We start from the raw sequence: 57671 nt of genomic DNA on the forward strand, positions 1-57671 counted from the left end.
GGGGGGGGAGATTTTCTTTGATTTACAACAACTTGCAGATAAAAAGATTGATTTGATCCTGCACCCTTCGTCCTTCAATTACCGCGACATCTCCAAAGGGGCGGACTTTTCGGATAATGATTTTGTCCGCCATTTTGAAACGCTGGTGGAGGGGCGGTACTATATCTCCAACGCGTGGACAAAGATTGTCAGGCGGGAAATAATCATCAAAAACAATCTGTTTTTCCCAAAAGGATACATTCACGAGGATTTCCCGTACAGTTTGCAATTGGCGCGTTTTATCAAGACTTTTGCCTTTTACGATAACCCTTTTTACCAGTACCGCGTTCTCGGCGGCTCTATCAGCCACAACATCAAATACAAAAATTTCAGCGATGTGCTGACGCATCTCGACCGGGGTGTGGATTTTTTAGTCGAAAACAAAAATTCCCCCATCTACGGCGGTTTGCAAAAATTTGTCTTCGACAATATCGGCTATCTGAGGTCTATATTGGTAAGGCTTTATTTTTCCAAAAACATTATCGTCATCTACCGGAAATATTTTTCATTTAAAGAAAAATGCAGAAAGATATTCGGCGCGAAGGCAATCCGTCCGGTTTTTATCGGGAAGGCGGCATTCATCATAGGATTGCCGGTATTGCGCCTGCTCGTACCGCCTATGCTGTATCCGGCAATCAAGGCTTTTTATCAGAAATTTTTTTCGGAATAAGCTTCCGGAAAACCCCGAATCGGAAGCGGGCGGGAAGAAACAGCCGCCCCGCCGGCGGGTTTGCGGCAATGCCGTCTGAAGCCGCGAATCCGGCTTCAGACGGCATCTGTTTACCAAAAAGCAAATAATCAGGTTTGGCAAAAAAACAGATTTGCCTTTTGGTAAATACAGGACTACAATCCGCTACATCCGATTTCTACAAAGGATAAAACGATGACCGACACAGCCGGCTTGCGCCGCCGCAACCTGCGGCAATGGATAGCGGAACACTACGGCGGACTGCAAAACCGTTTTGCCGAAGCCGTTGCCCTCAACACAGGCGAACTCTCCGCCCTGTTGAAAAACAAATCCTTCGGCGAGAAAAAAGCCCGCAAAATCGAACAGGCGGCAAAAATGCCCGCCTTCTGGCTCGATACCGAACACACCGACAGCCCGACCGAACACACAGGAAAACACGCCATGTCCCATATTTCCACCATTCCCGAAATCCTCGCCGACATCAAAGCCGGCAAAATGGTCATCATCACCGATGCCGAAGACCGCGAAAACGAAGGCGACCTGCTGATGGCGGCGCAATTCGTTACCCCCGAAGCCGTCAACTTTATGATTAAAAACGCGCGCGGCTTGGTCTGCCTGCCGATGGCTGGCGAAATGGTCGAAAAACTCGGCCTGCCCATGATGACCCAGAAAAACGGCGCGCAATACGGTACCAACTTTACCGTCTCCATCGAAGCCGCACACGGCATTACCACCGGCATTTCCGCCGCCGACCGCGCACTGACTATTCAAACCGCCGTTTCACCGACCGCCAAACCCGAAGACATCGTCCAACCCGGTCATATCTTCCCGCTTCGCGCCCAAAAAGGCGGCGTACTCGTCCGCGCCGGACACACCGAAGCCGGCGTCGATCTTGCGCAAATGAACGGGCTTATCCCCGCCGCCGTCATCTGTGAAATCATCAACGACGACGGCACCATGGCGCGTATGCCCGAGCTGATGAAATTTGCCGAAGAACACAACCTTAAAATCGGCACCATTGCCGACCTCATCGAATACCGCAGCCGCACCGAAAGCCTGCTCGAAGACATGGGCAATTCGCCTGTACAAACCCCGTGGGGCGAGTTCCAACAACACGTTTACGTGGACAAGCTCTCCGGCGAAACCCACCTTGCCCTCGTTAAAGGCACACCCTCTGACGACGCAGAAACCCTCGTCCGCGTCCACGAACCCTTCAGCGTCATGGACTTCATCCAAGCCAACCCGCGTCATTCATGGTCGCTGCCCAAAGCACTCGAGCGCATCCAACAAGCCGAAAGCGGCGTAGTCATCCTTCTGCATCGCACCGAAGACGGTGCCACCCTGCTCGACCGCACCCTGCCCAAAGGCGCAAACCAAGCCTACAAATGGGACAGCAAAAGCTATGGCATCGGCGCGCAAATCCTCGCCGGCCTCAACGTCAAAAAACTGCGCGTCCTCGGGCAACCCTCATCTTTCACCGGTCTGACCGGATTCGGTTTGGAAGTCGTCGGTTTTGAAGAAGCGGAAAACAGATAAACCGCCCGTCCTATCAAAAGGTCGTCTGAAATCCGAATTCCGGTTTTCAGACGACCTTTTGCTATAAATTACCTGATTCGACCAGAACCTCCATAAAAGTCATTATTATAGTTTATTCTAAATAAAAATAATAATATAATAAATTAAGAATAATTTAAGAGTAATTTTTATTGCATTAAAAAATAGAAATGTAACATAATACTCACCATCAAGAATGAATCCTCTCCTCCTGATATTTTATTTAACCCTAAAACAAAAGGATATAATTATGCCTAATAGCTTTATCGACCGCCGCACAGAAATATACAACCAACGAAATCAAAATAAGATTACGTTGAGTTTACGTTTATCCATTAAAGATGATTTGATTTTGCAAGAGCTTGCCGATGCTTGGGAAACAACCCGCCAAGATATCATCAATGATTTAATTCAAGAATTCATTATTCAAGACTGGGAGAACAAACGAATGATTGACAAACAAAAAGAAGAAGAATTTGATAATTCAACTACAACACGATATTTCTTATTAAATACTAATAGTGCCAACGACCTGGAAGACCATAATTTTATGATGACAAACCAAGTAGCTGCTGCATTTGAAGATGGCTACAAAGAAAAAATCTGTCGGATTAAAAAAGGAGACTATGTATTCCTATACGCCTCCGGACAAGGAATTGTTGCATATGGTCAAGCAACAGGAATCATAGAGAAAACTCATCATTACGGCGTTGATAATAAAACATTTTTTCAGAAGCTAGAACATTTTATCGATTTAAGTCAAAATCCAATCAAAGCAAAACAGGTTAAATCCATTTTGGGACGTTCTTTTCCTTTTGCCCAAACATTATCTCAGATTACTGATGGGGGAAAACTGTTGGAGAATCTCAAATAAGACAAAGTAAGGCTACAAGTATCCTGTAAAATGGCAGTTAAATTTTAAAAGGCCGTCTGAAAATTTTCAGACGGCCTTTTAAGTTTGTTATCCAATTAAAAAACAGCAAATATAAAAAAGCTGATACACCTTTCCGATGTATCGGCTTTTGCCATCTGCCCAACGCTTAATTATTGCCGGGCAGTTCTTTTTCACTCAATGGCTCGATGTGCCAAATATCACGGCAGTAGTCGGCGATGGAGCGGTCGGATGAGAAAAAGCCCATATTGGCAATGTTGATCAAGGCTGATTTGCGCCACGCGGAGGTGTTGCGGTAGTGTCCGTCCGCTTTGTATTGCGTGTCGATGTAGCTGCGGAAATCCGCCATCAGTTGATAGAAATCGCCGTACGGCTGCAACACGTCTTTGTAGCGGCCCGGCTCTTCCGGCGAGAACGCGCCTTGGCTGATTTGGTTGACGACGCGGCGCAGGTCGCTGTCGCGCTCGATATAGCCCAAGGGGTCGTAACCGTTGCGGCGGATTTCTTCGACTTGTTCGACGGTGTTTCCGAAGATATAGCAGTTGTCCGCGCCGACTTTTTCCAAAATTTCGACGTTCGCGCCGTCCAGCGTACCCATACAGATTGCGCCGTTGAGGGCAAATTTCATATTGCCGGTGCCGGATGCTTCCGTACCCGCCAGTGAGATTTGTTCGTGCAAATCGGCGGCGGGGATGATGATTTGTGCGAGGCTGACGCTGTAATTCGGGATGAACACGACTTTAATCAGGTCGCGGATGCGTTCGTCGTTGTTGATGACGCGTGCCACATCGTTAATCAGGCGGATGATTTTTTTCGCCATATAGTAGGCGGATGCGGCTTTGCCGGCAAAGATGAACACGCGCGGCTGCCAATCGTAATCGGGGTTTTCCAAGATTTTATTGTAGCGGTCCACGATGTGCATCACGTTCAAAGCTTGGCGTTTGTACTCGTGGATACGTTTGATTTGGATGTCGAAAAGCGCGTCGGTGCTGACTTTGATACCCAGCTCGGTTTCGATGTATTTGGCGAGGCGTTCTTTGGCGGCTTTTTTCACTGCGCCGAATTCCGCCTGCACGGCGGCATCGTCCGCCGTGCCGTTGAGCTTGGTCAGCTTGTCCAAATGCAAACGCCAGTCGTCTCCGCCCAAATGTTTGTCGAGGAACTTGGTCAACTCGGGGTTGGCGATGTTGATCCAGCGGCGCGGGGTTACGCCGTTGGTTACGTTGGTAAAGCGTTCGGGGAACACTTTGGCGAAATCCGCAAAAATGGTGTTGACCATCAGGTCGGAGTGGATTTTTGCCACGCCGTTGACCTTGTGCGAACCGATGACGGCAAGCCAACCCATACGCACGCGGCGGCCGTGGGTTTCGTCGATGATGGAGACGCGGCGGACAAAGTCTTCACCAAAACCCTGTTCCTGTACGCTGCTGAGGAAGCGGGCGTTGATTTCAAAGACGATGTCCAGATGTCGGGGCAGCAGGCGCGCCATCAGCTCGACCGGCCAGGTTTCCAAGGCTTCGCTCATCAGCGTGTGGTTGGTGTAGGAGAAGATTTTGCAGCACATTTCCCATGCTTTTGTCCATTCGATACCCTCTTCGTCGATCAAGATGCGCATCAGCTCGGGAATGGCAAGCACGGGATGGGTGTCGTTCAGGTGGATGGCGGCTTTGTCGGCAAGGTTTTCAACGCTCGGGAAACGGCATTTGTGGCGTGCGACGATGTCTTGAACCGAGGCGGAAACAAGGAAATATTCCTGTTTCAGGCGCAGCTCTCTGCCGCTGTCGGTAGAATCGTTCGGATAGAGGACGCGGGAGATGTTTTCGTCGCTGTTTTGCGCGCGGACGGCAGAGGCATAGTCGCCCTTGTTGAAGTCGGCAAGGTTGAACAGTTTGCCGGCGTGCGCCGTCCACAAGCGCAACGGGTTGGCACATTCGCCGCCGTAGCCCGGGATGATTTCGTCGTATGCCATCGCGGAGATTTCTTCTTCGGGCAGCCATTCTTTTTTGCCGCCCATATTCAGAAGCTGACCGCCGAAACGGACGGAATACTGTTTGTTCGGACGGGCAAACTGCCAAGCCAAATCCTGATCCAGCCACAAATCGGGTTTTTCGACCTGCTGTCCGTCCGCGATTTCCTGTTTGAACATACCGTATTGGTAGCGGATGCCGTAGCCCATTGCCGGAATCCGCAAAGTGGCGAGCGAATCCAAGAAGCAGGCGGCAAGGCGGCCCAAACCGCCGTTACCCAAACCCGGGTCTTGTTCTTGTTCGCAAACGTCGGCGAACGCTTTGCCCAGTTGTTTGAACGCCTCCTCAAATTCGGCGTAAACGCCTTCGTTGATCAGGGCGTTGACAAATGCGCGGCCGAGCAGGAATTCCATAGACAGGTAGTAAACCATACGCTTCCCGTTTTCGATGTGGGCGCGGCGGGTTTTCAGGAAGTCTTCGGCAATCAGGTCGCGTGCGGCAAGCATCGCGGCGTTGAGCCATTGGTGTTCGTTGGCATCTTTGGGGTCTGCGCCCAAGATGAAAATCAGCTTATAGACGATTGCCTTGCGGATGGTCTCGGCATCCGGCTTGGGCATGACGTAGTCGAAACCGGAAATGGGAAGTTTTTGAGCCATGTGAAACAGCCTTTCTCTGCGGGGTGATTGAAAAATAGGTTTCCGTATGCCGTCTGAAGGGTAGCCGGTTCAGACGGCATTTCTTTTATTTATGTTCGGACGGGTCATGCTTCCTGCTTCAAAACCCAAATGCCCATATGTCCGGCGGCAAACCGATTTTCAGAAGCATTGTAATTAAATTTCTCTGATGGTACGCAAGAAACCTGCCACCGTCCTTGAGGCAGGTTAAAAAACTGCCGATTACGCGCACCGTTGACCAACAGCAGCCATTGTCCGTCAAGCAGAACCTGCATCGATTTCGCCGTCCTGTCGTGCCAGTTTTCATGATTCATCGGCACTCCGTCGGCATTCAGCCAGCGCACCCTGCCCTCCGTCCACCAGACGTTTTCGTTCAAAATGCCGATCTCCCGGCGCAGGGCAATCAGCGATTTCGTGTAATCCTGCAACATTTCGTCCGCGTCCTGCCAGTCGAGCCACGCAATCGGGTTGTCTTGGCAATAGGCATTGTTGTTGCCCTGCTGGCTGTTGCCGAACTCGTCGCCACCAAGCAGCATCGGGATACCGTTGGAAAGGAACAGCGAGGCAAGCAGTGCTTTGGCGGTGTATTCGCGGCTTTGCCGTATGTCCGCGTTGCCGGCCGCGCCTTCGATGCCGTGGTTGTAGCTGATGTTGCCGTTGTGTCCGTCGCGGTTGCCCTCGCCGTTGGCATCGTTGTGTTTTTCGTTGTAACTGACCAAGTCGCGCAAGGTGAAGCCGTCGTGTGCGGCAATGAAGTTGAGGCTTGCCGAGGGCTTGCGTCCGCCGTGGCGGAACAGGTCGGACGAGCCTGCCAGACGTTCGGCAAACGCGCCCAAATTGCCGTTCTCCCATACCCAAAATGCGCGCATATCGTCGCGGAAACGTCCGTTCCATTCGGCAAACGGCGGCGGAAACTGCCCCAAACGGTAGCCGTCGCCGCCGATGTCCCACGCTTCGGCAATCAGTTTCACATCTGCCAGCACAGGGTCTTGGTAAAGCGTTTGGAAAAAATGCCCGTCCGTTCGGAAATCCGGCCCGCGTCCCAAAACTGTTCCCAAGTCGAAGCGGAAACCGTCTATATGGAAGTGTTCCGCCCAATAGCGCAGGCTGTCCGCAGCCCAACGTGCCACATCGCGGTCGGCAATACGCAGCGTGTTGCCGCAGCCCGACCAGTTTTCATAACCGCCGTGCGGCTTGTGCCAATACCAGCGCGCATTGTCGATACCGCGCTGGCACAGCATCGCGCCGGTTTCGTCCTGTTCGGCGGTATGGTTGTACACCACGTCCAAAATCACTTCCAAACCTGCCGCGTGCAGCGATTTGACCGCCTGTTTCAACTCCGCCGCAGCCTGTTCCACCTCCGCCGCATAGGACGGTTCGACTGCGAAATGGGCGCAAGTGTTGTAACCCCAATAGTTCGACAGCCCCGCCTGCTGCAAATGGTATTCGTCAAGATGCTGCTGAACTGGCAGCAGCTCGAGCGTGGTAACGCCCAAATCCTTCAAATAGGCAATCACGCGCGTATCGGACAGGGCGCGGTATGTTCCGGCGTGTGCCAAATCGGGAAACTGTTTGGTCAGCCCCTTGACGTGCGCCTCGTAAATCACGGTTTGCGCCAAAGGGACGCGCGGACGGCGGTCGCCGCCCCAGTCGAAACCGTCATCGCCACGCACCATGCTTTTGGGCGCGAACGCCGCGTTGTCGCGCCCGTCCTCCGGCCTGAACCATGCCATCTCTTCCGCATTGCGGAAACCCGGTTTGCCGTCGGTCTGCCGCGCATACGGATCGAGCAGCAGCTTTTGCGGATTGAAACAGGATTCCGCCTCCGCGTCCGCCCTGCCGTACACGCGGTAGCCGTAACGCTGCCCCGCGCCGATTCCGCGCACAAAGCCGTAAAACACCGTGCCTTCGTGCGAAGGCAGCACCAAGCGCGTTTCCCTGTTTCCATCATCAAACAGGCACAGTTCCACTTTTTCGGCATTGCCTGAAAACAAGGCGAAATTGACCCCGCCGTCCATCGGCACCGCCCCCATCGGATAAGGAAATCCGCTTTCGATAACATATTTTTCGGCAACCATAAAACCGTTCCAAAAATAAAATAATCAAATGACTCAGCCCGATACAACGGATAAAGCCCCGATGCCGTCTGAAGCGGGCTTTCCCTCCTTCAGACGGCATCTCAAACTTCAAAACCCGATTCATCGTGCGGTGCTTTATGTGCCGTCCTGTGTGTTGAAGCATCTAAACGCCGACGCGCCACACCGCCTTCAGACGGCATCGCCGCCCTTCCCTGCAAACGGACGGCAGCGGCGGATCGTTAAAACCCGGTCTGAAAAATAAGCGGTGGCGCAAAAGCCGTTTCAGCCGCCGCAAAGCCCGTGCCGACGAACCCCGAATCGTTCCGCAACCGGCACGGCAAGGGCGGCACGCCTTCAGACGGCATCCCGAGGCTCGAAATGCCGTCTGAACGCTTTTGCGGCAGGCAGTCAAGATAGAACAAAACACCAAGTCGGCAAAGTCCGCCGCGCCTGTCAAACAACACGGCAGGAAGCCGCCCTGCCCCAATCCGCCCTATCCCTTGGGCAATGCCTCTTCATCCAGCGATTTGAGCCACGCCAGTTTTTCGCCGATTTTGATTTCCAGTCCGCGCGGGACGGGTTGGTAGAAGTCCGGTTCGTCCAAACCGTCGGGCATATAGTTTTCGCCGGCGGCGTAGGCGTTCGGCTCGTCGTGGGCGTAGCGGTATTCGCGTCCGTAGCCCAATTCCTTCATCAGCTTGGTCGGGGCGTTGCGAAGATGGACAGGCACTTCGTCGCTACTGTTTTCTGCAACAAATCGGCGCATTTGTTTATACGCTTTGTAGCCCGCGTTGGATTTCGCGGCGGCGGCAAGATACAATACCGCTTGCGCCAAAGCCAGTTCGCCTTCGGGCGAGCCTAAGCGTTCAAATGTTGCGGCGGCATCGTTGGCAATTTGGAAGGCGCGCGGGTCGGCAAGCCCGATGTCTTCCCAAGCGATACGCACGATGCGGCGGGCGAGATAGCGCGGGTCGATGCCGCCGTCGAGCATACGGCAAAACCAATACAGCGCGGCGTTTGGATGCGAACCGCGCACGGATTTGTGCAGTGCGGAGATTTGGTTGTAGAAACTCTCGCCGCCTTTGTCGAAACGGTGGATTTGCGCCCCGAGACCGTCGGCGAGAAATTCGGCGGTTAAGGTTTTCAGACGGCGCGTGTCGGCGGAGCGTAACAGTTGTTCCAACAAATTCAACAATCTGCGCGCATCGCCGTCGGCGGTATTCACGAGTAATTCTTGCGCATCGGCTTCAATCGTGAAAGCTTGGTATTCGGGCAAAGCCAACACTTTGGCAATCAGCTTTTTGAGGTCGTCTGAAGACAAGGGCTGCAAAACATACACCTGTGCGCGGCTCAGCAGCGCGGGATTCACTTCAAACGACGGATTTTCCGTCGTCGCACCGATAAAGGTCAGCAAACCGCTTTCGACATAAGGCAAAAACGCGTCCTGCTGCGCCTTGTTGAAGCGGTGGACTTCGTCGACAAACAAAATCGTCGCCCTCCCCTGCTGCAAGGCAATTTCAGCTTTCTCGATTGCCTCGCGTATGTCTTTCACGCCGGAAAATACGGCGGAAACCGGCAGAAACTGGGCATTGAAACTCTGCGCCAAAATCCGCGCCAACGTCGTCTTGCCCACGCCCGGCGGCCCCCACAGCAACATAGAATGCGGCTTACCGCCTTCTACCGCCACGCGCAAAGGTTTACCTTCGCCGATGAGGTGTTCCTGCCCCACCACGTCGTCAAGCGTATGCGGACGCAATCGTTCGGCAAGCGGCGCGTCGGGTTCTCGGACAAACAAATCGGTCATAACGGCTCCGTCAACAGGTTTTCAAACAATATGATTATACGGCAGGGAAAGGCGGCGTGCCGCATACGGATACCGCCCCGCCGTTTGCCTTAAGCCGATATTAGGCGCATACTGGAAAAGACGAGAGACTTCACACAATATATCCGGCACGGAGACCGATTCCGCACCGGCATAACAATACCCAAATCAGAGTTTCAATTAACCATTAAGGAGAACTCGATGAAACAAAATAGAAAATTTGCTTTATCTACCATTGCTTTGTTGATTCAATCGGCATTATGTTTTGAGGCAGAAGCCCATGAATATACTAATATTCAAGAGATGGAATGGGTGTCTTTATTTTCTGATCCGCAAAGAGACGATGATAGTCTTATAACCCTTAAAGATGAAAAAATCACTGTAAAAAACTATATTGTGCCTTGGTGGAAAAAAGGTGAAAACTTTAGAAAATTAGAACTTATTACCACCGGTAAAAATGATAATGGAAATTTAACGGTAAAGGGAAGTTACGGTATTCTTTCTTATGCAGACAAAGAGCTAGAATACAAACCGGAGCTATTGCTTAAAAGCAATAATGACATTCTATTTAAAAATAATCTCCAATCTGTTGAAATTAATCCTTATTCTAATGATGTCAAGTTAGAAGCCGAAGGAAAAATAGACTTTAATCTAGATATTGCCGAGAAAGCACTCACCCAACAAGGACAGGAATTTCTTGTTAATGATAAATCTTTAATTAAATATCTCAACTACACCACAGACGGTACTAAAGGCTCATTATCTCTAACCTCCAAATTAGGCAACCACCTTAATTTAAATGCAAAAATACACAAAGGTATTCACCATAGTGGTATTGTCAATTATTTAAACACAAATGTTAATTTAACAGCGACAGAGGGAGATAATGTTATTTCACTTAACGGTCAATTAATGGATAACATTACCGATTCAAATAATTTTACATCTTCAAGTTATTTAAGCGGGATTGAAACAGCCTTTAAATCGCATACCAATTTAACAGGTGAAAATAATAGAATTTCTATCACCACTAAAGGGGGGGGGGGCTAGGCTTAGGTAAGCGTAATCCAACTGATGCTAGCCCTTACTCAGATCACACTACAGGTATTTTTGTTAATAATCAACCGAGTAATTTAACCGATCCAACTATTGATAAGTTTAGCTCTGTAAGTTTAAAAGCGACCAAAGGCAATAATGAAGTAGATATAAACGTAAGAAACCACTCTTCTGTAAAAGGAATTATTGCCACTCATAATTCAAAAGCAACTCTTGAAGCAGAAGAAGGTAATAATATCATTAAGGTAAAAAATCCGGATTTAAACACACCTATTGAAAGAGCTGAAGGCGAACACTACAGAACAGGTATTCAATCATCAACCGACAGTCAAGTCACCTTGACTGCCAAAAATAATATTGTGGAAGTGGGCGGTAATCCTATGTATGAAGAGGGTTTACAAGTTTCTGCCAACTCTTCTGTTACAGCAACAGCAAAAGAAAATAATGAAATTACGGTTGAAAACGCAGCTTATAACAGCGATGGATTGGCTACTTTAATCCCCCAAGCTAATGACCGCCCTTCATTAACCAATGATGGCAATAAAATTATCTTAGAGGCAGGTAAAGATAATATCATTACCATGAAAGCCACCGATGCAGATATGGATTATCTTGAAAATTCTGCTGTGTTAAAGGAAACCGATCATTATAAAGGTAAAAAAGGCTCAAATGGCATACTTAGTGCAGGAGATAAGTCTTTAGTTAAATTGACGGGTAAAAATAATTATATTCTCACTGAATTAAGCGATAAAGCGCGAGCTTTTGAACATAATGGCGTGGTATCGCAAGACGGTGCTAAAGTTGGGATTACCGCCAAAGAAGATAATGCTATTGCAGGAGCAAATGATGGGTCTAATGCTCACACTCAAGCCACTGTCACTATTGATGGTAAAAACAATACTATTTTAGCCTTTCAAAATGGAATGAAAGCATTTGGTAAAGGTCAACAAACGGTAACTGCCAGCGAAAAAAATGAGATTATTGGTGGTGGAACAGGTGTTTGGACTAGACATGAGGGTAGTCATATTGCTCTGAATGGAAAGGAAAACCAAGTATCTAGTAAATTGGGACTGTATGCTTCTGAAAAAAGTCAGCAAACTTTAAAAGCAGAAGATAAAAACGAAATTAATGGCAGTAATGTTGCTATTTACAGTGATGATTCAACCATTAATTTAGATTCTCAAAAAAGCAATATTGTTAATCTTAATGTTAATTCTAAAGCAGATAAAACTGTTAATATATTTGCCTCAAATAATGGATCAATCTTATTAACTGCAAAAGAAGACAATACGATTAATGCCAAACACGAAGGGATTAAATCAGATAATAAGGCAAGTGTTACTTTAACTGCTGGAAGCAATACTATTAAAGCCTCTGAAACAGGTATTTATTCATTAAACAGTGCTAAAGTAGATGTAAATGGTCAAATTAAACTAAGCTCAAAAATTGCTAATCACGCATCAACCGAAGGTAATATCAAGCTAAATTATGCTGATAAGAGTGAAATTACGGGTGCAACCATCGCAAATGGCGGTAATATTGCGATTAAACCATTAGATTTCTCTACTCACACCATGGCATTAACAGGTGATGTATTATCCGTTAATAAGGGTAAAGTAGAATTAAACCTTACACCAAACAGTCATTTGGTAGGGCGCTTAGATAACTTTGCGAAATTTGATCATCCTGAACATAAAAACTTATTCAATCGATATATTAATGGTCTTGATGCCAAAAGTGCGGGCGAAATTAACCTTAATTTAGCTAAAGACGCATTATGGACGATGACAGGTCAAAGCTGGATGGATAAATTGAGCGGCGAAGGTACGGTTGATTTTGACAGCAACAGCAAAACAAGCGGACGCGCCTTACATATCGGCGAATTGGCGGGTGCCAATAAATTTTTGATGCATCTGAATAAAGACGGCATTCACAGCGATATGCTCTATGTGAAAAAAGGAACGTCCACTCCGCAAGAAGTCGTCGTCAAAAATCTGTCCGAAGTGCTTGACAGTATGAATTACGGCGATCGTTTGCGTTTCGCGACTGTTCGAGAAAATTCAGGTGATGAATTTGTGAACGGCAAAAAATATATTGATGATACACATCTTTTAGAGCAGGCTTTAACGGTTGAATATTCTGACCATAAAACTGACCCAAGCAATAACGAAGATTACAATCGCAGATTTAATGGTGAAACAATGACTGCTGAAAAAGCAGGTAACACAGATGTGGATGCGATGTATGGTAGCGAGCATAGAAAAAATGTCTATTTAGTCAAACAGGCTACCGGCAATCCAAGCCGAAATGGCAAAAATATCAATGATATGTTCGACTCAACCGCACATTATGCGTTCACTTTGGATACTTATACCAAACGCGAAGGGGAGCGTGCTTTTTCAACCTTGGACAAAAAAGAAGGCGATTGGATAAGGCTGACGCACACCCGTTTGATTCAATCCAATGCGTTTAGGTTTCATAACAACGATTTTGAAATCGGATATGACCGCTTCAGCCTCAACGAGCAGGAGAAAAAACGCAAATGGGGCATAAGTTTCGACTACGGCCACGGCAGGACATCATTATGGAATACGTTTGGCAAGGGCAAAATCAGAAAATATGAATTGGCTCTGTACAATACTACCCAATACATAGATAAAGAAGGAGACGAAACAGGGTATATCGACAATGTATTAAAAATAGGAAAACTGCGTAACCGTGTGATTGCACGAAATCATATGGGGCAATTATGGGGCGAGGGAAAATATAGCAACACCCTATTCTCTATCAGCACCGAATACGGCCGCCGTAATTTTTTGGATGACGATAAATTGTGGCGGATTACACCGCAAGTACAGTTGCAATATTCCTATTTGAGAGGTGCGGGCTATCGGCTCGATAACGGCATAAACGTCAACTTAAGCCACGTAAACAGCCTGATAGGCCGTTTGGGTTTGGATGTCGTGAGAAAATTTGACGAAGGCAAAAAACTTTTCTATATCAAAGGCAATATCCTTCATGAATTTTTGGGCAGCCGTTCCTTTAAGGCATTTGAAGGCAACAGCAATTATGCTCAAAAATGGAATACGAGGGGGACTTGGTATTCCGCCGGATTGGGCTACAATGCGCGGACAGGCAAAAAAACGAATGTCTTTGCCGATGCGGAAAAAGAGTTTTCCGGCGGCAAAAAAGGTTCGTACAACATCCGCTTATCCGTTTCCCATCAGTTTGACTGAATGATTGGAACCTTATCGCAACAATGGGTTAAATCTAATTCGAGTCTTTAGGATAAACCACAATGAAATGCCGTCTGAACCGCTTTCAGACGGCATTTTTGCCAATGGGCAAAATGACGGCGGCGGGATTTTTTATTTTCCCGATTGAAGTATAATGTTGCCGGTTTCAACCGGATATTCAAGCGGTTTGCTCCAACACTCGGAACGGCGCATAAAACGCCGCCCCGCGTGTTATCCCGAACAGGGCGGCTAATCAGATCCTATCGCCATAAACGGCGGGGGTTCAACCGAAAAGGAATTGAGATGAATAAAACCTTGTCTATTTTGCCGGCGGTAATCTTACTCGGCGGCTGCGCCGTCGGCGGCGGCAACACATTCGTCAGCTTAGACGGCGGCACAGGTATGGGCGGCAGCATCGTCAAAATGGCGGTAGAAAGCCAATGCCGTGCGGAATTGAACAAACGCAGCGAATGGCGTTTGACCGCGCTGGCGATGAGTGCCGAAAAACAGGCGGAATGGGAAAACAAGATTTGCGGCTGCGCTACCGAAGAAGCACCCAACCAGCTGACCGGCAACGATGTGATGCAGATGCTGAACCAGTCCACGCGCAATCAGGCAATTACCACCGTTACCGCCAAAACGGTTTCTGCCTGCTTCAAACGCCTGTACCGCTAACCTTCTTCAGACGGCATGAGGCAGATGCCGTCTGAATCCGTTTTCCTGCAATTTCGACAGACGAGAAAAGTCATGAGATACATCAGCACGCGCGGCGAAACCGCACACAAACCGTTCAGCGAAGTTTTATTGATGGGGCTTGCACCCGACGGCGGCCTGATGCTGCCGGAACATTATCCGCAAATCGGGCGGGAAGCCTTGGACAAATGGCGCGGTTTGGCTTATCCCGAATTGGCGTTTGAAATTATGCGCTTGTTCGTTACCGATATTCCGGAGGACGATTTGCGCGATATTCTGAACCGTACTTACACGGAAGCGGCGTTCGGTACTAAGGAAATCACCCCCGTCCGCACGCTTTCAGACGGCATCAAAATCCAAGCCTTGTCCAACGGCCCGACGCTGGCGTTCAAAGATATGGCGATGCAGTTTTTGGGCAATGCGTTTGAATATGTTTTAAACAAAGAAGGCAAAAAACTCAATATCTTGGGTGCGACCAGCGGCGATACGGGTTCGGCTGCGGAATATGCCTTGCGCAGCAAAAAAGGCGTGAACGTATTTATGCTGTCGCCCGACGGTAAAATGAGCGCATTCCAACGTGCGCAGATGTACAGCCTGCAAGATGGGAATATCCACAATATCGCCGTGAAGGGGATGTTTGACGACTGTCAGGATATTGTGAAGGCGGTGCAGAACGATGCCGCATTCAAGGAAAAATACCATATCGGTACGGTCAACTCGATCAACTGGGGGCGCATCGTCGCGCAAGTGGTTTATTACTTTGCCGGCTATTTCAAAGCGACGCAAAGCAATGACGAGCAAGTCAGCTTCTGCGTGCCAAGCGGCAACTTCGGCAACGTTTGCGCGGGACACATCGCCAAACAAATGGGACTGCCTGTCCGCCGCCTGATTGTGGCAACCAATGAAAACGATGTGTTGGACGAGTTTTTCAAAACCGGCGCATACCGCCCGCGCAACAGCGCGCATACTTATGTTACCTCCAGCCCGTCGATGGACATTTCCAAAGCGTCCAACTTCGAGCGTTTCGTGTTCGACCTGATGGATCGCGATCCTCAGGAAATCAATACGCTGTGGGCGGAAGTGGCGGCTGGCAAGGGCTTTGACCTGCGGTTTGCCTTGGACAAAGTCGGCGGTAAATACGGTTTTACCTCCGGCAAGTCCACCCACGCCGACCGCCTCGCCACCATCAAACAGGTTTACGAACAAGACCAAGAACTCATCGACCCGCACACTGCCGACGGCGTAAAAGTCGCCCGCGAAGTGCGCGAAGAAGGTGAAACGGTGGTTTGTTTGGAAACCGCGTTGGCGGCGAAATTCGATGCGACCATACGCGAAGCCGTCGGCGATGTCGCCATTCCGCGCCCCGCCGCGCTGGAAGGTTTGGAAAAATTGCCGCAGCGCGTGCAAACCGTGCCGAACAGTGCGGATGCGGTAAAAGGCATCATCGAACAAACCCTTGCCTGATGTTCCGTATGGGCGGCATTCCGTCCGAACTTAAGATTGAAAGAAAATGACCTTACCTATGCAGGAAACCCGTTTTTCCATACTGCTGGACGAATTGGCGGCAAAACAGGAGGCCGCCCTCGCCTCCCACCTGCTTGCCGACGGAACCAAGGTATGGATACGCAAAGCAGGCAGGCACAATGCGCGATGGCGTTACGTGCTGCTCGGTATGGTTGCCCGGTATTTGAAACTGGGGGTGTTGAAACCGGTCCCAAGCCTCGGCGGCGAGCCTGCCATTGCAACCGAATCAAAACGCCTGCACGAATTGCGCGCGGCGGGGATAGCCGTTCCCGAATTGCTCGCCGTCCGGAAAAATGCCCTTATGTTCGGCAATTTGGAAGGTATCCCGCTCGATACGCAAATCCGCCAAGAAGCCAAAGCCGGAAAGGCGGACGCTTGGCTTGCCGGTTTGGAAGCCATTGCACGCGTACATGAAAAACGGCAGTTCCTCAGTCAGGCGTTTGCGCGGAATATGATGTCGGACGGGAAAAACATCAGCTTTTTGGACTTTGAAGACGATCCTTCCGAAGTCCTGTCCCCCGTGCAATGCCAAGCCCGCGATTGGCTCTGCTACATCCATTCGACCGCGCTGATATTGAAAAACGGCGGACTACTGGAGGCGGCTGCGGAAAAATGGGGCGGCGTATTGTCGGGGCAGCCTGCCGAAATACAAAAGCTGATTGCCGCCACCGTCAAACCGATTCTTCCGATACGCAGGCTGGAACACCCCCGCTGGGGACGGGACGCGCTCAGGCTGGCAGCCTCGATTTCCCTGATTTCCCTTGCCGATATGCCGCCGTAAGCCGCCGCCCGCCCAGCGATGCCGTCTGAAGCCCTTCAGACGGCATATAACCAACGCGCATCAAGCATTGTCGCAACCATCCGTTTCGTTTAGAATTTTGGCTTTATCCCGAATCGGGCAGATATTTTCACTCTGCCGCACGTCCCAAATAAACACTATCCATTTCTTTTACCGACAGGAAACCCAAATGGCAGCATTCAATACCCAAAAAGTATTGTCCGTACACCACTGGACAGACGCATATTTCACCTTTACCTGCACTCGCGACGAATCGTTGCGCTTTGAAAACGGACAGTTCGTTATGGTCGGGCTGATGGTGGACGGCAAGCCGCTGATGCGCGCATACAGCGTCGCCTCCGCCAACTGGGAAGAACACCTCGAATTTTTCAGCATTAAAGTCCAAGACGGCCCGCTGACCAGCCGCCTGCAACACCTCAAAGTCGGCGACGACGTGTTAATCAGCAAAAAACCGACCGGAACCTTGGTTGCCGGCGACCTGAATCCAGGCAAACACCTTTACCTGTTGAGCACCGGTACCGGCATCGCCCCTTTCTTGAGCATCACCAAAGACCCCGAAATTTACGAGCAATTTGAAAAAATCATCCTCGTACACGGCGTGCGCTACAAAAAAGATTTGGCGTACTACGACCGCTTTACCAAAGAATTGCCCGAACACGAATACCTCGGCGACTTGGTTAAAGAAAAACTGATTTACTACCCGATTGTTTCCCGCGAAGACTTTGAACACCGCGGCCGCCTGACCGACCTGATGGTGAGCGGCAAACTGTTTGAAGACATCGGCCTGCCCAAAATCAACCCGCAAGATGACCGCGCGATGCTGTGCGGCAGCCCTGCGATGCTGAAAGATACCTGCAAAGTTTTGGACGATTTCGGACTGACCGTCTCTCCGAAAACAGGTGTGCGCGGCGATTACCTGATTGAGCGCGCATTTGTGGATCAATAAGCTGCTTGAAAATGCCGTCTGAACGGCATCAGCGATAAAAAAACCCGAATCCTGCCAATCAGGATTCGGGTTTTTTATAGTGAATTAAATTTAAATCAGGACAAGGCGGCGAGCCGCAGACAGTACAAATAGTACGGCAAGGCGAGCCAACACTGTACCGGTTTAAATTTAATTCACTATATAGTGGGTAAAAATTAGAAATGCACATTTCCGTCATTCACGCGCAGGCGGGAATCCAGACCTATCCGTTAATTAGCATTTGAAAATAAAAGAAAAACCAAGCATATGGGTTCCCACTTGCGGAGGAATCTTCATCGTCTCATTTTTGTTTTCATCAACTTTTCCTAAACTTTCCTGTTTGGGCTGCATAATCAGACTTGACTTTGTTATTTTCCATATTGAGCTTCTCTTAATTTGAAAAAATTAACATAAACATTTAAAAATAAAACAAAATTATATAATAAAAAAAATAATGAGAATATAAAGGATAAAAAGAGAGTTAAGTTATTTAATCGGACTTGTTCTCTATAAATCATAAGACACCAAATAAGCCATAATAAATTTAGTAAATAAAAACTGCTTATACCCAACTTTCTTTTCTTGGAACCTATTATTATTTCAACTCTGGATGAAAAAATAGAATTTAAAAATTTTTTTCTTTGATATATCGTTAATATCTCCCTAGTTTTTCTTAAAAAAAATATAATCATATATATACTACACAACATTGGTAATAAATAAATTAAAAGCGAAAGGTAATTAAATTGATAATTGTAAATTATATAATAAACAACATACGAAGAAAAAATTATTATAGATGATTTGCTATACGAATAAAAAAATATCCTACCTAGCCCGAACCTTCTTATAATTTGTACTATGTGATTATCCATTTCAATATCCATTTAAGCTTTCAATTAATTTTCTATATTTTTCAATGGCATGTATCATGCTGTGCTTGGGAAATATCATCTTGGTTGATGATCAAGCCATGTATGCAAAGATTGGAATATGGTATCTGTCGTGCTAATAATGCCCCCGTTACTGTTATACGTCTAAAGCAACGCTGTCCGTCATTGTTCGGACGGCATTTTTTCAGACGGCATGTCCACCTGCTTGTGAAGCCGCATGGCATTGCCCAATACGACCAGCGAACTGAAGCTCATGCCCAGCGCGGCTATCCACGGTTGGACATAACCCAAAACGGCAAGCGGTACGGCGATGATATTGTACGCGCTCGCCCATATCAGGTTTTGGCTGATAATCTGCTGCGTGCGGCGGGCTTGGGCAAACATATGCGGCACGATGTTCAAATCCTCGTTGAGCAGAACGATGTCCGCACCGTCCCGGGCAATGTCCGTTCCGCCGGCTGCGGCGGCGGATACGTCTGCCTGAGCCAAAACGGGCGCATCGTTGATGCCGTCGCCTATCATCAACACTCTTTTCCCTTCTTTTTGCAAGGCTTTGACGTATTCCAGCTTGTCTTCTGGCATTGCTTGGGCGCGGTAGTGCGTGATACCCAAAGCACAGGCGGTTTCGGCAACGGCGGTTTCGCGGTCGCCGCTGAGGATGTGCAGCGTCAGGTTTTTGCCTGCCAACTTCCGCACCGCCTCCGCCGCGCTGTCTTTGAGCGGGTCTTGCAGGTAGAACACGGCTTGGAAACCGCTCTGGCTGCCGAGGTAAACCGCACTGCCGCCGCCTTCTGTTTGCGGTTCTTTACCTGAAATTTCGGCGACATAGGATGCCCTGCCCAATGCCCAAACCTGTGTTTCGCCGTTGACGGTCAGTTGCGCGCCCACGCCTTCGCCGATGCGGTTGAGGCGTTGTCCGACTTGGATTTCGGGGGCGATGCCGCCTGAAATGCGGCAGTTGAGGATGGCTCGCGCGAGCGGGTGTTCGGACTGCTGTTCCAAACTTTGCGCCACTGCCAGCACTTGGGCTTCGGTCATGCTGCCGAGCAGTTCAATCCGGCGGACAACGGGATTGCCTTGTGTCAGCGTGCCGGTTTTGTCGAAAATGATGTCGGTGGTTTGGGCGAGGGTTTCGAGGGTTTGTTTGCCGCCGATTAAAACGCCTTCGCGCGCCAGCGTACCGGTCGAGGCTGCCAGCGCGGTCGGCGTGGCAAGCGACAGGGCGCAGGGGCAGGTAATGACCAGCAGGGCGACGGTAATCCAAAGCGCGGTGTGCGCGTCGGCGTACAGCGTCCAGCCGATGAAGACGGGGACGGCAAGCAGGAGTTCGCCGAATATGAAAGACGAGGCGTATTGTTCCGCCAACTCGGCAGTGCGCGGTTTTTGCGCCAAGGCACGGTCGAGCAGGCGGACGATGTGCGACAGTCGCGTGCCGCCGCCGGTACGGTCGGTGCGTATAATCAGGGGGCTTTGCGTGTTGAGTGTACCTGCGGTTACTTTTTCAGACGGTATTTTGGCGACGGGCAGGCTCTCGCCGGTCAGCATAGATTCGTCAACCGTGCTTGCGCCTTCCAGCACCGTGCCGTCGACGGGGATGGTCTCGCCCGGTTTGACCATCACGATATCTCCCGCCTTCAATTTGACGACGGCTGCCTCGCAGGTTTCCTGCGTATCGGGGTAATCGGGCATATGATGGCAAAACGCAGGAATCAGCTTGACCAGCCTTTCGGCGGCATCGCCTGCCTTGCGTCGGGCAATGTGTTCCATAAAGCGTCCGCCCAGCAGGAAAAACAGCAGCATGGCGATGGATTCGAAATACATCCCCTGCCCTGCGTTGGTGGCGAGGCTGTAAATGCCGGCGGCAAAGGTCATAATGATGGCGGCGGCAATCGGCGTGTCCATACCGACGCGGCGGTTTTTCAGGTCGCGCAATGCGCCTTGATAAAACGGGACGGCGCAATAGAATACGACGGGCAGCACCATCAGGAAGCCGCCCCAATGGAGGATTTGCAAAAAATCGGGTTCGATGTCGCCGCCGTAAAGGTAGGTCGGCAGCGCGAACATCATCGTCTGCATCATCCCCAGTCCGGCAACGGCGAGGCGGACGATGTATTGTTTGCGTTCTTTTTGGTTGGCGGCTTCGATTTTCTGCGCGTCATAGGGTGCGGCGGTGTAGCCTGTCTGCCGGATTTTCAACAGAATGTCGGAAAGGCGGATTTTGCCGTCGTCCCAGACGACGCGGCAGCGGTGCGTGCTGTAATTGAGGTCGATGCGGACGATGCCGTCTGTACGCAAAAGCTGCTGTTCGATCAGCCAGACGCAGGCGGCGCAGGTGATGCCGCCGAGCATTAAAACCGCCTCGCGCGTGACGCCGTGGGTTTCCACAAAGTCGGACTGGACTTCGGGCAGGTCGTACAGGCGGATTTGGTCGAGGATTTCTTGGGGCGGCAGTTCGGTTTTTTGCGCGTCGGCGGTGCGTTGTTTGTAATAACTGCCCAAGCCCGCGTCAATAATGCTTTGTGCGACTGCCTGACAGCCGGCGCAGCAGGTTTCGCGGTCTTCGCCTTCGTAGCGGACGGTCAGATGCAGGTTTTCGGGAACGTCCAGCCCGCAGTGGAAACAGGTTTTTTTCATGGCATTTCGGTTTCGTCTGTGTTTGGTGCGGCGGCACAATACTCGGCAATGGCTTCGCGCAGTGCGTCTATACCGGTATTTTCAGCAACGGAAATGCGGACGGCGGCAATTTTTCCCGCAGCGTCGCGCCATATGCCCGTGTTTTGTTCTTCAGACGGCAGCAGGTCGGTTTTGTTGTACACCTTGATGCACGGAATATCGCCGGCATGGATTTCTTGCAGTACGTTTTCCACGTCTTCAATCTGCTGTCCGCTGTTCGGGGCGGCAGCATCGACGACGTGCAGCAGCACATCGGCTTGCGCGGTTTCTTCCAGCGTGGCGGAAAATGCCGAAATCAGTTTGTGCGGCAAATCGCTGACGAATCCGACGGTATCGGTCAGGATAATGCTGCATTCGGGACTGATGTACAGCCGCCGCGCCGTGGTGTCGAGTGTGGCGAAAAGCTGGTCTTTCGCATATATGCCCGACTTGGTCAGCCGGTTGAACAGGCTGGATTTGCCGACATTGGTATAGCCGACCAGCGCAAACGTTTTGATTCTGCCCGATTCGCGGGACTTGCGGCGCAGGACGCGCTGTTTTTTGAGGTTGGCAAGCTGTTTTTTCAAGGCATTGATCCGATGGGCGATCAATCGGCGGTCGGTTTCCAGTTTGGTTTCGCCCGGTCCTTTCATGCCGATGCCGCCGCGCTGGCTTTGCAAATGTCCGTAACCGCGTATCAAGCGTCCCGCCAAATGGCTTAATTGTGCCAACTCGACTTGCAGCCTGCCTTCCTGCGTGCGGGCGCGGCGGGCGAAAATCGCCAGAATCAGCCCTACCCTGTCCAATACGCGGCATTGGAAGATTTTTTCCAAATTGCGTTCCTGCGTGGGCGTAAGTTCGTGGTTGAATACGACCAAATCGATGCCGTCTGCGGCAACTGCTTCCGACAGCTCCGCCGCCTTGCCCGTGCCGACAAACAGCGCGGTGTGCGGACGGTCGCGTTTGGTGGTCTCCACAATGACGGGATTGCCGCCTGCCGCTTTGACCAGCTCGACGGCTTCCGCCAATGCCGTCTGAAAACCGTTCAGACGGGCGGCACTGCTGCCCGTACCGTCTTTGTCCAACATTACGCCCACCAGCATGACGCGTTCGGGTTGCGCTTGGGTACTGCCGTTGCGGCCTGTTCTGCCTGTCATGTATTCAATCCTGTAAATAAAGGGTAACGCCGCGTCCCGGGCTGTCTTCTGGGGCAAGCGTGATACGGCTGCCTGTCATTCCGCCAACGCTGAAGACGATGCCGCCCGCTTCGTGCCTTCCTATGGACAGGCGGCTGCCGAGCCGCTGCCGGTAGGTATAACGGGTACACGCGTCCAAACACCAGCGTCCGCGCCAGTGGATGAAATATTTTTCGCCTTTTCTAACCGCAAGCGTCTCGCCGCCGTTTACCTCAAAATAAGGGTAATCGGGTTTTCGGGTTTTAAACTGCCATTTCGCCTGCGCGCGCCGTCCGTTGCGGACATAGTCGAATACCGCCGTATAAAGCGTACCGTATTCCAAAGGCTTGAGCGGGAAAAGGGCGAATTGGTACGCGGTCAGCCTGCCGTTGGGGTCGTTACCGGCGGTTAAAATTTTGACGGGACGGATTTCATTTTTACCCCGATACAGCTTGAAACTTTTCATCGCAATTTTGCCTGCCGCCTCGGAAAAATCAATGCTGGCAGGATTGCCCGTCATTTCATATCCCGGCACGGGGTCGGGACGTTCCCCGTAAAAATAAGGCAGTGCGCCGCTGCCAACCGGATAGGCTGTATAAAGCAACTCTTGTGCGGGCATGACTTCGTCGGTGTACACGACCGCACCGTTGTGGCAGGCGTTGCGGTAATAGTGCCGTCCCGCTTCAGGCTGATTTCTGCCTTGGGCGCAATGCCGCTCAAACCTGCCGTTGCCCTGATTGAATACGACGACGGTTTTACCGTTTTCGCGCACAAATGCCGCTCCTGCCTCATCCGTATGGCGGTCAAGCAGGGAAAGGCGGTGGTAGATTGCGCTCATCAATCCGTCAACCTGGCGTTGCTGCGTGCGGATGTCGCTGTCGGACGATTCGGCGGCTTCCTCTTCCGTGCTGATGTTTTCATGCACGCCGTTGTAGAGATAACCGGCAAGGCGTGTGCGTTCGGTCAGCTTTCGGTCGGTATAGTGAGGATTATCGGGATGATATTCTCCATGTCCGTCTTCGGGATTGAGCGTGAGATAGCGTGCGTGCCTGCGGGCGGAATTTTCCAAAACCGGCGCGTGTGCCAGCTCGTGCAAACCGATTTGTGCGCGGATGCGGTTGAGGTAGTGCAACGCATCGTCCTGCCCCCTGATTTGCGGTGCAGACGGATAGACAAGTTCTCCCACAGGCAGGGATTGGTTTTGGGTATGGTAGAAAACGCCTGCCGCCGAACCCAACAGAAGCAGCCAGATAACAAGGGATTTCATAATGCCGCCCTCCCGACGCGGCAACGGGATATTTCATGAAAACGGCAAACTTGAAAATCACGTTTCCGTTTGCCGATTGCCAAACCGGCAAACCTTTCCCCGTGCCGATGCCGAACCCGATGCCGTCTGAAGGTTCAGACGGCATCGGGTGTTTATTTGTCCGCCCGGACGGGTGCAGGTTCGTATTGTGTCGATTCGTCGCCGTAATACAGCACGCCGAGTTTGATGGGGATGCGTCCCTGCGATTTGCGGTGGGCGTTGGAATCGCGCAAGGAATAGGCGCAGCCGCAATATTCCTGCTGGTAGAAGTTTTCGCGTTTGCTGATTTCGATCATACGCGCGCTGCCGCCGCCTTTTCGCCAGTTGAAATCCCAATAGACCACATCATCATAGGGCGCGGCGGCGCGGTGTCCGCAGTCGTTGATTTGCGCCATATTTTTCCAGCGTGAAATGCCCAAAGAACTGGTAAAGACGGGGAAACCGTGTTCGTGCGCGTATTGTGCGGCTTTTTCAAAACGCATATCGAAACACATCGTACAGCGGATGCCGCGTTCCGGCTCAAACTCCATGCCTTTGGCTTTGGCAAACCATTCTTTGCGGTCGTTTTCGTAATCGTCGTCTTTATCGATGAAGGGGATGCCGAACTTTTCCGCAAAGCGCACGTTTTCCTCTTTTCGGAGCATATATTCTTTGTGCGGATGGATGTTGGGATTGTAAAAATAAATGGTGTAGTCGATGCCGGAGGCAAGCATCGCCTCCATCACTTCGCCGCTGCACGGGGCGCAGCAGGAATGCAGCAGGACTTTTTTATGTCCGCCGGGCGGGACGAGTACAGGGCGGTCGATGTCGGTAACGGTAGGTTTGTTTTGTGTTTCCATTAACTTAACAATATCTGTCGAATACGGTCGAAGCGGCTATTTTATCAGAGCCGCCGCATGTAAAACAGAGTGTCAGGGCATCAGCCCGAGCTGCCTGAACGAACAGACGCTTTGCGCCGTTACGATAAAATGGTCGAGCAGGGAAACATCGACCAGCGACATGGCCTGTGCCAGCCGCCTTGTGAACATGATGTCTTCCTGCGAAGGTTCGGGCGAGCCGCCCGGATGGTTGTGCGCGATAATCAGGCTGTCCGCATACTCGTCCAAAGCCAGTTTGACGATTTCGCGGATGTAAATCGTGTTTTCCGCAACCGTACCGCGCGACAGCTCTCTGACCGCAATCAGTTGGTTTTGGCGGTTCAACAGCAGCGCGACGCTGACTTCGACTTTTTCCTGCCCCAAATGAAAGCGTAAATAATCGGCAACGGTATCGGGATCGGATAAGGTAATTTCTTCTTGCAATTCTTCCGCCAATATCCGTCTCCCGATTTCCCTGACTACGGCGAACTGTGTGAAACTTGCCGTCCCCATACCCTTGTATGCCGACAGTTTGCCGACCTCCGCGCTCATCAGCTTCCCCAAGCTGCCGAACTCCTGCAGCAAATAACGCGCCAAATCGACCGCGCTCATTCCGCGCGTCCCGACGCGCAAAAGGATTGCCAAAAGTTCCGCATCGCTCAACGCCGCCGCCCCGCGTTCCAACAGCTTTTCCCTGGGCCTTTCGCCTTCCGGCCATTGCTTGATGCTCATGTTTTCCCTTTTTTAAAATAGTCTGAGATGCCGTCTGAAACAGATATTCCCACACGCCAAATATCCGAAATGCCGTCTGAACCGGATTTCCGCTTCAGACGGCATCTGTATTTCAAAACGGTCTTACGCCGTTTCTTCCAACTCGATTGAAGCCGCCAAAAGCGACAGGCGCGCCATCACGCCGTACACATAGAGGCGGTTGTGGACATTATCGACATCGCAGTCTTTTTCGGATCGCGGCATACCGAGCGAATCCCATTGTTCGAATACGCGTTTGCAGGCTTCGGGCGCTTCTTGGGAATTATCGCCGTTACCGGTCGGAATGCTGTTGGACAGCGGCACAAACACCATACCGCCGGCGTTGAGGTTTTCGTCCGCACCGCGCCCTTCGTGCACGCGGAAGAAGCCGCCGATGACGAAGCGGTCCATCATATAGACGACGGGTTCGCACACCGCGCCGTTTAAGGTTTCATAAGTATAAATCCCTTCTTGGACAATCACTTCGCTGACTTCCAAGCCTTCTTTGACTTTCGCCATTTTGTTGCGGTTTTTACGGTTCAAGCCGCGCACTTCGTCGGCGGATTTGACGCTCATCACGCCCATGCCGTAAGTGCCTGCGTCGGCTTTGACAATCACGAAAGGCTGGTCGGTAATACCCAGTTCGTCGTATTTGGCTTGAATTTTCGCCAATACGCGTTCTACCGCTTCCGCCAGCGCGTCTTCGCCTTCACGCCCTTGGAAGTCCAAACCGCCGATTTTTTCAAAATACGGGTTGATCTGCCATTCGTCGATATCAATCAGTTTGGCAAATTCGGCGGCAACTTGGTTGTACGCGCCGAAATGATCTGTTTTGCGGCGCGTCGTCCAACCGCCGTGCAACGGTGGCAATACGGTTTGGCTGATGTCTTTGAGAATGTCTGGAACACCTGCGGACAAGTCGTTGTTCAACAAGACGACACAAGGAGAGAAACCGTCTGCAAGATGGACGCGCTCGCGGGTGCGTAATAAAGGCTCAAGCAGGATTTTGTCACCCAAGGCGGTTTCAAGCTCGGTCGGCTCGGTTACCTCAGGATTCAGGCTACCCAAGCGCACTTCATACCCTGCCGAACGCAAAATCTCGCTGAGGGCGTAAACGTTTTGCAGGTAAAACGTATTGCGCGTGTGGTTTTCAGGAATAATCAATACGGATTTTGCCGTTTCGCAGGCACGCTGCACCGCATCTTGCGCAGCAACCGCCGCCAGCGGGATGAAATTCGGATTCAGATTATTGAAGCCGCCCGGAAACAAATTCATATCGATAGACGAAATTTTGTAACCGGCGTTGCGGATATCGACCGAACCATAAAACGGCGGACGGTGCACATTCCACTGCGTGCGGAACCACGCCTCGATTTTGGCGTGATTGGACAGGATTTTTGCCTCAAACGCCTGAAGTTGCGCCGAATGTTCGGGCGACATAACCGGTAATTTCATCTTTCGTCTGCCTCTGTGTGTTTTTTGACAAGATACAGATAATAATGCCTTTGAAAGAATGACGACAAGTATTCTTTCATATCGGATCATTCTTTAGATATAACCGTTTACTGAAATGGACAATATGTCTAATTTTTTCGTTAAAATTGTTTACAAAATAACACCGACTCAAAAATTAGACAAAATCTGTTGCGCGGTGTAAAGAATACGTCTAAAATTCGCCCAATCAGCATCACCATTTATCCAAAAGAACAACATCATGACAGCACAAACCCTTTACGACAAACTCTGGAACAGCCACGTCGTCCGCGAAGAAGAAGACGGCACTGTCCTGCTTTACATCGACCGCCATCTGGTTCACGAAGTAACCAGCCCGCAGGCGTTTGAAGGTCTGAAAATGGCGGGGCGCAAGCTGTGGCGCATCGACAGCGTCGTCTCCACCGCCGACCACAACACCCCGACCGGCGATTGGGACAAAGGCATCCAAGACCCGATTTCCAAGCTGCAAGTCGATACTTTGGATCAAAACATCAAAACATTCGGCGCACTCGCCTATTTTCCGTTTATGGACAAAGGTCAGGGCATCGTCCACGTTATGGGACCCGAACAAGGCGCGACCCTGCCCGGTATGACCGTCGTCTGCGGCGATTCGCACACTTCCACCCACGGCGCATTCGGCGCACTGGCGCACGGCATCGGCACTTCCGAAGTCGAACACACGATGGCGACCCAGTGCATTACCGCGAAAAAATCCAAATCCATGCTGATTGCCGTTGACGGCAAATTAAAAGCGGGCGTTACCGCCAAAGACGTGGCGCTTTACATCATCGGCCAAATCGGTACGGCCGGCGGTACAGGCTACGCCATCGAGTTTGGCGGCGAAGCCATCCGCAGCCTTTCTATGGAAGGCCGCATGACCTTGTGCAATATGGCGATTGAAGCCGGTGCGCGCTCAGGCATGGTTGCTGTCGACCAAACCACCATCGACTATGTCAAAGGCAAACCTTTCGCACCCAAAGGCGAGGCATGGGACAAAGCCGTCGAGTACTGGCGCACGCTGGTGTCTGACGAAGGCGCGGTTTTTGATAAAGAATACCGTTTCAACGCCGAAGACATCGAACCGCAAGTTACTTGGGGCACGTCGCCCGAAATGGTTTTAAACATCGGCGGCAAAGTGCCGAATCCTGCCGAAGAAACCGATCCGGTCAAACGCAGCGGTATGGAGCGCGCCCTCGAATATATGGGTTTGAAGGCCGGCACGCCGCTGGACGAAATCCCCGTCGATATCGTATTCATCGGCTCTTGCACCAACAGCCGCATCGAAGACTTGCGCGAAGCCGCCGCCATCGCCAAAGACCGCAAAAAAGCCGCCAACGTACAGCGCGTGTTAATCGTCCCCGGCTCCGGTTTGGTTAAAGAACAAGCCGAAAAAGAAGGCTTGGACAAAATTTTCATCGCAGCCGGCTTTGAATGGCGCGAACCGGGCTGTTCGATGTGCCTTGCGATGAATGCCGACCGCCTCGCGCCGGGTCAACGCTGCGCCTCCACGTCCAACCGCAATTTTGAAGGCCGCCAAGGCAACGGCGGACGCACCCACCTCGTCAGCCCCGCTATGGCAGCCGCCGCCGCCGTTACCGGACACTTTACCGACATCCGTACGATGGCGTAAGTATTTTCAGGCGGTCTTTAAGAATTTGACGAGGCCGTCTGAAATATGTCCCGTAAGGCAGAAACGCCTTAATACTCAAACCAAGGAGTTTAACCATGAACAAACTTTTCATTACCGCCCTGTCCGCCCTCGCCTTGTCCGCCTGCGCCGGTACTTGGCAGGGCGCGAAACAAGACACCGCCCGTAACCTTGACAAAACACAGGTCGCCGCCGAACACGCCGCCGAACAAACAGGCAACGCTGTCGAAAAAGGCTGGGACAAAACCAAAGAAGCCGTCAAAAAAGGCGGCAATGCCGTCGGACGCGGCATTTCCCATCTCGGCGAAAAAATCGAAAACGCCACCGAATAACCGATTTGCGATGCCGTCTGAAACCGTTTCAGACGGCATCGTCAGCACAAGACGCAAACCCATGAAAGCCTTTACCAAAATTACCGCCATCGTCGCCCCGCTCGACCGCAGCAACGTCGATACCGACGCCATCATCCCCAAACAATTTCTAAAATCCATCAAACGCAGCGGCTTCGGCCCTAATGCCTTTGATGAATGGCGTTACCTCGACCACGGCGAACCGGGCATGGACAACGGCAAACGCCCGCTGAACCCCGATTTTTCCCTGAACCAACCGCGTTACCAAGGCGCGCAAATCCTGTTGACGCGCAAAAACTTCGGCTGCGGCTCCTCGCGCGAACACGCCCCTTGGGCATTGGACGACTACGGCTTCCGCGCCGTCATCGCCCCCAGCTTTGCCGATATTTTCTTCAACAACTGCTACAAAAATGGCCTTTTGCCTATCGTTTTGACAGAAGAACAGGTTGACCAGCTTTTCAAAGAAGTTGAAGCCAACGAAGGCTATCAGCTCTCCATCGACCTTGCCGAGCAAACCCTGACCACCCCTAGCGGCGAAACATTCACATTCGACATTACCGAACACCGCAAACACTGCCTCTTAAACGGCTTGGACGAAATCGGACTGACCCTGCAACACGCCGACGAAATTCACGCCTTTGAAGAAAAACGCCGCCAAAGCCAGCCTTGGCTGTTTAACGGTTGATATACAAAAGGCGGTCTGAAAAATTTAAGTGTTTCAGACGGCCTTTACTGAATGTATTGGGATAGACCATGAGATCATTCGACGAATTAATCCAAACCCAAGACCCTGCGTGGCCATTGATTCAAGAGTGGCTTACAGAAGCGGTAAACAGCGTTGAAGTTTTGCCACGTACGCTTGAAAAGGCAAAGGAAGAACTTGTCAAAACCCAAGTAACAATACGTTCGTTTATGGGTGCTGTCGTTTATGAAACCGGCGGTATCCTTATCGATGACGGTTGGTTACGGATACTTGGTTCTGGCAGCGCGAAGCTACCTCGTGGTTTGGGAAGTTGGAATCTAAGCCTTACACAATCCGAGCCAGCAGACCCTGCTCCCTATTATCTGTTTGCCGATGATGTTGCTGGAGGCTATTTTGCGATTAATGGCGGAGAATTGAATGGCAAAGTAGGTAATATTTTCTACCTACCACCGGATACACTGGAATGGGAAGATTGCGGTAAAGGTTATGGCGACTTCTTAAATTGGGCATTGACTGGCGATTTACAGTTGTTTTACGAAAACCTGCGTTGGGAAAATTGGCGCGAAGAAATCCATGATTTGAATGGCGACAGCGTTTACACGTTCTTTCCGTTTTTATGGACTGAAGAAGGCAGCGATATAAACCAAGTTAGCCGCAAGCGTATTCCTATTGCTGAACATTATGCTTCCACTTTGAATCTGCAAAACACAACTCCATAAAAAGCCCTTTCAGACGGCCTTGTTGTCATAATCCCAATAAAGCGTCCTTAAAACGTATTCTTCACATCCTGAAGTTTAATTTCTACCTAACCACACCATGATTACCGACACCATAAGCAATGCTGCCCGCTACGCCGCGCTGCATCCTGACTTTGCCGAAGCCTTCCATCTGTTGCAGACCTTGGATTTTGCCAAACTGTCGGACGGTCAAGTGCCATGCGAGAATCCCAATATCCGTATTTTTATCGGCAGCGAGCCGATGAGGACTAAAGGCAAAGCCCAGCCTGAAGCGCACTTAAAACATATTGATATTCAAACGCCGATTGATGGCAGCGAAACGTATGGCTGGATAGACAGAGGCCGTCTGAAAAACGGTTTGGGCTACAACGAAAAGCGCGATATCGAGTTTTTCTACTGCGAGCCGGAAACTTGGCTGACCTTGGAGCCAGGCGAATTTGCGCTATTTTTTCCAAATGATGCGCATGCACCGTTAGTCGGCGACAAGGCAAACATACGCAAAGCAGTGTTTAAAATCCGCATCAAGACCGAACGCCTGTAGGTCCTTTCAGACGGCATCAACATTATGTCTTTATTGAAAAAACTCTTCAAATCCAAACCGATGGACTGGCGCGGGTTCGTCAGCTATTTTGCCGAACGTCTGCAATCCAAACACCAACTCGACATCGAAATCCGTTGGGGCAGCAGCTTGGACAACACCAGCGTTCTGATTCTGCTTGGCGAAGGGCAGGACAATCCCTGCGCCTATCTGGGCAACCACTACGCCCATTACCTGCAAAATCCCGAAGCTTTGGATGAAATCATCGCCCTAAATGCCAAAGTTGTCCGCGAAATGGCAGAAGCCGACGGCACAATGACCGTAGACAACATCCTGCCCATCATCAAAGATACCGCGTTTTTAAACAATCTACTCAGCCAAAACCACGATCCCCTTCCCGACGCGAAAACGCTGCTGCTCTACCGTCCGCTGGCAGACAACCTGCTGGTGATGTACGTCGCACACATGGGCAACGTCATGCGTTCGTTCGGCGCGAAAGACATGGAAAGACTCGGCATCCCCGATATAGATGCCCTACACAGTATTGCCCTTGCCAACCTCAGGCGTGAAACCGCCGGCAAGCTCCGCACCGAACATCTCGAAAACAGCACACTGACGCAAGTTATCACCAATGACGATAATGAATCCGCACTGATTCTGATATTGGACGACATCTTGGCAAACGACCGACAGCTTCCGGCAAACCCCGTGTTCGTCATTCCTTCGCGTGATTTTCTCGCATTGTGCAGCCCATCCGACCACGATGCCGTTGCCACCATGTTGGAAATTGCCCGGGAAATCGCCCAAAACAACCCCTACGCTGTTTCCGAACAGCTTTACCAATACCACAATGGTACAATCACGCTTTTCCAACCCGTATGATACCGTTCAGACGGCATAGCCCCATTCCCCCAACTCAAGGAAAAACAAAATGACCAAACATATCGCCATCCTCCCAGGCGACGGCATCGGCCCTGAAATCGTCTCCGAAACCGTCCGCATACTCGACAAACTTATCGCCCAAGGCTTGGATGCCGGCTACGAATACGCCCCACTAGGCGGCGAAGCCTATGACGAATATGGCCATCCTTATCCAGAATTCACGCAAAACCTCTGCCGCAAAGCCGATGCCGTCCTGCTTGGTGCAGTCGGTTCTCCGCAATACGACAATCTAGACCGTCCATTGCGTCCTGAGCGCGGTCTGTTGGCGATTCGTAAGGATTTGAACCTGTTTGCCAATTTGCGCCCCGCCATCCTCTATCCCGAGCTAGCCAACGCCTCCACGCTCAAGCCTGAAATCGTTGCCGGTTTGGATATTTTGATTGTGCGCGAACTGACCGGCGATATTTATTTCGGCGAACCGCGCGGCATCCGCGTTCTGGAAAACGGCGAACGTGAAGGCTACAACACCATGAAATACAGCGAAAGCGAAATCCGCCGTATTGCCCACGTTGCCTTCCAATCCGCCCAAAAACGCAGCAAAAAAGTCTGCTCCGTAGGCAAAGCCAACGTTTTGGAAACCACCGAACTGTGGCGTGAAATCTTTGAAGAAATCGGCAAACAATATCCCGATGTCGAACTTTCCCATATGTATGTGGACAACGCCGCCATGCAGCTCGTGCGCGCGCCCAAACAGTTTGACGTGATTGCCACCGGCAACATCTTCGGCGACATCCTCTCCGACGAAGCCTCCATGCTGACCGGATCCATCGGTATGCTGCCTTCCGCCTCGCTGGACGAAAACGGCAAAGGCCTGTACGAACCGTCTCACGGCTCCGCCCCCGACATCGCCGGACAAAACAAAGCCAACCCGCTTGCCACCATCCTCTCGCTTGCCATGCTGCTGCGTTACAGCCTGAACGACGAAGCCCGCGCGCAACAAGTTGAAAACGCTGTACAAAAAGTGCTGCAACAAGGCTTGCGTACCGGCGATATTTACGAAGAAGGCACAAAACTCGTTTCCTGCTCCGAAATGGGCGATGCGGTACTCGCCGCCTTGTAAAAAAACAAAGCGCGGATCACACCGCGCTTTTTCATCCGCCCTTTTCCGCTCGCCCCGTTCGTCAACCGCCTGCAAACCCACCGTTTACCGGCAGGAAATGCCATAAATCCCCGCCTATGTTAGGATAAACGCCTTTATCGGCCCACACAAAGGATTATCATCATGAAAAAAATCATCATCGCCGCACTCGCAGCAGCAGCCATCGGCACTGCCTCCGCCGCCACCTACAAAGTGGACGAATATCACGCCAACGCCCGTTTCTCCATCGACCATTTCAACACCAGCACCAACGTCGGCGGGTTTTACGGTCTGACCGGTTCCGTCGAGTTCGACCAAGCAAAACGCGACGGCAAAATCGACATCACCATCCCCGTTGCCAACCTGCAAAGCGGTTCGCAACACTTTACTGACCACCTGAAATCCGCCGACATCTTCGATGCCGCCCAATATCCGAACATCCGTTTCGTTTCTACCAAATTCAATTTCAACGGCAAAAAACTGCTCTCCGTTGACGGCAACCTGACCATGCACGGCAAAACCGCCCCCGTCAAACTCAAAGCCGAAAAATTCAACTGCTACCAAAGCCCGATGGCGAAAACCGAAGTTTGCGGCGGCGACTTCAGCACCACCATCGACCGCACCAAATGGGGCGTGGACTACCTCGTTAACGCCGGTATGACCAAAAACGTCCGCATCGACATCCAAATCGAGGCAGCCAAACAATAAAATATTTGATAAGAATCAATAAAAATGCCGTCTGAAAGGGTTTGGAAATCGAGCTGACCCAACTTTTCGATCTGAAACAATACGGACAACTCGAACTGCGCCTGTTTGCCGACAGGGTCCGCAATCATGCCGACGACAAAGACAGTAGGAATGCGGACTCAGACCGCCTGCGTAATGACGGCTACTATATGCCCAACCTGCCTGTTTCCCGCTACGGGCTGGGTGCAAGCTGGAACAAAGGGGCATGGCAAATCGGCAGCAGCCTGACCCGCTATGCCGCTGCCAAACACACTGGAAACATGGCTGCGGCATACAAAGAACCCTCACTCGGCTCCTACGCCCTGCTCGATGCCTATGTCAGCCATACGCAAAAACACGGCAGATACAGCACAGAATGGTTCTTGGACGGCAGAAACCTGACCAACCGTACCGCGCGCGCAAAACTCCATACTCAAATACATTGCGCCGCTGCCCGGACGTTCTATCCGCGCCGGTGTGAAAATTTCGCTGTAAACATCAAATACCGCCTGTAAACGAAATGCCGTCTGAACATTCTTCAGACGGCATTGATTTATTTCAAACACCGATACGGCGTTTAATCTGCCACTTTTTTCAATTCTGCACGCATAGCACCGATAACCGCCTTGTAATCCGGTTTGCCGAAAATCGCAGAACCGGCAACAAAGGTGTCTGCACCGGCTTGAGCAACGGCGGCGATATTGTCGGTTTTGATGCCGCCGTCCACTTCAATGGCAATACGTCTGCCGCTTTTCTCTTCATAGCGGTCAAGCATGGCACGAACCTGTCTGATTTTTTCCAAAGTATGCGGAATGAAGCTCTGACCACCGAACCCGGGGTTGACCGACATCAGCAAAACCATATCCAGCCTGTCCAACACGTTTTCCAACACATATACGGGCGTTGCCGGATTCAACACCAGCCCCGCCTGACAGCCCATATCCCGAATCAGGCTCAAGCTGCGGTCGATATGGCGGCTCGCTTCGGGATGGAACGTGATGATCGATGCTCCTGCTTTGGCAAACGACTGAATCAGGTCGTCAACGGGTTCGACCATCAGATGCACATCGATCGGCACACACGCATACGGTTTTAATGCCGCGCAAACCATAGGCCCGAAGGTCAGGTTCGGCACATAATGGTTGTCCATCACGTCAAAATGGATCAGATCTGCACCTGCCGCAATGACGCTTTCCACCTCTTCGCCAAGCCGTGCAAAATCTGCTGATAAAATGCTGGGTGCGATACGGTAAGTAGTCATGTTTTTTTCCTTCAATATCCTTTTACGTTCCGATTCCGCCGTTATGTCTGCCTGCCGGACATACGTACGCATTATTAACAAAAGTTAACCGCGATAATACCATCTTTCACACGTCAATCTAGTATATTTCCTAAAATTTCCAACAAGAGGAAAAGCCGTGCCACTGCTCGCTCCCTGCCGTTTTGCCAAACCTGCCGCCTCTTTTTTAAGTATGGCTTTGCTTTCCTGCCAGCTTTCCCACGCCGCCACGGCTTATATCCCCCTGAACGATTTTCAACCGAACTGCGACATACGCCGGCTCGGGCTGACACAGGGTCAGCACAATGAGCTGCGTAAAATCCGCGCCGCCTTCAAAATGGCGGGCGACAGGGCGCGTTTGAAGGTTATGCATTCCGAACACAGCCGCCGCCGATCTGTCGTTGAAATCATTTCTTCGGATGTTTTTAATCGGAACGAGGCGCGCGATTATGTCGAAAGCCGCTACCACTCCAGCATGGATTTTGCGGTGGACGAATTGGAAATCCAACACCGCTTCTTCCATATCCTCACACCGCAACAGCAGCAAATGTGGCTTTCTTCCTGTCTCAAATAACTCCTAAAAAACTTACAGCATCCGTTGTTCCGGCAGCCTGCCCGCCCAGTCGCAGGCAAACTGCCAAGCGGAACGTCCCGAGCGGTTGCCCCGCATCTGCGCCCACTGCAACGCCGCCGTCCGGGCGGCTTCGTCATATGGCACATCAAAATCTTCCAACCAGCTTTGCACTGCCGACAGATAATCGTTTTGATCGAACGGATAAAAGCTGAGCCACAATCCGAAACGGTCGGACAAAGATACTTTTTCTTCCACCGCTTCTTTCTGATGGATTTCTCCGCGCACGCCTGTCGTACCTGCGTTTTCATCAAAATATTCCGGCATCAGGTGCCGTCTGTTGGAAGTCGCGTACACCAGCACGTTGGCGCAACGTTGGGACAAACCGCCGTCCAACGCGGTTTTCAATGCCTTATAGGTTTCGTCGCCGCTTTCAAATGACAAATCGTCGCAAAATACAATGAATTTTTCCGGGCGTTCCTTCAAAAGCGTCAACAGATACGGCAGGCCGATCAAATCGCTTTTATCGACTTCAATCAGGCGCAACCCCTTATCCGCATATTCGTGCAGCAGGGCTTTGACCAGCGAGGATTTGCCTGTTCCGCGCGCGCCGCTCATCAATACGTTGTTCGCGGGTCTGCCGGCTATGAACTGTTCGGTATTACGCACCAGCAATTCGGTCTGCCTGCCGACTCCGGCAAGCCGCGACAAAGGGAAAACGTGCGGATCGGGCAAGTGTTCCAAAAAACCTTTTTTGCCCGCACTCTGCCAGCGAAAGGCAAGCGCGTTCCAATCCGTATGCCCGGGTTCGGGCGGAAGCACGGCATCCAAACGCCGCAAAACGGCATAGGCTTTATCGAGAAATTCGTTCAATTCCATCTCTACCTCACTTTGCATATCTTTGCGCCATCAGCCGTTCGACGGTATCGACGATTGCCTGCGTATTCGGATCGATTTCGATGTTGATCCTGTCTCCGGCCTTTCTGCTGCCGAACAGCGTCCGTTCCAAAGTTTCAGGAATCAGATGGACATTGAAACGGCTGTCTTCGACTTTGCCTATGGTCAGGCTACAACCGTCCAAGCCGACGAACCCTTTGGTCAGGATATAGGGTTTGAGTTCGTGCGGGAGTGAAAACCAAACCGTGCGGTTGAACCCGTCCCGTTCTATTTCGACAATGGGCACGGTTGCCATAATGTGTCCGCTCATAACGTGTCCGCCGATTTCGTCGCCGAAACGCGCCGCCCGTTCGATGTTGACGCAATCGCCTTCCTTTAACAGCCCCAAATTGGTTTTTGCCAAAGTTTCCGCCATTAAATCGAAGCTGACGCGGTTTCCTTCGATTTCGGTAATCGTCAGGCAGCAGCCGTTGTTGGCGACCGATGCGCCGCGTTGCAGATTGTCCGCCGCCTCTTGCGGAAGCTCGACGACATAAGTCTGAAACGCCTCCGACGGGCAGTGGATTGCCGTCAGTTTTCCCAATCCTTGAACAATGCCTGTAAACATAATCCTGTTTCCCTATGTCGGTAAAATAGTGCAAATTGTAGCATTTCCCCGCAAAAAATGCCGTCTGAAACGCCTTCAGACGGCATTGTGCCTCCGGTTCGGGCAAAAACCGCCCGGTACGGCCTGACCTTTCCTTTCCGCGCTGGTCGGCAGTGTTGCCCTTATCCCTCCTGCAAATCGGTTTGCGTGTTCAAGTCGGCAAAATGCCCGTCAAACTCGAATCTGACCGACCGCGCCCTTTGCTGCTGCAACCAGCTCCTCAATGTTTTCATCCCCGAAAACAGATAGGGAATCGCGCTTTGCAGAATTTGCGGACGGATATACATAATGTTGTAGTGCATCGTTACCGGCGTTTCCACATAAAACGCATTGCACAGCGGCGTGCGTTTGGAGACGCTTTCAAAGCGCGCGACCAAATCGTCCGGCAGGTACGGCATATCGCACGGCACAACCAAAAGCCAGTCGGCAGTCGCCAACTGCAAATCGTTGGCTGCGGTACACAATGCCGAAAGCGGGCCGAAATGCTGCCACTGCCGCGCATCGGGAAAAACGTGCGGGCTGCGGCGGGCATATTCTTCCAAATTCCGGTTGGTACTGATGGCGATATGGCTGACCTGCGGCCTGACCCTGTCGATGACATGGTCTATCAGTGCCTTACCGCCCAAAAGAGCAAGCCCCTTGTCCTCGCCTCCCATACGGCTCGCCTGCCCGCCGGCCAGTATCAGAGCAAAAGTTTTCATTGCGGATGTTCTCTTGGAAAAGTTCGAGGTTTTCATGATTGCAGTCTGCTGTTTCCAATAGTTCAAAATGCCGTCTGAAGCAGACGGCAAATAAATTCATATTATTTGAATTTTATCATAACATGATTTAACACTGAAGCGGTACGGATTGAGTTTTCCTTAACCAATTCTTTCTGAGCAGTTGTATCTAATCCCAAAGAATGATATTGTTTGCATTATTTAGAACAATTTTTCGCCGAGCATGATACTGCCAGCCCGTTTTTCAGACAGCATCAGCCTTTCCCTTCGCCTGAAACTCCTGACCGGACTGTGGGTCGGGTTGGCGGCACTGTCTGTCGTTTTGACACTGCTGCTCTCTTTGCGCTTGGAAAACGCGGCCTCCGTCATCGAAGAGGCGGGCAACTTGAGAATGCAGGCATACCGTCTGGCATACATGGCGGGTGAAGGCTCGCCCCGCGCACAAATCGACAATCAGATTGCCGAATTTGAAAAAAGTTTAAAACGCATTGCCCAAAGCGATGCCATCCATCCGCTGATTCCCTCCGACACCCCCCTTGCCTACGATTTGATACAATCCATGCTGATTATCGACTGGCAGGCAAACATCCTTCCCCCGCTGCAGGCCTACCGCCGCCCGACACAAGTCGAACTTTACCGCTTTGCCGGCAATATCGAACTGTTTTTGCAGGCATTGGAAAATGCCAACGAAAAAAACACATGGTGGCTCAGGCAGTTCCAATGGGCGATTATGCTGATGACGCTGGTTTCGTCGGTACTGATGCTGTTTTGGCACCAGATTTGGGTTATCCGCCCGCTTCAGGCATTGGGAGAAGGTGCGGAACGCATCGGTCAGCGGCATTTCGACATCCCAGTTCCCGAAGACGGTACGCCGGAATTCAAACAGGTAGGCCGCTGTTTCAACCAAATGGGCGGCAAACTCAAAGCCCTGTACGACAATTTGGAAGGGCAGGTTGCCGAACAGACCCATAACCTTGAAAAGCAAAACCGCAACCTGACCCTGCTGTACCGGACCACGCGCGACCTGCATCAATCCTATACGCCGCGACAGGCGGCGGAAGAATTTTTGAACCACATCCTGCCCGCCGTCGGCGCGCAATCCGGCAGCATCTGCCTGGAAAACGGTTCCGACACAGACATTTCCGTCCATACGGCCGAACACGGCAAAAAACCCCCTTTGGAAAAATACCATGACGAAACCTTTCCCATCGAATATCAAAACGAGAAACTGGGTATACTTTCGCTCAGCTTTTCAGACGGCATTTCCCTCACCGGAGACGACCGCACACTGCTTCAAACCCTGATTCGGCAATTGGGCGTATCGCTTGCCGGCGCAAAACAGGAGGAAGAAAAACGCCTGCTTGCGGTATTGCAGGAACGCAGCCTGATTGCACAAGGATTACATGACAGCATCGCACAAGCATTAACGTTCCTGAACCTACAGGTACAGATGCTGGAAACCGCCTTTGCCGAAAACAAACGGGAGGAAGCCGCAGAAAACATCGGCTTCATCAAAACAGGCGTGCAGGAATGTTATGAAGATGTCCGCGAACTGCTGCTCAACTTCCGTACCAAAATCAGCAACAAAGAATTTCCAGAAGCCGTTGCCGACCTGTTCGCGCGCTTCACGCAACAGACCGGCACGACTATCGAAACCGCTTGGAAAAACGGCACGCACCTGCCTACACAGGACGAGCAGCTCCAAATGATTTTCATCCTTCAAGAAAGCCTGTCCAACATCCGCAAACACGCCCGCGCCACCCATGTAAAATTCACCCTTTCCGAACACGGCGGACGCTTTACCATGACCATCCAAGACAACGGACAAGGTTTCGACACGGAGAAAATAGGAGAACCTACGGGCAGCCATGTCGGACTGCACATCATGCAGGAGCGTGCCAAGCGCATCCGTGCCGTTTTAGAAATCCGTTCCCAAGCCCAACAGGGAACCACCGTCTCACTGACGGGCGCACCCAAAGAAAGCCTACTATGACCATCAAAATCATCCTGATAGACGACCACACCCTCTTCCGCAGCGGCATCAAAGCCCTTTTGTCGCGCCAACACGGTTTTGAAGTCATCGGCGAAGCCGCAGACGGCCTTTCAGGCATCAAAATGATCAGCCGGCTGCAACCCGATGTCGTCCTGCTTGACCTTGATATGCCCGGTATGAACGGACGCGAAGCACTCTCCCAAATCATCAGCATCAATCCGCAGCAGGCAGTGATTATGCTGACCGTTTCCGAAGACAACGACGATTTGACCGAATGTATGCGTATCGGCGCGCGCGGCTACCTGCTGAAAAACATCAACGCCGACTTTCTGCTCGAAAGCATACGCAAAGCCGCCGAAGGCGATAATGTATTCTCGCCCGAGATGACCGCCAAACTCGTCAAAAGCCTGATTTCCCCCCAACCCACCCAAGGAACGCAGCCGCTCTCCTCACTTACCCCTCGTGAACTGGAAATCTTGGGCTATCTCGCCGCAGGACACAGCAACAAAATCATCGCCCGCCACCTCGATCTTGCCGAATCCACCGTCAAAGTCCACGTTCAAAACCTGCTCCGCAAACTCAACCTCAGCAGCCGGGTGCAGGCCGCCGTTTACGCCATCCGGCACAACGTCCCCCAACCTGTGCTGGAATAGGCGTTCAGACGGCATCGGGCCAGGAAGGAAAGCAATGCACCCCTTTGGCGGGGTGCAATATATAAGGGACGGCATCCGGTGTGCCGTCCCTTTAAGTCGCCATTACTGCCGCCCCGGACGGGATGGCAGGCGGTTTATTTCCAAGAATATTTCACACCCACGGTGCCTTGGTAACCTTTATGACTGTTGTTATTGAATGATTTTTCATAGCGAGCATCCGCATAAAGGTAAGTGTTTTCACTTAATGAGAATTGAGAACCTAAGCCTAATTCCCACCAAGTGCGGTCAAATTTCTCGGTTAATTTATCACGACCAATTAATGCATTGCCCCTTGCTTTAAAATCGTGCCAAATATTACCGATGAAATAATAGGTGCGAGTGCGTTGTTTATCATTTGGTTTGTTATATGCCAAACGGAAACCAACACGACCGCGCAAGCCATAACCTTTTTGCGAAGCTGCACGAGTGCCGTCATTAAAATCTCCCAAGCGCAAGTATTGAGCAATAAGTTGTGCTTGAGGCTCTAAAATCCAGCTATCCCCGTTGTTGGTTTTATCTTTACCTAATGCGTAAGGACGACCCGTTTCCACTGAAAGGGCAGCACCCCAGCCGTGATTTTTCACACTTGTGCCATCAACCGATGAATAACGGTTATTTAACCAAGAGAGTTGTCCCACCCAGTCAATATAAGTGCCATTCTCATTGTAACGCGTATCGGTTACACCAAGATTAAGTGCGGTAGTTTTTACGTGGGAAGTTAATTTATCTGCAATCACGATGCCGTTTTTCGCGCGGTATTCGTCATAGAATTTGCTATGGGAACGTAACGCGCCGAAATACAGGCCGGTAAAACGACGAGTAAGTTTGCCCTCATCATCTTGTTTGGTTTTAACATCAAAATCGTGCCCCACTTGGAAGCCGTACATATTGGTTTTGAAACCAAAACGTTCTTTTCCATCGAGTTTGAGGTGTTTGCCGATTACGCGCCCCCAAGATTGTTTTTCCACATCTTGCCAATAACTGCCTTGCTTGTCCCAAGAAAGGGTTTGGTTTTCGCCACGGCGTTGGTGAAGTGTATCCAGCATCGCATAGCCTGATTCCAAGTTTTGACGCGGAACGAGCGTATAAGCTGGCGCGCTTGGCGTGATGATGGTTTTATCTTGATTCGGCGTGGTTAAAGTCCAGAAGTATTCTGTTACACCTTTGTCATCTTTATGTGAAACTAATTGTAATTCTCCTGCCCCTGTGGTTTTTGCTGTACCGGTAAAAGTTGAACGTGTATTGTAAGCGTAAGGTTTGGTTGCATCCGTAGAATTTATTTCACCGTTTGCTGTTCCTTTGTCATCACCTAAAACTTTAATCACAGGGACACTACGTTTGTAGCGATCGGCAAGTTCGCCGATTGAGCCATCAATAACATTTTCAGTACCATCTGTTTTAACGGCTTTGACAGTCGTATTACCAGAGGCATCGCCCGTAATCGTTAATAAATCTGATTCTGAATTTGTTCCAAGATAATCGCCGGCAGTATTCCATTTAGTGTTCACTTTTAACACACCACCTTTACCTTCATAATTCCCTTCAATGGTGAGTTTGTCAGAATAGGATTGATTGGCGAGGGTGATGATACCGCCATTGGTGAATGTTCCCTTTTCAAATACAGAAGTTTTACCCAATAAAGAAATACCTGTATTACCTGTATTAGATAGGGTTAGCCTACCTTCTGATAGCAATATAGTCTCTTCGGATGTTTTTAATGATGTACCTTTCTCAAGGTCAAAAGTAGCTTTTGTTAATTTTATGGTTCCGAAATCTGATTTGTATTCTATTATACCGTCCTTAATTTCTAGTACACCGTCAGTAATAGGGAGGAGTCTCATATTAAATGCTCTTGTTGTTCCATCATCCTTAATGAGTGTGCCAGATGCGTTGAATAAGAGTCCTTTGGGAACAGAAACTGTTCCATTGGTAATTGGTTCATGCTCGGGACTTGGTATACGTATGTCTTTACTGATGTGATTATGTATTAATTGAATTTTATAGTCGGTGCCTGCTCCAGTCGCATGTTTTGAAGCATCTAGTACCCCACCATTGGCAAGATTCACATCATAAGCGGTCGCACGTTGGACAGCTTCATCGGTTTTCGGTGCTAATTCCCAAGTTGCATTATGATCAACGGTGACATCGAGTTTAGAGGTTAAGCCTAATTTTGAATGTTGATGCATTAAGCCAATCGCTTTGGCCTGATTATCCAGCGTAAAAGTGAGATCTGAGGCTTTATTTTTTGCTAATTTTGTTTCAGCCAACCAACCTTTATTTGCCGCCCTTGCTTCAGATTGCACGCCTTTTAATAAGAATTTTGCATTTTCAGCAACAAATTCCCCATTGTTAAACCAGCTGGCGACGCGGTTTCCTGCAACAGATACCGCAAGGCTGTTCACATTCTTGGCATCCGCGACAATCAATGAGGCATTTTCAGAAGTGGTTGAAATTTTAGTATTATTTAACCGCACTTCTTGATCTTTGTTTGGTTCGTTACGGGAAACATTATCACTAAAAAAGCCATACCGTACTTTAGTGGTATAGTCTTGCGTATCAAACACAACAGCCGAATTACCCGACTTGATTGTTCCTGTGCTGGTTTCACTATCTGCGATTAAACGGGATTTGGTACCGAATAAACGTACTGTAGCTGAATCTTTTGTTTCTGACGTATCAAGCACCATATTGCCTGTCGAGTTGATTACCGCACCTTTGTAATCATCAGCTTTTGGCGTGTTAGGTAATTCTGGTTTACCAATTTTCAGTGCTGCGGAATGTTTACCATTCGCTTTTACAGTGATATTGCTGTCTTTTAAATTGGCTTCAGCACCATCACCTGCAATGTAGATACCCACTAAATAATCGCCAATTTTTGCAGTTGATTTATCTTCAACATTGATAGTTAATGATTTTTCAGAATTTAAAATAGGGGTTGAATGAGTAGATGATTTTCGATAGATCCTAATCCCTGAAAGTTGATGACCAAATGGAGCAGTTGCACCGCTAAAGGTTCGGGAGCCTAGTTTGGTATCTGGAGTATTATCTACATTAATATTGGCATCATCTCTTAATGTTAAAACAGTCTCATTTTTACCACTACCATTATGATCATACCCAACCGCAATGCCATAAGCAGCATTGGAATCTGGGGACTTATTAGGATTTCCTTCACTGGCTAAAGTAACAGCAATATCGGTTTTTCCTTGAATTTCTTCGCTGCGATCGCCACGAATGATAATGGCTTTAGGATAAGTGTGTATTGAAGGATTTGCAGGCGTAACCGTGATATTTACATCACCGGTAACGGTGTTCTCGGTATCGCTCACTTCGTGAACCGGACCTTCACCGGAAATCTGTTTATTTTCACTAATACTGGTATATTCAGCTGAAAAAGCTGTTGCAGAAAGAGAAGAAATCAAAATGCTCAAAAGCGTTTTGCGATAGGGAAATGGTTTCATAAGGGGGCCCGTAATTTTAGAACATAAAGATAAGTAAAAATTGATGTCAATCATTTTAATAAGAATGAACTTACTAAAATTTTACCCCCCCCCCGAATATGGCAAGCAAAAAGAATGCTCGCATAATAAAAATGCCGTCTGAAACAGGTTCAGACGGCATTAGCTTTCAGACGGCATTTGATGCTTGGAAGTCAGGCAACTTGGGTTTGATGCTCGCTTCCTTGACGCTCGCGGATGCAACCCAAACGGTACACTGTCTCGCCCTGCCCGCTCAGGAATGACTGAACCGCATCGGCATCTTCGGCAGCGACGATGACGACCATACCGATACCGCAGTTAAAGGTCCGGTACATTTCTTGGGTTTCCACATTGCCCGCCTTTTGAAGCCATTGGAAGAGCTTGGGCAATTCCCACGATTCGGCATCGATTTGGGCAACCGTGTTTTCAGGCAACACGCGCGGCACGTTTTCGGTAATGCCGCCGCCGGTAATGTGCGCCATACCTTTAATGGTAAATTTTTCCAAAGCGGCAAGAATCGGTTTCACATACAGACGTGTCGGCGCAATAACGGCCTCACGCAAGGTTTTGCCATTATCAAACTCGGCATCTAAATCGGGATTGTCGCGTTCGATGATTTTACGGATAAGGGAATAGCCGTTTGAATGTGCGCCGTTGGAAGCCAAACCCAATACCACATCGCCCGCACCGATGCTGCGGCCGGTAATGACATTCTCTTTTTCCACCACGCCGACGGCAAAACCCGCCAAATCATATTCGCCGACGGGATACATACCCGGCATTTCGGCAGTTTCCCCGCCAATCAGGGCGCAGCCTGATTCTTCGCAACCTTGTGCAATGCCTTTGATCACATCGGTAGCACGGGCGACATCCAATTTGCCGCAGGCAAAATAATCCAAGAAAAACAAGGGCTCTGCACCTTGAACCAAAATATCGTTGACGCTCATTGCAACAAGGTCGATGCCCACCGTATCGTGTTTGTCCCAATCGAAGGCAAGTTTGAGCTTGGTACCCACGCCGTCCGTACCGCTGACCAATACGGGATTTTTATATTTCTTGCCGATTTCGACCAATGCGCCAAAACCGCCCAAATCCCCCAATACTTCCGGGCGCATCGTGCGTTTGGCAAAAGGTTTGATGTTTTCGACCAGTTGGTCGCCTGCGCCGATATCGACGCCCGCATCACGGTAACTCAATGAAGTACTCATCGTTTTTCCTTGGTAAATGGGGATTGGACGGTAAAATAACGGGGCGTATTCTACCTTATTTCACGTTTGCAGGTTCAGATTTTTGGGCAATATTGTAAACAATATTCTTTGTATGGCAGATTTTTTGACAAACCGTGCAAGGATGTTGATGATCCAAACAATATCAGGTTCGATATTTGAAAAATTGTCCGGAAAAACAAGCCCGCCGGATTTTGACGGATTGCCCCGTAAAATTAAAAATGCGGGTTTCCCGAAACAGCAACCGTTCCGAGACCGGAAGTACTGGCATTACCTGTCCGCAGATAATCCGGTACAAACTTTTTTATTGTTCATACAATGATTTTATTTAAGAAAATATATGACCTATCGGGCAACCTGCTTCCCGATACCGGCCAATAAAATGCCGTCTGAACTTTTTTCAGACGGCATCGCATATCATTTAAACATTAATCCAGTAAACATCAATCCAGCTTTTTAAAGTGGCGGCGGCGTTCCAGTTCGCTTAAGTAACGCTTGCGCAGACGGATGGATTGCGGCGTGATTTCAACGAGTTCGTCATCGTCGATAAACTCAACCGCGCCTTCCAGCGTCAGCTTGATCGGCGTGGTCAGGCGCACGGCTTCGTCGGTACCGCTGGCGCGGATATTGGTGAGTTTTTTGCCTTTTAGCGGATTGACCACCAAATCGTTGTCGCGGCTGTGGATGCCGATAATCATACCTTCGTAGATTTTGTCGTTGGGCGATACGAACATACGGCCGCGGTCTTCCAGATTCCACAAGGCGTAAGCGACTGCCTCGCCCTGCTCTTGGGACACCAGTACGCCGTTGTGGCGGCCGGGCATATCGGGTTTGACGGGCGCGTAGTCGTCGAACACGTGGCTCATCAGACCGACACCGCGCGTCAGGGTCATAAATTCGCCTTGGAAACCGATCAAGCCGCGTGCAGGAATATGGTATTCGAGACGGGTACGGCCGTTGCCGTCGCTTTCCATATTGGTCAGTTCGCCACGGCGGCGGCCGAGTTCTTCCATTACCGCGCCTTGGTTGTCGTCGGGTACGTCCACGGTCAGGTTTTCATAAGGTTCGCATTTTTGACCGTCGATGTCGCGGTACACGACGCGCGGTTTGCCGACGGCGAGTTCATAGCCTTCGCGGCGCATATTTTCCAGCAAAATGGTCAGGTGCAGCTCACCGCGCCCGGACACGCGGAACACGTCGGCATCGGCGGTATCTTCCACGCGCAGGGCGACGTTGGTCAGCAATTCTTTTTGCAGGCGGTCGCGGATTTGGCGGCTGGTTACGAATTTGCCTTCCGTACCCGCCAGCGGGCTGGTGTTGACCATAAAGTCCATCGTCAGCGTCGGTTCGTCCACGCTCAACATCGGCAGGCCTTTGGGGTTGTCTTTGTCGGTGATGGTTACGCCGATGCCGATGTCTTCGATACCGGAAATAATCACGATGTCGCCGGCTTCGGCTTCTTCAAGCGGTACGCGTTCCAAGCCTTTGAAACCCAAAAGCTGGTTGATGCGGCCTTGGGCAATTTGCTGCTCGTGGTTCATCACGGCAACGACCTGACCGGGTTTGATGCGTCCGTTCAGGATGCGTCCGATGCCGAGGCGGCCGGTGTAGTTGTCGTAGTCGAGTTGGGAAATTTGCAGTTGCAACGGCTCGTCCGCGCTGCCGCTCGGTGCGGGCGTGTATTTTAAGATAGTATCGAACAGCGGACGCATGTCGTTGCTCTCGTCGGTTTCTTCCAATTTGGCGAAACCGCTCAATCCTGAAGCGTAAACAATCGGGAAATCCAACTGCTCGTCGGTCGCGCCCAAGTTGTCGAAGAGTTCGAAAGTTTGGTCGATAACCCAGCTCGGACGTGCGGACGGCTTGTCGATTTTATTGATGACGACAATCGGTTTCAGCCCCAAAGCCAAGGCTTTTTTGGTCACGAAACGGGTTTGCGGCATCGGGCCTTCCTGCGCGTCCACCAACAAGACGACGCAGTCCACCATCCCCAAAACGCGCTCCACTTCGCCGCCGAAGTCGGCGTGTCCCGGCGTGTCGACGATATTGATGTGGTAGCCTTCGTAATCGATGGCGGTATTTTTGGCGAGGATGGTGATGCCGCGTTCTTTTTCGAGGTCGTTGCTGTCCATCACGCGCTCGTCAACCTGCTGGTTGGCGCGGAATGTGCCGGATTGGCGCAGCAGTTGGTCGACTAATGTGGTTTTGCCGTGGTCGACGTGGGCGATAATGGCGATGTTGCGGATTTGTTTCATAATTAATGTTTTTCAAAAACTGTAAGAGATAACTGCGCATTATACCACGCTTTACCGGACAGTATTTGGGAAATGAAGATGCCGTCTGAAACCCTTGCCTTTCAGACGGTATAGTGGATTAACAAAAATCAGGACAAGGCGACGAAGCCGCAGACAGTACAAATAGTACGGAACCGATTCACTTGGTGCTTCAGCACCTTAGAGAATCGTTCTCTTTGAGCTAAGGCGAGGCAACAATGTACTGGTTTTTGTTAATCCACTATATCTTCTTACATACTTTCAGTTATCCGGTTGCGCAACCACCTTGCCGCAGGGGCGATTTCCCCTGCCAACAGCCCTGCCGCAATGCCTGCCGATTCTTTTATGACATCCGCCGCCGCGCCGTGCAGCCACGCGCCCGCGCAGGCGGCTTCAAAAACCGGCACGCCCTGTGCGAGCAGACTGCCGATAATGCCTCCCAATACGTCGCCACTGCCCGCCGTTGCCAATCCCGCATTGCCGCTTTCGTTGACATAGATTTCCGTATCGGGCGCGGCAACCAATGTTTTGTGCCCCTTTAAAACCACGGTTGCGCCGAAAATTGCCCCGATCTTCCTCACTGCCGCCGTCCGATCCGCCTGAACCTGTACAACCGTCGTTCCAAGCAGGCGCGCGGCTTCGGCGGGGTGCGGCGTTAAAATCAGGTTTTTACACCCGCACGCCAGATTTCGGGTTTCGGCATCGGTTGATAATATGTTCAGCGCATCCGCATCCAAAAGGACAGGCTTGTCCGGGTATTCCGCCAAAATTCCGGTAAGCGTTCCGACCGCCGCTTTATCCGTACCCAAGCCGCAACCGGCAACCCAGGCGTTTATGCCTTGACGCTTGGTCAAACCGTCTGCCGTGTCCAGCATAATTTCGGGAAAACCGGCAATGACGGCAAAAGGCAGCGTATCCTGATTGAAACCCGCCCACACTTTTCCGCAGCCGAGATACATTGCCGCCGATGCCGCCAATACGGGCGCGCCGCTCATCCCTGCCGATCCGCCGACTACGGCGAGCGTGCCGAAAGTCCCTTTGTGCGAATCTTCCGCACGGGCTTTGAAAACATAGGGAAAACTCAATGCCGTCTGAAGCATCCGGCGGCGGCTTTCGCCTGAAAGATGGAAAACGGGAAACATTTCCCCTCCAATCGGTTAAAATTAAGGCTCGAAAACAAACCGATTCTACCGCCGGAAACCGATTATGAAAAATAAAACCAAAGTCTGGGACTTCCCCACCCGCCTTTTCCACTGGCTGCTTGCCGCGTCCCTGCCCTTTATGTGGTATAGCGCGAAAGCCGGCGGCGATATGCTGCAATGGCATACGCGCATCGGGCTGCTCGTCCTTTTCCTGCTCGTATTCCGCCTCTGCTGGGGCATTTGGGGCAGCGATACCGCCCGTTTCTCCCGTTTCGTCCGAGGTTGGGCAGGCATACGCGGCTATCTGAAAAACGGCATTCCCGAACACATCCAGCCCGGACACAACCCCTTGGGCGCACTGATGGTCGTCGCGCTTCTGGCCGCCGTGTCCTTCCAAGTCGGCACGGGGCTTTTTGCCGCCGATGAAAACACCTTCAGCACCAACGGCTACCTCAACCATTTGGTTTCCGAACATACGGGCAGCCTTATGCGGAAAATCCACCTCAACTTTTTCAAGCTGCTCGCCGTTTTTTCCGCAATCCACATTGCCGCTGTCGCCGCATACCGGATATTCAAAAAGAAAAACCTCATCCTTCCTATGATAACCGGCTTCAAATACATCGAAGGCAAAACCTCAATCCGCTTTGCAGGCAAAGCCGCGCTTGCCGCCGCATTATCGGTTGCCGCGCTTGCTGCAGCCGCCATCCTGCTCCTGTCCTGAAACCCGACATCAATGCCGTCTGAAGCCCTTTTCTGCCTTTCAGACGGCATTCCGAACATTGCCGCTTCAAAAATACCGTTGCACAGAATATCCCACCATTCCGTAACTTCCACACAATACCGATACTTGGTATAAAATACCCTCTTTTTTCCAGCTCTCTAACACAGTACAAAATGCCGTCTGAAACCCTTCGCTTTTCAGACGGCATGAAAACAAGGAAACACACTATGCCAGAATACCGCTCCAAAACCTCCACCCACGGCCGCAATATGGCGGGCGCGCGCGCATTGTGGCGCGCCACCGGCGTGATGGAAACCGACTTCGGCAAGCCCATCATCGCCGTTGCCAACTCGTTCACCCAATTCGTGCCCGGCCATGTCCACCTACACAATATGGGTCAACTGGTTGCCCGTGAAATCGAAAAAGCAGGTGCCATCGCCAAAGAATTTAACACCATCGCCATCGACGACGGCATCGCCATGGGACACAGCGGTATGTTGTACTCCCTGCCCAGTCGCGATTTGATTGCCGACTCCATCGAATATATGGTCAATGCCCACTGCGCCGACGCGCTGGTGTGCATTTCCAACTGCGACAAAATCACCCCCGGAATGCTGATTGCCGCGATGCGCCTAAACATCCCGACCATCTTCGTCTCCGGCGGCCCGATGGAAGCGGGCAAGGTCATCGGCGTGGCAAACATTCAACCCGAACGCCGCTTGGACTTGATTGATGCCATGATTGAATCGGCGGACGACAATGTCAGCAACCGGCAAGTCGAAGAAGTCGAGCAAAACGCCTGCCCGACCTGCGGCTCGTGTTCGGGTATGTTTACGGCAAACTCGATGAACTGCCTGACCGAAGCCCTCGGCCTTTCCCTGCCGGGCAACGGTTCATACTTGGCTACCCACGCAGGCCGCAAAGAATTGTTCCTCGAAGCCGGCCGCATGATTGTCGAAATCACCAAACGCTACTACGAGCAAGACGACGAAACTGTATTGCCGCGCAGTATTGCTACTAAAAAAGCGTTTGAAAATGCTATGATCATGGACATCGCCATGGGCGGCAGCACCAACACTATTTTGCATTTACTCGCCGTCGCCAACGAAGCGGGCGTGGATTTCAAAATGGCAGACATCGACCGCTTAAGCCGCGTCGTGCCCTGCATCTGCAAAACCGCGCCCAACAACCACGACTACTATATGGAAGACGTGCATCGCGCCGGCGGCATCTTCGCCATCCTGAAAGAACTGGACAAAGCGGGCAAACTGCACACCGACGTGCACACCATCCACGCGCCGACCCTGAAAGACGCGATTGAACAATGGGACGTAACCAATCCCGAAAACACCCGCGCCATCGAACGCTTCAAAGCCGCGCCCGGCGGCGTGCGCACCACCCAAGCGTTCTCGCAAAACCGTATGTGGAAAACCCTCGACCTCGACCGCGAAAAAGGCTGCATCCGCGACGTGGCACACGCCTACTCGCAAGACGGCGGTTTGGCGGTCTTGTTCGGCAACATCGCAGAACGCGGTTGCGTGGTAAAAACCGCAGGCGTGGACGAGAGCATCCTCAAATTCATCGGCCGCGCGCGCGTGTTTGAAAGCCAAGAAGCCGCCGTCGAAGGCATTTTGGGCAACCAAATCGTGGCTGGCGATATCGTCATCATCCGCTACGAAGGCCCTAAAGGCGGCCCGGGCATGCAAGAAATGCTGTACCCGACTTCTTACCTGAAATCCAAAGGTTTGGGCAAAGCCTGTGCCCTCCTGACCGACGGACGCTTCTCCGGCGGTACATCAGGCCTCTCCATCGGCCACGCTTCGCCTGAAGCGGCAGAAGGCGGTGCCATCGGTTTGGTACACGAAGGCGACACCATCGAAATCGACATCCCCAACCGCAGCATCCACCTTGCCATTTCCGATGAAGAGCTTGCAGCACGCCGTGCCGAAATGGAAGCGCGCGGCAGCAAAGCGTGGAAGCCGGAAAACCGCGACCGCTACGTCTCCGCCGCATTAAGGGCTTACGGCGCGATGGCGACTTCCGCCGACAAAGGCGCGGTGCGCGACGTATCGCAAATCGAAAGATAAGCCCCAAAACGTGCGGCAAATGCCGTCTGAACAGTAAAGGTCTGATGATGGACAAATTTATCTGGGCGATGGCGGTATTTTCCGCAATTTTGGCCCTCGTTATCGGCAGCGGCTTTACCGCGCTCGAGTATGTGAAAGAGCCGCCGCCGGTCGCCCCTTATGCCGTTTCCGCACCGCAAACCGCCGAGACCAAGCCTCCGGCGCATTCTGACGGAACGGAATCCCCCGTACTGCCGATTGACGGTTCAAACCCCGCACCCGTTTCAAACACCGGCAATGCGGACGGACAGGACGCGCCTGACGGAAAGGCAGCCGATACCGTTTCCATCATCGGGGTCGGCGACATTATGCTCGGCAGCAATTATCCGGTCGATTACCTGCCCGATACCAATATCCTGAAAAACGTCGAATCCGTCTTGCAAGACGCGGACATTACCGTCGGCAACCTTGAAGGCACGCTGTTTGACGAAGGCGGTACGCCGAAGAAATGTGCCAATCCGAACATCTGCTACGTTTTCCGCACGCCCTCCTCCTACGGGCAATACCTTGCCGACGCGGGATTCGACTACCTCAGCCTCGCCAACAACCACAGCAACGACTTCGGCGCGCAAGGCATCACGGCAACGGCAGCTAACCTTGACGAATTGAACATCAAATATTCGGGCATCGAAAACAGGTTTGAAACCGCCATCCTGAAGAAAAACGGCGTGAGATACGGCTTCGTCTCATTTGCCCCCAACCTTGCCGCCGTCAAACTGAACGATTACGCCAAAGTCAGAAAACTGATTCGGAAAACCAAGCAAAAAGCCGACATCGTCATTGTGATGTTCCACGGCGGCGCGGAAGGGAAACAGGCGGAACACCTGCCGTTCGATACCGAAATCTTCTATGGGGAAAACAGGGGCAACGTCGTCGAGTTTGCGCGGCTTGCCGTCGATTCTGGCGCGGATGTCATATTCGGGCAGGGACCGCACGTTACTCGCGCCGTCGAACTTTACCGCGACCGCTTCATCTCCTACAGCGGCGGCAACTTTGCCACCTACGGCGCAATCAACACCTCCGGAATCAGCGGCATCGCGCCGATTTTCAAAATCATCACCGACAAACAGGGGCGGTTCGTTTCCGGCAACATTATCCCCATCACTCAAATCGGCGATAAAATCCCCAAAATCGACCCTGAAAAAACCGTTATCGGGCGGATTATTTATCTGAACCGCAGCGATTTCCCCAAGGGGAACGGGCTGGATGTCTCGCCCGACGGCAGCATCACGCGCCGGTAAAAGATATTCAAAATAATGTCTGAAAGAAAATGCCGTCTGAAACCTTTCAATGTTTCAGACGGCATTTTTGCAATCATCAATAATCGACTTTGATCCGTGAGGCTTTTTCCACTCCGCCCGCACCGCCTTCCGCTTCAAACTGCAAGGGATACAGGTTCGCTTTTCCAAATGCCGTCTGAAGCTCGTCAGGATTCTTCGGAAATGCCGTGAACAAATGCCGTCTGAAAGCCTTTTTCCGGGTTTCAGACGGCATTCAAGTTTCAGACGGCATTTTTGCAATCATCAATAATCGACTTTAATCCGTGAGGCTTTTTCCGCTCCGCCCGCGCCGCCTTCCAGCTCAAACTGTAAGGGATACAGGTTAAGCTTTTCCATCAGGATTCTATCGCCGTCCTCATCAGGATTGCCTGTGGTCAACAGCTTGTCGCCGTAAAAAATCGAGTTCGCGCCCGCCATGAAGCACATCGCCTGCATTGCTTCAGGCATATTGCTGCGCCCTGCCGAGAGGCGGACATAACTTTGCGGCATGGTAATCCGCGCTACGGCAATCGTGCGGACAAATTCGGTCCAATCCAAATCTTCCGCATCGGCCAGCGGCGTGCCTTCCACTTTGACCAACCGGTTAATCGGCACGCTTTCGGGCTGTGGGTCGAGATTGGCTAGACTGGCAATCAGTCCTGCACGCTCGGCACGGGTTTCGTTCATACCGACGATACCGCCGCAGCAGATTTTCAAACCGGCGTTGCGGACTTTGCCCAAGGTATCCATACGGTCTTCGTGTTTACGGGTATGGATGATGTCGTTATAGCGTTCCGGATCGGTATCGAGGTTGTGGTTGTAATAATCCAAGCCTGCCTCTTTAAAATCTTCCGCCATGCCGTCTTCGAGCATACCGAACGTGCCGCAGGTTTCCATACCCAAGCCCTTGACGGCTTTGATGATTGCGGAAACCGTCTCCACGTCTTTGGGTTTGGGGCCGCGCCACGCCGCACCCATGCAGAAACGGCTAGCACCGCGCGATTTGGCGATTTTGGCTTTTTCGACGATTTCATCCACATCCATCATCTGTTCTTTGCCCAGATTGGTATTGTGGTGCGCCGATTGCGGACAGTAGGCGCAATCTTCGGGACAGCCGCCGGTTTTGATCGACAACAAAGTGGAAAGCTGGATTTCTCGCGGATTGAAATTTTGGCGGTGGACTTCTGCCGCCTGATAGACAAGTTCTAAAAACGGCAGTCCGAAAAGTGCCTCGACATCGCATTTTTTCCAATAACGCGCGGTAGGATGAGGCTTGCGCTCGGTCTTACGGCGCAAGGCGACGGGGGATACGGTCATAATGTATTCTTTCGTATTTACAGCGGCGCAATGACGCTGACAGGCAAACCGCCGGCGCAATGACGGCGGTTGCGGGTAATCAAATGGCTGAAAACAGCGGCGGCAAGTGTAACGCGTTTGAAAATACGGGGCAAACGGTTTTTCCGCCTTTGTGCCGCGCAGCCGGGCGATGCCGTCTGAAAGGCTTTCAGACGGCATCGCCCGGGCTATCTCAAAGCGTCCAGCAGTTTGGTGTGTATTCCGCCGAAACCGCCGTTGCTCATCACCAAAATATGGTCGCCGGTTCGGGCGTTTTTCACGATTTCGGCAACGAAGGTATCGAAGTCTTTGCCGACGTGCAGCCTGCCGCCCAAAGGCGCGAGGGCTTCGGCGACGTTCCAGTCCACGCCGCCGGCGTAGCAGAACACTTGGTCGGCACCTTTGAGGCTTTCAGGCAGGGCGGCTTTCATGGTGCCGAGTTTCATGGTGTTGGAACGCGGCTCGAGAACGGCAAGGATGCGGGCGTTTCCGACGCGCTGACGCAGGCCTTCGATGGTGGTTTCGATGGCGGTCGGATGGTGGGCGAAGTCGTCGTAAACAGTGATGCCGTTTACCGTGCCTTTGATTTCCATGCGGCGTTTGACGTTTTTAAACGCACTCAAGGCTTCGCAGGCCGTCTGAACGCCGACACCGACATGACGGGCGGCAGCGATGACGGCGAGCGCGTTCATGCGGTTGTGTCCGCCCATCAAATCCCAAGCGACGTGTCCGGCTTTTTTGCCGTCAAGCAACACATCAAACGAGCCGTCGGCATTGACTTCGCCGACCTGCCAGCCGTGTTCCGTGCCGAATTTTTCCACCGGCGTCCAGCAGCCTTTGTCCAAAGTGTCTTGCAGGCTTTGCTGCTGTCCGTTGCAGACGATTAAGCCTTCAGACGGCACGGTGCGTACGAGGTGGTGGAACTGGGTCTGTATCGCGCCCAAGTCGGCAAAGATGTCGGCGTGGTCGAATTCGAGATTGTTCAACACGGCGGTACGCGGACGGTAATGTACGAATTTGGAGCGCTTGTCGAAAAAGGCGGTGTCGTATTCATCGGCTTCGATAACGAAGAATGGGGATTTTGAATTAGGATCTTGGCGCGGCGTTTGCGGCAGACGGGCGGAAACGCTGAAGTTTTCCGGTACGCCGCCAATCAAGAAGCCCGGTGCGAGTCCGGCATATTCCAAGACCCAGGCGAGCATGGATGCGGTGGTCGTTTTGCCGTGTGTGCCGGCTACGCCGAGTACCCAATGATGGTGTAATACGTTTTCCGACAGCCATTGCGGACCGGAAATATAAGGCAGGCCTTTGTTCAAAATGGCTTCAATCACATCCATGCCGCGTTTGGCAACATTACCGATAACGTAAATATCGGCTTGAAATTCGTCCAACTGCGCGGCATCAAAACCTTCGTGTACGTCTATGCCCAAGGCTTCAAGCTGAGTACTCATCGGCGGATACATCTTTGCATCGCAACCGCTGACTTTAAACCCCGCTTCTTTGGCAATGGCGGCAATCCCGCCCATAAACGTGCCGCCGATACCGATAATATGGATGTGTTTCATCAGAGTTCCCTAATCGTTCAAATTCTATTGTTCAACACCGTCATGGCTGATTCGGTTTCAATCAATGCGTCTTTGCACCGGTATTCGAAGCATCCTTATGCGTATTCTCTTTCGGATTTTGGACGTGTTCGTCCTTCCTCATATCCAAATTGTCATCAGCCCCTGTGTTTTCCGCCCTGTCTTTTACTGCCGGCCTAACCGAACTGTATACCTGATCACGCCCCAAACCCCTATTGGTACAATGTTTTCCCGGAGTTTGGCTGTAACTGGTTTTACCATTATGGCGGCACTCGTAAACATTTGCCGAAAATACGGTCTGAACCGCTGCAACAAGCAATATACTTCCAATCATTTTAGATACGCGCATATTAACCTCCTTTATTGTTCTTCTTCAAAAAAAGGAATGTATTTCAATAGAACTTCATCTAATTCTTTCATTCCTTGCTCATAATTGAATGGGTATTCCCAATCATCTCCTACTTTGATTTCAGAAATGTCTTTAAACTTCCGCTTAAGGGCGGACACTTTGTCCATATCGTCATCAATTTCCTGTTTGCCAAATGGTATTTTCCGCTTTTCCAAAACCTCGTCATAATAACAAGATAAATTAAGCAATAGCCCCCAAGCACTATTTGCGATAACGACTAATCTATGTTTTTCTCTGGTTAAGTAATCTGCGCCACTATCATAGATTGCTCTTGTCGGATCATAAAAAAATTCGCAATTTTTCATGGTGTCCTCACGCTTTAACCAATTCACAATTTTATACCCACGATTTTGAAACCTGCTCATAAAACTAGCATTACATATTACAGATACCCAATAACGCCGTAAATCTTCCGTATTTACCAACAAACAATCTATTTGGTTAATAGCTGTTTTGTTTTCTAGGAAACTTTAATTCTTGAATTTCACAAACTTTTTTACCAAATTCTTTATTTGTTTAGATTCCATTAACCCGATTTTGAGCAATATCTGTCAAAACCATTTCCACCACACCCAAGCCAAAACCGCCGCCGCCACGGCATTGGACAATAAGATGAGTTTCCACTGCCCGTCCTTCCGCAATGCCGCCTTCTTGGGCTTCAAAGCACCCGCATAAAAAAACGGTGTCAGCAGCATAGAAACGGCGCAGAGGAAAATCAATACGCCGTAATAGATTTTTTCAGACGGCATTTCTTTTCCTCAATACGCCGACCGCTGCCGCATCTGCTCGAACAGGCAGACGGTCGCCGCCATCGCGACATTTAAAGACTCGGTTGCATCGTGCATCGGTATCCTGACGCACTTGTCCGCCCTGTCCAAAACCGCTTTGCCGACGCCCGCGCCTTCGTTGCCGAATACCCAGGCTGTCGGTCCGCACAAATCTTCGCCGTACAAAACCGCCTGCTTTTCCTCGTGCAAGGCGGTGGCAAACACGCGGTCTTCATAGCGCGCCAACCATATTTCCAAATCCGCCTGCGGATAAATGTCCAACAAGAAATGCGCGCCCATACCTGCGCGTAATACCTTGGGCGACCAAACATCCGCAGAACCCCTGCCCAAAACGACCGTACCTACCCCTGCCGCCGCCGTACTCCGTAAGATGGTGCCGACATTGCCCGGATCTTGCACGCCGTCCAAAACCACACAGTCGCCTTTGTCCGGCAAGGTTCCGCCCAATGGGATATCAATCAGTGCAAGTATATCGTCTGCACAACTCAAGCTGCTGATTTTTTTCAATATGCCGTCTGAAACGGAAAAAATCCTGTCTTCCGGCAAAACCGCCGTCAATTTACGGACTTCTTCAGACGGCATTTTAGCTTCGGGAATATATACCCCGACCGGTTTTCTGCCGGATTGCAGGAAAACCTGAAGCAGGTGCACGCCCTCCAAAACGGTTTGGGCATACTGCCGTCTGAACTTTCCTTGCC

Annotated in this window: 50 protein-coding genes and 2 pseudogenes (1 of these 52 running past the window's edge); 28 read left to right on the forward strand and 24 right to left on the reverse strand. The window is 51.1% G+C overall.

All coding sequences use genetic code 11. The annotated features are described in order from the left end of the window. The 3 genes from DBY86_RS05455 to DBY86_RS05465 all read left to right on the forward strand — a co-directional run. Positions 1–709, forward strand: a 709-nt coding sequence (locus DBY86_RS05455) for a glycosyltransferase family protein (protein WP_234403397.1), incomplete at its 5' end; no start/stop codon positions are given. 213 nt (positions 710–922) lie between these two features. Then, positions 923–2263, forward strand: coding sequence for a bifunctional 3,4-dihydroxy-2-butanone-4-phosphate synthase/GTP cyclohydrolase II (gene ribBA, locus DBY86_RS05460; protein ID WP_118792603.1), 1341 nt, complete (start codon positions 923–925; stop codon positions 2261–2263). A gap of 268 nt (positions 2264–2531) precedes the next feature. Continuing rightward, positions 2532–3155, forward strand: coding sequence for a hypothetical protein (locus tag DBY86_RS05465; RefSeq protein ID WP_107819215.1), 624 nt, complete (start codon positions 2532–2534; stop codon positions 3153–3155). A 166-nt stretch (positions 3156–3321) separates the two neighbouring features. Here the strand turns inward: DBY86_RS05465 and DBY86_RS05470 are convergent, their stop codons facing one another. Then, positions 3322–5796, reverse strand: a complete 2475-nt coding sequence (locus tag DBY86_RS05470; RefSeq protein WP_107819216.1) for a glycogen/starch/alpha-glucan phosphorylase — start codon at positions 5794–5796, stop codon at positions 3322–3324. A gap of 104 nt (positions 5797–5900) precedes the next feature. Beyond that, the gene (glgX, locus tag DBY86_RS05475; protein ID WP_107819217.1) at positions 5901–7892 is read right to left on the reverse strand and encodes a glycogen debranching protein GlgX; all 1992 of its coding nucleotides are present in this window, start codon (positions 7890–7892) and stop codon (positions 5901–5903) included. Positions 7893–7953: 61 nt separating this feature from the next. Between glgX and DBY86_RS12950 the strand changes: the two genes are divergently transcribed. Then, positions 7954–8154, forward strand: a complete 201-nt coding sequence (locus DBY86_RS12950; RefSeq protein ID WP_153063553.1) for a hypothetical protein — start codon at positions 7954–7956, stop codon at positions 8152–8154. Positions 8155–8385: 231 nt separating this feature from the next. Here the strand turns inward: DBY86_RS12950 and DBY86_RS05480 are convergent, their stop codons facing one another. Beyond that, the gene (locus tag DBY86_RS05480; RefSeq protein ID WP_107819218.1) at positions 8386–9696 is read right to left on the reverse strand and encodes a replication-associated recombination protein A; all 1311 of its coding nucleotides are present in this window, start codon (positions 9694–9696) and stop codon (positions 8386–8388) included. A 321-nt stretch (positions 9697–10017) separates the two neighbouring features. Between DBY86_RS05480 and DBY86_RS14110 the strand changes: the two are divergent. From DBY86_RS14110 to DBY86_RS12955, 7 genes and pseudogenes are all read left to right on the forward strand, one after another. Next, positions 10018–10374: pseudogene (locus DBY86_RS14110) on the forward strand (hypothetical protein); the annotation flags it as partial. Positions 10375–11108: 734 nt separating this feature from the next. Continuing rightward, positions 11109–14006 carry an autotransporter outer membrane beta-barrel domain-containing protein gene (locus DBY86_RS05495; protein WP_465119542.1) on the forward strand — a complete coding sequence of 966 codons (2898 nt, stop codon included), beginning with the start codon at positions 11109–11111 and terminating at the stop codon, positions 14004–14006. 303 nt (positions 14007–14309) lie between these two features. Next, the gene (locus DBY86_RS05500; RefSeq protein ID WP_107819219.1) at positions 14310–14681 is read left to right on the forward strand and encodes a hypothetical protein; all 372 of its coding nucleotides are present in this window, start codon (positions 14310–14312) and stop codon (positions 14679–14681) included. A 72-nt stretch (positions 14682–14753) separates the two neighbouring features. Then, positions 14754–16163, forward strand: coding sequence for a threonine synthase (gene thrC / locus DBY86_RS05505; protein ID WP_107819335.1), 1410 nt, complete (start codon positions 14754–14756; stop codon positions 16161–16163). A 46-nt stretch (positions 16164–16209) separates the two neighbouring features. After that, positions 16210–17004 carry a hypothetical protein gene (locus DBY86_RS05510; RefSeq protein ID WP_107819220.1) on the forward strand — a complete coding sequence of 265 codons (795 nt, stop codon included), beginning with the start codon at positions 16210–16212 and terminating at the stop codon, positions 17002–17004. A 187-nt stretch (positions 17005–17191) separates the two neighbouring features. Then, the gene (locus DBY86_RS05515) at positions 17192–17968 is read left to right on the forward strand and encodes a ferredoxin--NADP reductase (protein ID WP_003714053.1); all 777 of its coding nucleotides are present in this window, start codon (positions 17192–17194) and stop codon (positions 17966–17968) included. A 75-nt stretch (positions 17969–18043) separates the two neighbouring features. Then, positions 18044–18150: pseudogene (locus tag DBY86_RS12955) on the forward strand (IS5/IS1182 family transposase); the annotation flags it as partial. An 891-nt stretch (positions 18151–19041) separates the two neighbouring features. Here DBY86_RS12955 and DBY86_RS05525 read toward each other — a convergent pair. From DBY86_RS05525 to radC, 5 genes are all read right to left on the reverse strand, one after another. Then, positions 19042–21513, reverse strand: coding sequence for a heavy metal translocating P-type ATPase (locus tag DBY86_RS05525; RefSeq protein ID WP_107819221.1), 2472 nt, complete (start codon positions 21511–21513; stop codon positions 19042–19044). After that, positions 21510–22688, reverse strand: a complete 1179-nt coding sequence (gene hflX / locus DBY86_RS05530) for a GTPase HflX (RefSeq protein ID WP_107819222.1) — start codon at positions 22686–22688, stop codon at positions 21510–21512. The genes DBY86_RS05525 and hflX overlap by 4 nt, the downstream gene beginning before the upstream one ends. A 4-nt stretch (positions 22689–22692) precedes the next feature. Continuing rightward, entirely contained in the window at positions 22693–23973 is a 1281-nt protein-coding gene (locus DBY86_RS05535) for a CAP domain-containing protein (protein ID WP_107819223.1), read from the reverse strand. Between the two features lie 152 nt (positions 23974–24125). Continuing rightward, the gene (locus tag DBY86_RS05540; protein ID WP_107819224.1) at positions 24126–24851 is read right to left on the reverse strand and encodes an epoxyqueuosine reductase QueH; all 726 of its coding nucleotides are present in this window, start codon (positions 24849–24851) and stop codon (positions 24126–24128) included. A gap of 72 nt (positions 24852–24923) precedes the next feature. Beyond that, a complete protein-coding gene (gene radC / locus DBY86_RS05545) occupies positions 24924–25601 on the reverse strand; it encodes a RadC family protein (protein ID WP_107819225.1) in 678 nt (225 codons plus the stop codon). 27 nt (positions 25602–25628) lie between these two features. Between radC and DBY86_RS13935 the strand changes: the two genes are divergently transcribed. Then, positions 25629–25751, forward strand: coding sequence for a hypothetical protein (locus DBY86_RS13935; protein WP_301001438.1), 123 nt, complete (start codon positions 25629–25631; stop codon positions 25749–25751). Here DBY86_RS13935 and gshA read toward each other — a convergent pair. Next, positions 25725–27074: a glutamate--cysteine ligase gene (gene gshA / locus DBY86_RS05550; RefSeq protein ID WP_107819226.1), complete on the reverse strand. Its 1350-nt coding sequence runs from the start codon at positions 27072–27074 to the stop codon at positions 25725–25727. The genes DBY86_RS13935 and gshA overlap by 27 nt on opposite strands. A gap of 259 nt (positions 27075–27333) precedes the next feature. Between gshA and leuC the strand changes: the two genes are divergently transcribed. From leuC to DBY86_RS05595, 9 genes are all read left to right on the forward strand, one after another. Then, positions 27334–28743: a 3-isopropylmalate dehydratase large subunit gene (leuC, locus tag DBY86_RS05555; RefSeq protein WP_107819227.1), complete on the forward strand. Its 1410-nt coding sequence runs from the start codon at positions 27334–27336 to the stop codon at positions 28741–28743. 95 nt (positions 28744–28838) lie between these two features. After that, positions 28839–29093 carry a hypothetical protein gene (locus DBY86_RS05560; RefSeq protein WP_107819228.1) on the forward strand — a complete coding sequence of 85 codons (255 nt, stop codon included), beginning with the start codon at positions 28839–28841 and terminating at the stop codon, positions 29091–29093. A 61-nt stretch (positions 29094–29154) separates the two neighbouring features. Next, positions 29155–29796, forward strand: coding sequence for a 3-isopropylmalate dehydratase small subunit (gene leuD, locus DBY86_RS05565; RefSeq protein ID WP_107819337.1), 642 nt, complete (start codon positions 29155–29157; stop codon positions 29794–29796). Between the two features lie 68 nt (positions 29797–29864). Then, entirely contained in the window at positions 29865–30533 is a 669-nt protein-coding gene (locus DBY86_RS05570; RefSeq protein ID WP_107819229.1) for a DUF2625 domain-containing protein, read from the forward strand. A gap of 97 nt (positions 30534–30630) precedes the next feature. Further along, complete coding sequence (locus tag DBY86_RS05575; protein WP_107819230.1) at positions 30631–31092, forward strand: NanQ anomerase/TabA/YiaL family protein; 462 nt, start codon at positions 30631–30633, stop codon at positions 31090–31092. Between the two features lie 24 nt (positions 31093–31116). Then, positions 31117–31971 (forward strand): DUF1444 domain-containing protein, encoded by an 855-nt coding sequence (locus DBY86_RS05580; RefSeq protein ID WP_107819231.1) that lies wholly within the window; start codon positions 31117–31119, stop codon positions 31969–31971. Positions 31972–32020: 49 nt separating this feature from the next. Beyond that, positions 32021–33091: a 3-isopropylmalate dehydrogenase gene (leuB, locus tag DBY86_RS05585; RefSeq protein ID WP_107819232.1), complete on the forward strand. Its 1071-nt coding sequence runs from the start codon at positions 32021–32023 to the stop codon at positions 33089–33091. A 162-nt stretch (positions 33092–33253) separates the two neighbouring features. Continuing rightward, the gene (locus tag DBY86_RS05590) at positions 33254–33817 is read left to right on the forward strand and encodes a YceI family protein (RefSeq protein WP_107819233.1); all 564 of its coding nucleotides are present in this window, start codon (positions 33254–33256) and stop codon (positions 33815–33817) included. A gap of 41 nt (positions 33818–33858) precedes the next feature. Further along, positions 33859–34350, forward strand: a complete 492-nt coding sequence (locus tag DBY86_RS05595) for a TonB-dependent receptor domain-containing protein (RefSeq protein ID WP_234403399.1) — start codon at positions 33859–33861, stop codon at positions 34348–34350. Between the two features lie 62 nt (positions 34351–34412). On the opposite strand, the gene rpe is transcribed toward DBY86_RS05595, so the two are convergent. Next, positions 34413–35096: a ribulose-phosphate 3-epimerase gene (rpe, locus tag DBY86_RS05600; protein ID WP_107819234.1), complete on the reverse strand. Its 684-nt coding sequence runs from the start codon at positions 35094–35096 to the stop codon at positions 34413–34415. Between the two features lie 157 nt (positions 35097–35253). Here rpe and DBY86_RS05605 point away from each other — a divergent pair, with 157 nt between their 5' ends. Next, complete coding sequence (locus DBY86_RS05605; protein WP_107819235.1) at positions 35254–35688, forward strand: Spy/CpxP family protein refolding chaperone; 435 nt, start codon at positions 35254–35256, stop codon at positions 35686–35688. Between the two features lie 12 nt (positions 35689–35700). Here the strand turns inward: DBY86_RS05605 and DBY86_RS05610 are convergent, their stop codons facing one another. From DBY86_RS05610 to DBY86_RS05620, 3 genes are all read right to left on the reverse strand, one after another. Continuing rightward, positions 35701–36564: an ATP-binding protein gene (locus DBY86_RS05610; protein WP_107819236.1), complete on the reverse strand. Its 864-nt coding sequence runs from the start codon at positions 36562–36564 to the stop codon at positions 35701–35703. 7 nt (positions 36565–36571) lie between these two features. After that, positions 36572–37189, reverse strand: coding sequence for a riboflavin synthase subunit alpha (locus DBY86_RS05615; protein WP_107819237.1), 618 nt, complete (start codon positions 37187–37189; stop codon positions 36572–36574). Positions 37190–37350: 161 nt separating this feature from the next. Beyond that, entirely contained in the window at positions 37351–37965 is a 615-nt protein-coding gene (locus DBY86_RS05620) for a molybdenum cofactor guanylyltransferase (RefSeq protein WP_107819238.1), read from the reverse strand. A gap of 205 nt (positions 37966–38170) precedes the next feature. On the opposite strand from DBY86_RS05620, the gene DBY86_RS05625 reads away from it, so the two are divergent. Both DBY86_RS05625 and DBY86_RS05630 read left to right on the forward strand, forming a co-directional pair. Further along, on the forward strand, positions 38171–39940 hold the full coding sequence (locus DBY86_RS05625; protein ID WP_107819239.1) for a histidine kinase: 1770 nt from the start codon (positions 38171–38173) through the stop codon (positions 39938–39940). Beyond that, complete coding sequence (locus DBY86_RS05630; RefSeq protein ID WP_107819240.1) at positions 39937–40593, forward strand: response regulator; 657 nt, start codon at positions 39937–39939, stop codon at positions 40591–40593. The genes DBY86_RS05625 and DBY86_RS05630 overlap by 4 nt, the downstream gene beginning before the upstream one ends. Positions 40594–40727: 134 nt before the next feature. Here the strand turns inward: DBY86_RS05630 and DBY86_RS13660 are convergent, their stop codons facing one another. The 4 genes from DBY86_RS13660 to DBY86_RS05665 form a co-directional block, all read right to left on the reverse strand. Beyond that, a complete protein-coding gene (locus tag DBY86_RS13660) occupies positions 40728–44093 on the reverse strand; it encodes an autotransporter outer membrane beta-barrel domain-containing protein (protein ID WP_159068552.1) in 3366 nt (1121 codons plus the stop codon). A 191-nt stretch (positions 44094–44284) separates the two neighbouring features. Then, positions 44285–45319, reverse strand: a complete 1035-nt coding sequence (purM, locus tag DBY86_RS05645) for a phosphoribosylformylglycinamidine cyclo-ligase (RefSeq protein ID WP_107819241.1) — start codon at positions 45317–45319, stop codon at positions 44285–44287. Positions 45320–45780: 461 nt separating this feature from the next. Next, positions 45781–47592: a translational GTPase TypA gene (gene typA / locus DBY86_RS05655; protein WP_107819243.1), complete on the reverse strand. Its 1812-nt coding sequence runs from the start codon at positions 47590–47592 to the stop codon at positions 45781–45783. A gap of 269 nt (positions 47593–47861) precedes the next feature. Next, positions 47862–48752 (reverse strand): NAD(P)H-hydrate dehydratase, encoded by an 891-nt coding sequence (locus DBY86_RS05665; RefSeq protein ID WP_107819244.1) that lies wholly within the window; start codon positions 48750–48752, stop codon positions 47862–47864. A 64-nt stretch (positions 48753–48816) separates the two neighbouring features. Between DBY86_RS05665 and DBY86_RS05670 the strand changes: the two genes are divergently transcribed. From DBY86_RS05670 to DBY86_RS05680, 4 genes are all read left to right on the forward strand, one after another. Further along, positions 48817–49473: a cytochrome b/b6 domain-containing protein gene (locus tag DBY86_RS05670; RefSeq protein ID WP_107819245.1), complete on the forward strand. Its 657-nt coding sequence runs from the start codon at positions 48817–48819 to the stop codon at positions 49471–49473. A gap of 12 nt (positions 49474–49485) precedes the next feature. Further along, a complete protein-coding gene (locus tag DBY86_RS13940; RefSeq protein WP_300905309.1) occupies positions 49486–49608 on the forward strand; it encodes a hypothetical protein in 123 nt (40 codons plus the stop codon). Positions 49609–49700: 92 nt separating this feature from the next. Next, on the forward strand, positions 49701–51560 hold the full coding sequence (gene ilvD, locus DBY86_RS05675; protein WP_107819246.1) for a dihydroxy-acid dehydratase: 1860 nt from the start codon (positions 49701–49703) through the stop codon (positions 51558–51560). Between the two features lie 47 nt (positions 51561–51607). Further along, a complete protein-coding gene (locus tag DBY86_RS05680; RefSeq protein WP_107819339.1) occupies positions 51608–52840 on the forward strand; it encodes a CapA family protein in 1233 nt (410 codons plus the stop codon). A gap of 76 nt (positions 52841–52916) precedes the next feature. On the opposite strand, the gene DBY86_RS12965 is transcribed toward DBY86_RS05680, so the two are convergent. The 7 genes from DBY86_RS12965 to DBY86_RS05715 form a co-directional block, all read right to left on the reverse strand. Beyond that, positions 52917–53093, reverse strand: coding sequence for a hypothetical protein (locus DBY86_RS12965; RefSeq protein WP_159068553.1), 177 nt, complete (start codon positions 53091–53093; stop codon positions 52917–52919). Positions 53094–53122: 29 nt separating this feature from the next. After that, entirely contained in the window at positions 53123–54175 is a 1053-nt protein-coding gene (gene bioB / locus DBY86_RS05685) for a biotin synthase BioB (RefSeq protein ID WP_107819247.1), read from the reverse strand. Positions 54176–54381: 206 nt separating this feature from the next. Then, the gene (gene mpl, locus DBY86_RS05695) at positions 54382–55758 is read right to left on the reverse strand and encodes a UDP-N-acetylmuramate:L-alanyl-gamma-D-glutamyl-meso-diaminopimelate ligase (RefSeq protein ID WP_107819249.1); all 1377 of its coding nucleotides are present in this window, start codon (positions 55756–55758) and stop codon (positions 54382–54384) included. Positions 55759–55819: 61 nt separating this feature from the next. After that, positions 55820–56125 carry a DUF4124 domain-containing protein gene (locus tag DBY86_RS05700; RefSeq protein ID WP_107819250.1) on the reverse strand — a complete coding sequence of 102 codons (306 nt, stop codon included), beginning with the start codon at positions 56123–56125 and terminating at the stop codon, positions 55820–55822. Between the two features lie 11 nt (positions 56126–56136). Beyond that, the gene (locus DBY86_RS05705; protein WP_199901056.1) at positions 56137–56490 is read right to left on the reverse strand and encodes a hypothetical protein; all 354 of its coding nucleotides are present in this window, start codon (positions 56488–56490) and stop codon (positions 56137–56139) included. A gap of 246 nt (positions 56491–56736) precedes the next feature. Further along, positions 56737–56934, reverse strand: a complete 198-nt coding sequence (locus tag DBY86_RS05710) for a hypothetical protein (RefSeq protein ID WP_107819251.1) — start codon at positions 56932–56934, stop codon at positions 56737–56739. Between the two features lie 9 nt (positions 56935–56943). Continuing rightward, positions 56944–57671, reverse strand: partial view of a TrmH family RNA methyltransferase gene (locus DBY86_RS05715; protein WP_107819252.1) — the 3' portion only. Its footprint extends 58 nt past the window's final position; only the last 728 of its 786 coding nucleotides appear in the window; its start codon lies off the right edge, out of view; its stop codon occupies positions 56944–56946.

The sequence above is a fragment of the Neisseria bergeri genome, assembly GCA_003044455.1.
Classification (GTDB): domain Bacteria; phylum Pseudomonadota; class Gammaproteobacteria; order Burkholderiales; family Neisseriaceae; genus Neisseria; species Neisseria bergeri.

What these genes read in the sequence shown, in the direction of transcription:
- ribBA (WP_118792603.1), top strand. Translation starts at nt 923, where the DNA reads ATGACCGACACAGCCGGCTTGCGCCGCCGCAACCTGCGGCAATGGATA.
- DBY86_RS05465 (WP_107819215.1), top strand. Translation starts at nt 2,532, where the DNA reads ATGCCTAATAGCTTTATCGACCGCCGCACAGAAATATACAACCAACGA.
- DBY86_RS05470 (WP_107819216.1), bottom strand. Translation starts at nt 5,796, where the DNA reads ATGGCTCAAAAACTTCCCATTTCCGGTTTCGACTACGTCATGCCCAAG.
- glgX (WP_107819217.1), bottom strand. Translation starts at nt 7,892, where the DNA reads ATGGTTGCCGAAAAATATGTTATCGAAAGCGGATTTCCTTATCCGATG.
- DBY86_RS12950 (WP_153063553.1), top strand. Translation starts at nt 7,954, where the DNA reads ATGCCGTCTGAAGCGGGCTTTCCCTCCTTCAGACGGCATCTCAAACTT.
- DBY86_RS05480 (WP_107819218.1), bottom strand. Translation starts at nt 9,696, where the DNA reads ATGACCGATTTGTTTGTCCGAGAACCCGACGCGCCGCTTGCCGAACGA.
- DBY86_RS05500 (WP_107819219.1), top strand. Translation starts at nt 14,310, where the DNA reads ATGAATAAAACCTTGTCTATTTTGCCGGCGGTAATCTTACTCGGCGGC.
- thrC (WP_107819335.1), top strand. Translation starts at nt 14,754, where the DNA reads ATGAGATACATCAGCACGCGCGGCGAAACCGCACACAAACCGTTCAGC.
- DBY86_RS05510 (WP_107819220.1), top strand. Translation starts at nt 16,210, where the DNA reads ATGACCTTACCTATGCAGGAAACCCGTTTTTCCATACTGCTGGACGAA.
- DBY86_RS05515 (WP_003714053.1), top strand. Translation starts at nt 17,192, where the DNA reads ATGGCAGCATTCAATACCCAAAAAGTATTGTCCGTACACCACTGGACA.
- DBY86_RS05525 (WP_107819221.1), bottom strand. Translation starts at nt 21,513, where the DNA reads ATGAAAAAAACCTGTTTCCACTGCGGGCTGGACGTTCCCGAAAACCTG.
- hflX (WP_107819222.1), bottom strand. Translation starts at nt 22,688, where the DNA reads ATGACAGGCAGAACAGGCCGCAACGGCAGTACCCAAGCGCAACCCGAA.
- DBY86_RS05535 (WP_107819223.1), bottom strand. Translation starts at nt 23,973, where the DNA reads ATGAAATCCCTTGTTATCTGGCTGCTTCTGTTGGGTTCGGCGGCAGGC.
- DBY86_RS05540 (WP_107819224.1), bottom strand. Translation starts at nt 24,851, where the DNA reads ATGGAAACACAAAACAAACCTACCGTTACCGACATCGACCGCCCTGTA.
- radC (WP_107819225.1), bottom strand. Translation starts at nt 25,601, where the DNA reads ATGAGCATCAAGCAATGGCCGGAAGGCGAAAGGCCCAGGGAAAAGCTG.
- DBY86_RS13935 (WP_301001438.1), top strand. Translation starts at nt 25,629, where the DNA reads ATGCCGTCTGAAACAGATATTCCCACACGCCAAATATCCGAAATGCCG.
- gshA (WP_107819226.1), bottom strand. Translation starts at nt 27,074, where the DNA reads ATGAAATTACCGGTTATGTCGCCCGAACATTCGGCGCAACTTCAGGCG.
- leuC (WP_107819227.1), top strand. Translation starts at nt 27,334, where the DNA reads ATGACAGCACAAACCCTTTACGACAAACTCTGGAACAGCCACGTCGTC.
- DBY86_RS05560 (WP_107819228.1), top strand. Translation starts at nt 28,839, where the DNA reads ATGAACAAACTTTTCATTACCGCCCTGTCCGCCCTCGCCTTGTCCGCC.
- leuD (WP_107819337.1), top strand. Translation starts at nt 29,155, where the DNA reads ATGAAAGCCTTTACCAAAATTACCGCCATCGTCGCCCCGCTCGACCGC.
- DBY86_RS05570 (WP_107819229.1), top strand. Translation starts at nt 29,865, where the DNA reads ATGAGATCATTCGACGAATTAATCCAAACCCAAGACCCTGCGTGGCCA.
- DBY86_RS05575 (WP_107819230.1), top strand. Translation starts at nt 30,631, where the DNA reads ATGATTACCGACACCATAAGCAATGCTGCCCGCTACGCCGCGCTGCAT.
- DBY86_RS05580 (WP_107819231.1), top strand. Translation starts at nt 31,117, where the DNA reads ATGTCTTTATTGAAAAAACTCTTCAAATCCAAACCGATGGACTGGCGC.
- leuB (WP_107819232.1), top strand. Translation starts at nt 32,021, where the DNA reads ATGACCAAACATATCGCCATCCTCCCAGGCGACGGCATCGGCCCTGAA.
- DBY86_RS05590 (WP_107819233.1), top strand. Translation starts at nt 33,254, where the DNA reads ATGAAAAAAATCATCATCGCCGCACTCGCAGCAGCAGCCATCGGCACT.
- rpe (WP_107819234.1), bottom strand. Translation starts at nt 35,096, where the DNA reads ATGACTACTTACCGTATCGCACCCAGCATTTTATCAGCAGATTTTGCA.
- DBY86_RS05610 (WP_107819236.1), bottom strand. Translation starts at nt 36,564, where the DNA reads ATGGAATTGAACGAATTTCTCGATAAAGCCTATGCCGTTTTGCGGCGT.
- DBY86_RS05615 (WP_107819237.1), bottom strand. Translation starts at nt 37,189, where the DNA reads ATGTTTACAGGCATTGTTCAAGGATTGGGAAAACTGACGGCAATCCAC.
- DBY86_RS05620 (WP_107819238.1), bottom strand. Translation starts at nt 37,965, where the DNA reads ATGAAAACCTCGAACTTTTCCAAGAGAACATCCGCAATGAAAACTTTT.
- DBY86_RS05625 (WP_107819239.1), top strand. Translation starts at nt 38,171, where the DNA reads ATGATACTGCCAGCCCGTTTTTCAGACAGCATCAGCCTTTCCCTTCGC.
- DBY86_RS05630 (WP_107819240.1), top strand. Translation starts at nt 39,937, where the DNA reads ATGACCATCAAAATCATCCTGATAGACGACCACACCCTCTTCCGCAGC.
- DBY86_RS13660 (WP_159068552.1), bottom strand. Translation starts at nt 44,093, where the DNA reads ATGAAACCATTTCCCTATCGCAAAACGCTTTTGAGCATTTTGATTTCT.
- purM (WP_107819241.1), bottom strand. Translation starts at nt 45,319, where the DNA reads ATGAGTACTTCATTGAGTTACCGTGATGCGGGCGTCGATATCGGCGCA.
- typA (WP_107819243.1), bottom strand. Translation starts at nt 47,592, where the DNA reads ATGAAACAAATCCGCAACATCGCCATTATCGCCCACGTCGACCACGGC.
- DBY86_RS05665 (WP_107819244.1), bottom strand. Translation starts at nt 48,752, where the DNA reads ATGTTTCCCGTTTTCCATCTTTCAGGCGAAAGCCGCCGCCGGATGCTT.
- DBY86_RS05670 (WP_107819245.1), top strand. Translation starts at nt 48,817, where the DNA reads ATGAAAAATAAAACCAAAGTCTGGGACTTCCCCACCCGCCTTTTCCAC.
- DBY86_RS13940 (WP_300905309.1), top strand. Translation starts at nt 49,486, where the DNA reads ATGCCGTCTGAAGCCCTTTTCTGCCTTTCAGACGGCATTCCGAACATT.
- ilvD (WP_107819246.1), top strand. Translation starts at nt 49,701, where the DNA reads ATGCCAGAATACCGCTCCAAAACCTCCACCCACGGCCGCAATATGGCG.
- DBY86_RS05680 (WP_107819339.1), top strand. Translation starts at nt 51,608, where the DNA reads ATGGACAAATTTATCTGGGCGATGGCGGTATTTTCCGCAATTTTGGCC.
- DBY86_RS12965 (WP_159068553.1), bottom strand. Translation starts at nt 53,093, where the DNA reads ATGCCGTCTGAAACCCGGAAAAAGGCTTTCAGACGGCATTTGTTCACG.
- bioB (WP_107819247.1), bottom strand. Translation starts at nt 54,175, where the DNA reads ATGACCGTATCCCCCGTCGCCTTGCGCCGTAAGACCGAGCGCAAGCCT.
- mpl (WP_107819249.1), bottom strand. Translation starts at nt 55,758, where the DNA reads ATGAAACACATCCATATTATCGGTATCGGCGGCACGTTTATGGGCGGG.
- DBY86_RS05700 (WP_107819250.1), bottom strand. Translation starts at nt 56,125, where the DNA reads ATGCGCGTATCTAAAATGATTGGAAGTATATTGCTTGTTGCAGCGGTT.
- DBY86_RS05705 (WP_199901056.1), bottom strand. Translation starts at nt 56,490, where the DNA reads ATGAAAAATTGCGAATTTTTTTATGATCCGACAAGAGCAATCTATGAT.
- DBY86_RS05710 (WP_107819251.1), bottom strand. Translation starts at nt 56,934, where the DNA reads ATGCCGTCTGAAAAAATCTATTACGGCGTATTGATTTTCCTCTGCGCC.